Here is a 57671-nt window from a genome sequence, read left to right on the forward strand (position 1 = left end):
GCAGGTCACTTCATTTCGCCCATGGCCCAGCACCTGGCGATGACCTCCAGCAAGACCAAACTGAAGGCTTGGGGAGTTTGGACACGTGCGCAGCGGAAAAAGGGTACTTCGACAGCATTCCACGGCGTTCGGCGTGTTGCCTTGACAGTGAAAGGCCCCGGTCCCCTGCTTGGCTTGGGCTTCAATCTCCCTAAAACGGCAACGCCCCGATCCGAAGAAGAGGCCCGCTGGCTGCTGGAGGCATTCGAGCGACGCGCTACGTTCAAACAGGTGATGGATGGTTGTCCATTCAGCTCGGCGCAAGCGCGCAAATCTCTCCAGGTTGCCCTGGAAAGGCTGCACCACGGCTCTACGCAAGCGCTGCGATCGTCGAACCCCATCGCATTTCCCCAGCTATCCAGCTTGTTCGACGCTCTGGAACTCGAAGTCCAAGGCAGCTACGGTGTGCTCAGCGTCTGGGACCGCGTGGCATCTCCCAGTGGCTGGAGCCTCGTGACAGCTTATGCGACGGGCGGCCCAACGCTTACGGAACAGATTGAACTCAGCGTGGACGGGAGCAGCAAGCCTGACGGGGCCCTCACCGGCACGGTTTCCGACGGAGTGACGACGAAAACCGGCACCGTGAAAGACGGCAAAGTTATTTTGACCTGACTGACCCCCGATGGTTTGAAGAGTGCCTTACCTACATGTCGGCGGATTCAGGCAAGTGCGTCCGGATCTCGCGTGACAGATGTTCAGGCAGTGGCTTGCGCGGTGCCTGCTCCGCGGCTGGTTCTATCCTCAATGAGATGTTTCCAAGAAAAGCTGTTATGCGGCAGCCGGAAGAGACGCGGCCAGGACGGCTCAAAGGCCGCCCGAGCCTGCCGCCGGTCGGCACGATGGCCTCGATCAGCGGAACGAGTTGGGTGACATCGTTACGATTGGCACCCGTCTCTATTGTTGCGCTACAGGTCCCGCGAAGAATCTCGCGGGACCATTGCCGCCAGGGAGCGAGACTTACTTGATCGCCTGGATCTCGTCGACGATCTGCTTCATCTCCGGGGTCTTTTCGTATTTCGCCCACACCGGCTGGGTCGCCTTCACGAACGCTGCACGGTCGATCTGAGCTGCCGGGATGATCGTTGCGCCACCTGCGGTGACGGTTTTCTGCGCCTCGGCTTCACGTGCGGTCCACAACTGCTGATACACCGGCACCGAGTCGGCCGCGGCCTTCTTGATGATCTGCTGCTCCTGCGGCGTCAGCGTGTCCCACACCTTCTTCGAGAACACCAGCACTTCCGGCGTCATCGTATGCTGGGTTTCCGAGTAGACCGTGGCGACTTCGAAGTGCTTGCCTTCTTCATAAGTCGGGAAGTTGTTTTCTGCGCTGTCCACGATGCCGGTCTTCAGGCCCGTGTACACCTCCGCGGTCGGCATCGGCGTCGGGATGCCACCCATCGCCTTGATTTCGTCGACAACCAGCTCGGACGGCTGGACGCGGACCTTCAGGCCCTTCATGTCCGCCGGCGACTTGATCGCCTTCTTCGCATACATCGAGCGCGCGCCGCTTTCGTAGAACGTCAAAGCGATCATGCCCTTCGCCGTGAACGCGTCGAGGATCTTCTGGCCTTCCGGGCCGTACATGACCTTGCGGAAATGGTCGATGTCACGGAACAGGAACGGCAGCGACGGGATCATGATTTCCGGCACGATCTCGGTGAATGAAGCACCGTTGGCTCGCGTCATGTCGAGTGCGCCGATGCGGACCTGGTCGATCGTGTCTTTCTCCGAGCCGAGTGCGCTGTTGCCGAACACCTTCACGGTGTCCTTGCCGTTGGTCGCCTTGCTGATTTCTTCGCCCATATGCTTCACCGCCACATTGGTCGGGAAGGTGTCGCCGTGCACCTCGGCAACGCGGAACACGCGCGCTTCAGCCGACATCGTGCTGAAGGCCAGCGCCGCAGCTGCGACGATCATCGAAACACGGGAAAAGGCAAACTTATTGTTCATCGTGCGAAACTCCTCCGGTTGGGGGCTTGTAATTTGTCGGGTATTTTTCATGCGTCAACGCTAGACCGGTGCCGACCCGGCTGGAGCGGATTCGCCGCCCAGTTTGCGAAGCCCGATGACAGCGGGGCTGGACGGCGAAGTGGCGGGGCTGCAGCGCCGTGGGCCCAGGGCCAGGAGCCCGGCGCTAAACGTCCGGCGCATAGGGCGGCTAACATCAGGTAGCAGCTCAGCATTCATCGCTGCTGGCAATGCCGTGACCCGCTGCTTGCCGAGAGCGATCCAGCCCTAGGGCGGGTCTCCAACGAACGGCCCGGCCAGCAAACGCCCAGCCGTGCCGTCGCGCGGCTGAAGCGTCGCCCAAAACGACGCTCGCATAGCAAAGACACCGGTGCGGCTCCTGGAATCCGGGCGTCGTCTGTGGCTCAGAGCGATGGCCGTGTGGGTGCTCGAGGCGCCGCCCGCTCACTTTTTCCCATCAATCACGGCGACCACCTCGCCGCGCGTGTACTCCTTGTTCGCCAGCGCACCGGCCGGCGTCTTCGCGAGCACCGCATCGAGTTCTTCCGGCTTCACTTCGAGCACCGGCATCCGGATATCGTGCGGCACCTTCTTGCCGGCCAGAATCTGCTGCGTCACCCAGAACGCGAACGTCGACGCGCCGGGCGGAATCGTCACCGACATAGTCTCGTAGCCGCTCTTCTTCTGATCGGCCCACCACGCGAGTTCTTCCTGACGGTTGCCGAGGATGATGATCGGCGTCGGCCGTCCCGCCGTCTTGATCGCCTGCGCGGCGCCGAAGCCGTCGCCGCCTTGGGTCACGACGCCGTCGATCTGCGGCAAGGTCGGCAGAATGCCCGCGACCTGCTTTTGCGCGACCGTCTGCGTCCAGTCGCCGTGGACCGAGCCGACGATCTTCAGCCCGGGATACTTCTTCAACTGCTCGACGACGCCCTGGTGAATCTCGTCGTCTACCGACACGCCCGCGAGTCCGCGGATCTCCAGCAGATTGCCCTTGCCGTTCAAACGCTTCGCAAGGTAATCGACCTGCATGCGGCCCATGCCCTGGAAGTCGACCGCGATTCGGTACGCGCAGGGCTCGGTCGCGATTCCGTCGAACGACACGACCGTCACGCCCGCGCCGCAAGCCTGCTTGATCACGCCATTGAGCGCGGTCGGCGAAACGGCGTCGACGACGATCGCCTTGTAGCCCTGCAAAACCAGGTTCTGGATCTGCTGGACCTGCTCGGTCGCCTGGCTTTCGGCAGTCGTGAAGCTCGGCGCGGACGCGACGATCTTCTGCTTGACTGCGGGGTCCGCGACGTTGGCCCAGCTCTTGAGCATCTGCTGGCGCCAGCTGTTGCCCGCGTAGTTGTTCGACAGCGCGAGCTTCTGCGACGAGGTGTCGCCCGTCGCGACCTGAGCCGAGGCACCCGCCGATGCCGCGGCGATGCACAGCGCCACGGCGATTGTCGTCATCTTCATTTTTGTCTCCGGTTGTTTTGATGGTGTAACGCTTCAACGCTCCGCGCCGCGCACCCCGACGTAAAGCGAATAAATCGACGAGGTCGCCGCGATGAACAAGCAATTCCGGTTGATGCCGCCGAACGTGAGGTTTGCGACTACCTCGGGAATCAGGATCTTACCGAGCAGCGTGCCGTCCGGCGCATAGCAGTGCACGCCGTCCTCCGCGCTGGTCCACACGTTGCCGTGCTCGTCGACGCGCATGCCGTCCGGAACGCCGCTTTTCATCCCGACCAGCACCCGTCCGTTGCGCAAACGTCCGCCGCCCGCCAGGTCGAACACACGGATATGACGCGGCGCGTCGTCGTCGTGCGACGCGGCGGAATCCGCGATATAGATCCGCGATTCGTCCGGCGAGAATGCGAGACCGTTCGGCTTCACGAACTCGTCGCTGACCAGTTCCACTCGTGCGCTGTCCGCCGACACGCGATACACGTTGCACCGGCCGATCTCGCTCTCAGCGCGATACCCTTCGTAGTCGCTCAAGATTCCGTAGTCCGGATCTGTGAACCAGATGTTGCCGCTCGAATCGACGACGACATCGTTCGGTGAATTGAGCCGCTTGCCTTCGTAGTGCGACGCGAGCACGGTCACGCTGCCGTCGTGTTCGGTGCGCGTCACGCGCCGCGTGCCGTGCTCGCAGGTGACGAGCCGGCCTTCGCGGTCGCGCGTGTTGCCATTGCTGTAGTTCGACGGCGCGCGAAACACGCCGACGCCCATGCCCGGCGCCCAGCGCAGCATACGGTTGTTCGGTATGTCGCTCCAGACGAGCAGGTCGGTCGCCGGGAAATACACCGGTCCTTCGGCCCACAGGCTCTGATCGGTGACGCGCGTCAGGAACGCGTTGGGCTGAAGCAGCCGCCTGAAACGCGGGTCATGCACTTCGTAGTCGCTGGATTTCATGTCCCCTCTCGTTCTTTGTGTAGATTCGCAAAGCAGTTCATGCGGGTTCACGCGGCTTCACCGCGCGGTCTTTCCGCCGGCCGCGACCGTCACCGCGACGATCAGCACGCCGTAGACGATCGCGCGCACGCCGGCATCGGCGCCGAGCGCATTGAGCGCGGCGTTGGTGAGGTACAGGAACATCGACGCGCCCCACACGCCGACGATCGTCGCCTTGCCTCCGGCGACCAGCGTGCCGCCGATCACGACCACGGCGATCGAGATCAGCATGTACTCGACACCCATGTCGAGCGACGCGCCGCCCGAACTCGCCGCGAGCAGCAGCGCGGTGAGCGCCGCGATCATCGAGCACAACACGTACGCGACGCAGCGCGTGCGGTGCACGTCGACACCGGCGAGCCACGCGGCCCGCGCGTTCTGCCCGATCGCCGAAAGCCTGCGGCCATACACCGCGCGATGCAACAGCACCGCGAGCGCCGCCGACAACGCGAGCGCAAAAAGCGCGATGTACGGCACGCCGACGAACCGGCCGGTCGCGAACGCGCCGAGCGCGGGCGGCGGCGGTGGCAGCTGCCGGCCTTGCGTGATCGCGATCGACTGGATGATGAAGCTCGAGGACAGCGTCGCGATGATCGGCGGAATGCGCAGCAGCCGGATCAGCACATAATTCGTGAGGCCCACCGCGACGCCGACGCCGAGCGCGGCTGCGACGCCGAGCGCGACGCGCGCGTCCGATCCGCCCATCACGTGCATGCCGATCACGCCGGCGAGGGCGATCGTCGACGGCACCGAGAGGTCGATGTTGCCGACACCCGACGTGATCACGAGCATCTGCCCGAGACCGACCAACACCATGAACACGCCGTACGTGAGCGCCGTTTGCGCGACATTGCTGGCGATGCCGAAGCCGAACACGCCGACGATGCCGAACCACACCAGCACCGCGCCGGCGAACGACCACGCCCACGGCGCCTGAAGGTCCCTCAAGCGCGTGAAGACGCCGTCGCCGGCACCGATCCCACTGTCCGAAGTCTGCGATTTCATTGACGCTCCCCGCGTTGAAGCAGCACGCGCAGCGACAGCACGATGATCAGAATCGCTCCTTGCATGCCGACCTGCCAGTCAGCCGAAATGTTCAGGAAGGCGAGGAACGATGCCGCAAGCGTCAGCGTTATCGCGCCGAGCACCGCACCGATCACCGACACGCGTCCGCCGATGAATTCGCCGCCGCCCAGGATCACCGCCGCGATCGACAGCAGCGTGTAGCGCAGCGCGAGATTCGCGTCGGCGGAGGTCGTGAGGCCGAGCAACGACAGCCCTGACAGCACGCCGAAGATGCCCGCGATCCCATACAGCGTCGCCTTGCTGCGCACGAGCGACCAGCCGAAGCGGCGCATCGCGCGGGGATTGCCGCCGGCGCCGCGAATCCGCACGCCGGCCGAGGTACGCATAAGCAGCACATGGCCGATGATCGCGATCACCACCGACCAGACGATCGGCGCCGCGATCAACGGCGTCTGGTAGTTCATCGCGGTGCCGAGCCAGCCGGGGCTCGTGCCGCCAGGCGAAGGCAGCAGCACGATCGCGAGGCCGCTCCACACGAACGAAAGCCCGAGCGTCACGACGATCGACGGGATCTGCCGCAGCTCGATCAGCGCGCCGACGGCCGCATACGCCAGCACGCAGCCGACGAGCGCGAGCACGCCGAGCCATGGCTCTTTCGCGAGCAGCGTCGCGCCGATGCACGCGACCAGACTCACGAACGAACCGATCGACAGGTCGAGATCGTTGACGGTGATGATCGCGAGCTGCGCGAGCGTCGCGAGCACGATCGGCACCGCGAGATTGAGCAGCAGGCTGCTGCCGAAGTAGCTCATCACCGCAGGCTGCATGATCACGATCGGCACCAGCACCGCGATCAGCGAGATCGCCGGAAGCAGTGCGCGCAGGCGCGCCTGAGTGTTTTGGACAGTGAAGCGTTCGACTGTAAAGCGCGCGGGCGTCATGCGGCCTGCTCCTCGAAGCTCGCCGCAAGCAGCGCTTCTTCCGTGCATTGGTCGGCAGAGAGCACACGCGTGACCGCGGCGGAGCGGAATACATACGTGCGGTCGCAATGCGACAGCTCTTCGTTTTCGGTCGTGTACCAGATGAAGGTGCGGCCCTTGTGCGCTTCATCGTGCACGAGCTGATAGATATCGCGCTTCGTGCCGACGTCGACGCCGCGCGTGGGATCGTCCATCAGGATCAACTCCGCGTCCGACGCGAGCGCGCGCGCGAACAGCACCTTCTGCTGATTGCCGCCCGACAGCGACAGAATGCCCGCGTTCATCGGCGCGCCGCGTATGCCGATCTTCGTGCGCCACGCTTCGACGAGCGCGCGCGCCGCGGTGCGGTCGACCAGACCGCGCCGCGCTTTAGCGCCGCCGAGAAGCCACCGCAGATCCAGATTCTGCGCAATCGACCAGACCGGAAACACGCCGTCGCGGCCGCGGTCGCCCGCGACGAACGCGGCCTTCGCGCGGGCGGCGCCGTGACGCGTCGCGGCCTCGTAGATCGCGAGCAGCGCCTCCGTCTGCCCTTGTCCCGCGAGTCCCGCAAAGCCGACGATCTCGCCGCGCGATGCCTCTATCGACGTGCGCTTATGTGCGCCGACGTTCCAGCGGAACGCGCGCTCGCCGCCGCTTGCGTTGCTCGAGCGCGCGGCCGTGGGCGTCTTGTCCGCTTCGAGCTGCTGGCCCATCGCCTGAATGATCGCCGCGCGGCTCGACGCCTCGCGCGGCAACACGCCGACGATGCCGCCGTCGCGCATCACGGCCACGCGATCCGCGACACGCTCGATCTCGCCGAGCATGTGCGTGATCAGTACACACGTGATCCCGCGTTGCGCGGCGCGTCGCACGAACGCGAGCAATTGATCGGCGGTATGCGCGTCGAGCGATGAGGTCGGCTCGTCGAGAATCACGAGCCGCACCGGTGTGTCTGTCACCGTGAAGCCGCGCGCGATCTCCACCATCTGCTGTTGCGTGAGCGTCAGGTCGGAAACCAGCTCGTTGCCGTTCAGCCCGTTGCAGGGGAAAATTTCATCGAGTTTCTCGCGCATCAGCGCGGTCGCCTCGCGGCGCCAGCCGCGCCCGCGCAATTGCGGATGCACGATCGTCATGTTCTCGGCGACCGTCAGGTTCGCGCATAGCGACAACTCCTGGAACACGCAGCGCACGCCCGCATCGCGCGCGGCGTTCGCGTCGTAATGCGGCGCGGGCTGGCCGTCGACGACGATGCGCCCCTGCGTCGGCGGATAGACGCCGGCCAGCACGGCCATCAGCGTGGATTTGCCGGCGCCGTTGTGTCCCGCGATGCCTACGCATTCTCCGCGCTGGAACGCGAAGTCGATGTCGGCGAGCGCGCGTACCCGGCCGAAGACCTTGCCGATGCCTTCGAAGCGAATCAGCGCGCTGTGCTGCTCGCTGCTTGATGTTGCTCCCATTCACATGCCTCCATGCGTGGCCACGCGAACTGCTTGCTCGAATTGCTTGCTGGGATGTGACCGGACGCGCTTACTTCTTGTCGAGCAAGGCCACGGTCTGCGGTAACGTGTAGGTCACGTCGGCGAGCCCGCCGGGCGGCGTCGCCGCGAGCTTCGCCGGCAACTCCTGTTCGGAGATTGCGAGCAGCGGCACGTTGATCGTTACGTCCTTCGGAATGTGCTTGCCCGCGAGCACCTGCTGCGCGACCCAGAACGCGAACGACACAGCGCCCGGCGGGTTCGACAGCGAGCGCGACTGGTAACCGGTCTTCGCTTGCTCGTTCCACCACTGGAGTTCGGGGTAGGTGCTGCCGATGATCATCGGCGGCGTGGGTCGATTGGCCGCCTTGAACGCCTGCGCGATGCCGAACGACATCTCGCCTTCGGTCGCGACGCCATCGACTTCCGGCAGCGTCGGAAGAATGCCCGCGACGGTCTTCTGCGCGACCGATTGCGTCCAGTCGCCGTGCACCGAGCCGACGAGCTTCAGGCCCGGATGCTTCTTCAGCCCTTCGAGCACGCCTTCATGCATCAGATTGTCGACGGAAATGCCGGCCACGCCCCGCACTTCCAGGACGTTGCCTTTGCCGTTCAAGCGGGTCGCCAGGTAGTCGACGCCCTGTTCGGCCCAGCCCTTGAAATCAAAATTCACGCGATACGCGCACGGTTCGTCGACCACACCGTCGAACGATACGACGACGATGCCCGCCGCGCATGCTTTCTTGATCGTACCGTTGAGCGCGGTGGGCGACACAGCGTCGATCACGATCGCGTTGTAGCCTTGCAGGACCAGGTTTTGCACCTGCTGCGCCTGCTCGGTCACCTGGTTTTCAGCGGTCGTGAACGCGGGCGCGGCGGCGATCTTCTTGTCGCTCACCGCCTGTTGCGCGACCGTGTTCCAGCTCTTGAGCATCGACTGGCGCCACGCGTTGCCCGCGAAGCTGTTGGATAGCGCGATTTTCTTTTGCGACGTATCGCCGGCGGCGACCTGTGCGTGCGCCGCGCTGCCGAACATGCAGGCTGCGAGCACGAGCGCGGCCCTGACATCTATTCCTCTACGGAACACTGTCGTCTCCTATGGTTTTTCTTCGAGACACGACGCGGCTTTACTGACAGTGCGCCGCTATCGGTCTTTATTGATCTCTGCCGCGGTCAGGCCAATTATTCTGGTCAGGCCAATTGATCGCGGAGCCAGTATAGCGACTGGTTTTGGCGCGTGCAATGCGGTTGGTTACCGGTAACGAATTTAGGACCGAATCAGCGGGGAGACGACAAAGACACTATCGGGGATATGTGCTCGTCGCACGCGCGGCAGACGTCGGCGCGCGCTGCAGGGCTTGGAACGACAAGACATCGGTCCACAAGGCGGTCGCCGCTTCCACGACTTTGATCATGACGACGGCTTTCACCGGGGGTTCCACGGTCGCAGCGCTCAGTTCGAGCAGGGCGGGGGCCATAGCGGCGGTCATGGCGGACACAACCAGGCACCGGCACAGAAGAAAGAAATGGGAAGTGTGACCGGAAATGCCTACCACCATGGCCAGCCGATCCTCTCGAGCTGCGTCGAGTCGGCTGTCAACCAGGTGGTCAGCAAGCGTTTCGTGAAGCGGCAGCGGATGGCCACGCGACCGCTTCGCGCCTGATGTCCTGCAGCCGGTCAGGTACGAAACTCGGATTTCAATGCCTGATAAAGCCGCCGATACCGTGCGAACCGGTCTCCCAGCACGCTCCGAAGCGCCGGCTCCGGTTCATATCTTTCAACGACGGCCGGCGCTTTAACCACGGCAGCAAGTGTTTCCCGTTCACATGCAAGACGAGCGAGGCGACCTGCTCCAAGTGCCGCGCCGAGTTCGCTGCCTTCATTCCGATTGAGTTCGAAGCCCAGTGCGGAAGCGCAGAGTTTCCCCCAGAATGCGCTGCGCGAGCCACCGCCCACAAACGAGGCGGCGCTGAGCGTCGTTCCCGCAGCCTGCAACGCGGCGTACCCATCCGCCATCGCGAACGCGACACCTTCCATCACGCTGTAGGCGAGATGCTGAGCACCGTGCGCTGACGTCATGCCATAGAAGATGCCCTTTGCAGCGGCATCGTTGTGCGGTGTGCGTTCTCCGTTCAAATAGGGCAGAAAAATAGGCGCTGTGGCGCTTTGTCCCGAAGGTGCGATCTCGATCAGCTCGGCAACGTTGCTTTTAAGCAAACCGGACAGCCAGTGCAGGCTCGCCGCTGCGCTGAGGATCACGCTCATCTGATGCCATTGCTGCGGCACGCAATGGCAAAACGCATGGACCGCCTGCCCGGGGTTCGGTGCATAGCCCTCGGTCGCGGCGAAAAGCACGCCTGATGTCCCCAGCGACAGAAACGCATCGCCTGGCCGGGCAACACCAATGCCAATGGCGCTCGCGGCGTTGTCACCTGCGCCGCCACAAACCGTCACGCTGCCGTCGAGGCACCACTCGCGCTGAAGTTCTCCCCGCAGTTGGGCTGCAGGCTCACTGCCTTCAACCAGCCGAGGCATGTTCTCCCTCGACATACCGATCGCGGAGAGCATGCGGTCCGACCAGTCCCGCTTTGCGACGTCGAGCCAGAGTGTTCCCGAGGCGTCGGACATGTCGGAGGTAAACTCGCCAGTCAGGCGCCATGCAATGTAGTCTTTGGGAAGCAGCACCTTGTGCACGGCACGAAAGACAGCAGGCTCGTACTTCGAGAGCCAAAGCAGCTTGGGCGCCGTGAAGCCCGGCATGGCCTGATTCCCGGTGATACTGCGGGAATCGGGCACGAGCGCCTCGAGTTCCACGCACTCCGCATATGCGCGTGTGTCATTCCAGAGGATCGCCGGACGCAGAACGTTTCCACTGCGATCGAGTAGCGTTGCACCGTGCATCTGGCCGGAGAGGCCAATACCGCGCAGCGCCCCGAACACGCGAGGGTGTTCGGTGCGGATTGCCGCTATGGCGTCGAGCGTTGCGTTCCACCAGTCCTGAGGGCTTTGCTCCGACCACAGGGGGTGAGGATTGTCGACGCGCAGTCCAGCCCGGCTGCTGGCTATGACGTTCGATTCGGCATCGGTGAGCACTACCTTCACCTCGGACGTACCGAGGTCGATTCCCAGATAACTCAAGGTGTATTCCCAACGGTGAGTAGGCGGCCACGCCGCCTGGCATGGTCTCAGGCCGCAGCCTTGTGTTCGCGTGACGGAGCGTCGTTGAGTCGGTGCAACGCGCGAAACCGCGAAGGCGGAATCCCTTTTTGCGTGAGAAACTGCCGGTTGAAGTTTGATACGTTATTGAACCCAACGCGGTAGCAGATATCGGTCACACCGAGATCCGAACACATGAGCAGCTCACAGGCTTCATTCAAGCGCAGCCGATTCTGATACTGGATGAACGTGCAGCCGGTGTGACGTTTGAAGAAACGCGTAAAACTGCTGACGCTCATGCCCGCCATTTCTGCGACGTCGACTTCGCGCAGGTTTCCGGCGAGATTCTGCTGGATATAAGACAGCACCTGGTTGATGGTCGACGACATATAGCGCTGCGCACTGACGTTGTACGCCGGTCCGGCGAGCAGTTTCCTGCTGCTGCAGGCGATTAACTGATCGAAGATCGACATCAGCAGCATGACGCGGCGCGCACCGTGCGCACCGGAGAGTTCCTGCATGACAGGGGCGATGGCGAGGCCGAGTGCGTCCGGAAACTGCATGCCTTGCGACGCCTGGTCAATCAGCGCCATCACAGGACTGAGTTCGGCAAACGCCGCGACCATCCTGTCGACGGCATCGCGTGAGAACTGCAGCACGAGGTCGCGAGACGGCACGCTGGCACCGCCGTCGCTGTCCGTCACCCAGTTATGCGGCAGATTCGGGCCAGTCAACACGATATTGCCGGGTTGGAAGTCCCCTATGTGGTCCCCCACAAAGAACTTCCCCGAGGAGGCACGGATTACGTGCACTTCGTATTCCGGGTGGAAGTGCCATTTCGCGACCGTATGCGGATAGTCGTGCACCCAAGCCCGAAAGGACTCGTCCTGACGGGTATGGACCAACTCGAGATCCGGATTCATTGTTCTCGTCTCCACAGCAACTTTCACTTCGCGTGACAGGCGCGCGCTTGCACGCTAATGTACTCCGAGGCCGGACGCCGCGTGCAGGCGCGGGGCGGGTATGGGCGCCGCCGCCTCATCTGCCGCCTCGAGCGAAACATTTTCTCCGGTCGCGACGTCGAACACATGCAGATCGCGTTCGCTGAACGCGAGCTTGACGTGATCTCCCGTATGAGGCGCGGCACTCGCCGGAACCAGTGCGGTTACACGTTCACCCGAGCAGTCAACGGTAATGAGCGCTTCCGCGCCCAATACTTCAACCAGCTCCGCCGCACCGTTGAGCACGAGATCTCCGTCCGTTGTCCCGGATTCTGGAATCCGCACGAAATTAGGCCGGACTGCCAGTTTGATCGTCTGCCCGTCCTGCAAGCGCCGAAAGCGGTTCGCGCGTAGCTGCCAGTGACCGGCGGCCGACGAGACAGTCACTCGCTCGCCTGTGCATTGCACCGAGCCATCGAGAAAGTTCATCGCGGGCGTGCCGATAAAGCCCGCGCCAAAAATCGTGCGTGGATACCGATAAAGCTCGGTCGGCGTGCCTTCCTGCTCGATGTGACCGCCTCGCATCAGAATGACGCGGTCGGCTAGCGTCATCGCCTCGAGTTGGTCGTGCGTCACGTAGACGGTGGTCGTTTTAAGGCGCTGATGCAAGCGCTTGATGTCAGTGCGCAACTGGGCCCGCAGCTTGGCGTCGAGGTTCGACAACGGCTCGTCGAACAGGAAGACAGAGGGCGTCTTGATCATCGCGCGGGCGATGGCGGCGCGCTGCTGCTGGCCACCCGACATGGCGCGCGGCTTGCGTTCGAGCAGGGCGTCAAGATTGAGCATGGCGGCCACTTCGCGCACGCGGCGGTCGATCTCCGCCTTGGGCGTTTTGAGGCGCCGCAGGCCGAAGGCAATGTTCTCGTACACGCTCATGTGCGGATAAAGAGCATAGTTCTGAAACACCATTGCAACATTGCGCTCGCGTGCAGGCACATCATTCACTACCCGGCCGCCAATCGACAGGCTGCCTCCGGAGATTTCCTCCAGCCCCGCGATCATGCGCAGCATCGTCGATTTGCCGCATCCCGACGGCCCCAGCAGCACGACGAACTCGCCTTCGTCGATGTGCAGGTCGAGAGGATGCAACACCGGCTGCCCGCCGTCGTACTGCTTCGTCAGCCCTTCGCAGACAATATTCGCCATGATTCAGTCCATTTCGATCTGGATCTTCACGTCCTCGGGCCGACCGGCTGCGGCTTCCTCGAACGCCTTGATGCCTTCAGAAAAGGCGAATTTGCGGGAGATGAATGGATCGACGTCGATCATTCCCGAACTGATCAGGGCCAGCGCCCGCGGAAAAATATTCGCGTAGCGGAAGACGGATTCGAGCCGGATTTCCTTCGCTTGCATGGCTACCACGTCCAGCGCGACCGGCCCTGGCGGCATGCCCACCAGCACCGCGCAACCGCCTGGACACACCAGGTCCAGCAGTGTTTCGAAGACCTTCGCGTTGCCTGACGCTTCGAACACGACATCGGCGCCCCAGTCTTCGGTTACCCGGCGCACCACGTCGACGAGCGATTGCTCGGCGGCATTCACGGTGGTCACCGCAGGATTGCCCGCGAAATGGCGCAATTTCTCTTTCACGACGTCGGCCAGGATCACGCGCGACGCACCGCCCGCGAGCGTCGCCAGTGCCGTCATTGCGCCGATGGTGCCCGCACCGATCACGACCGCCACGTCACCGGGCTTCATGGCGGCCTTCGTGGCCGCTTGCAGTCCGATCGACAGCGGCTCGACGATCGCTCCTTGCGCGAACGAAACATTGTCGGGCAGACGGTAGGTGAACGCGGCTGGGTGAACCACGTAGGGTGTCAGACAGCCATGCACCGGCGGAGTGGCCCAGAATCGCACAGCAGGGTCCAGGTTATAGAGTCCGCGCATGGTCGCACGCGAGTCGAACTGCGGCACGCCGGGCTCCATGCAAACCCGGTCGCCTACCTTCAGGTGGCCCACCTCGCTGCCCACCTCGACGATCGTGCCCGATGCTTCATGACCGAGCACCATAGGTTGCTCGACCTTGAACGGCCCAATGCGTCCGTGCGTGAAGTAGTGCACGTCACTGCCGCACACGCCAACGGTATGAATGCGGACCTTGACGTCGCGCGGCCCGACGGCGAGCGGTAAATCGATGTCCCGCAGGCTCAGGCGTCGAGCTTCTTCCAGTACAAGTGCCTTCACAACATTCTCCTCATTTTCCTTTGAGCATTGAGTTCAGCAAGCGGATCAGCACGCCCACGAAGATGATCGGTGGCAGCGCGAGCAGGACCGTCGACGCATTGATCACGCCCCACGGCACTTCCTGTCCGAGCGACGTAAAGGCAGACGCCACGACGGGCAGGGTGGCGCTGCGCGAGGACGTCAATGCGAGGCCTATCATCAGTTCGTTCCAGACCAGCACGAAACTGAATATGATGCCGCCCAGCAGCGTGTTGCCACAGGTCGGCAACGCAATGCGCCAGAACACCGCGTAAGGTCCATAGCCGTCGAGCGTGGCGGCCTCTTCGATCTCGCGCGGCATACGCTGGAATACGGGTATCGACAGCCATGTGATGGTGGACAACGTCGTCAGCAGATAGGTGACGATCATCGAGAACCGCGTGTCATACAGACCCAGGTCTACCCAGATCGCAATGAGTGGAATCGCGATTGCCACGGGCGGCAGGAAACGGAGCGACAACAGAAAGAACTGGATGTCGCGTTTTGCGGGAACGTGAAAACGCGCGATGACATAGGCCGCCGGCACGCCGAGCAGCGTACCCAGCACGACCGCGGTGCCCACGATCACGGAACTGTTCTCCAGCGCGATCAGCACCTCCGGGCTTGAAATGACCTGCCGGTAATTGTCCAGAGTCGGCGTAAAGATGAAGCGCGGCGTAGGTGTGACGATATCGAGCAGGTTTTTCAGCGAATTGAGTACCGCCCAAAGGACGGGAAACACCGCCACCACGGCGAGCGCCACGCCAAGCAACAGGATCGTACTGCGGGAGATCAGTCTTCCCATTTGTTCACCCGCTTCCAGATAAGCGTGAAAATCAAGGTTGTTGCGGCCATCATCAACACCGCCATGCTCGATGCGTACGACACCTTTCCCGCGAGACCGATCCCCTGGGAGTACGCATACAGGTCCAGCGTTTCGGTGGAGACGCCCGGGCCACCTTTGGTCATTACGTAAATCAGGTCGAATGAGCGCAGCGATTCCACCATCTTGATGAACACGAGACTCATGATCGGCGCCTTGAGCATCGGCAGCGCGATGTACGCGTAGACCTGCCAGGTGCTCGCATAGTCGAGCCGTGCCGCCTCGAGCGGCTCGGGCGGCAGCGTTTCGAGCAGCTTTAGCACGACCACCGAGAAGAACAGCCCCCATTGCCAGACATCGACCAGTGCGACCGCATAGAGCGCGAGCCCAGGGTCCGAAAGAAAGGCTGTGTTCGTGAAACCGAACAGACCGGCCAGCCAGCTGAGGATGCCGTTGAGCGGCGAGTACATGAACTTCCAGATAAACGCCGCGGAAACGCGTGGCAACAGCACGGGAATGATCAACAAAACACTGATGGCATTGCGCAACCGGCCGTGCACGTGCTCGAACAGATAAATTGCAACGACGATGCCGAGCGCGACCGCACCGAGCACCGTGACGATCTCCCAGATCACTGACACTTCAATGGAGTTGATAAAGCGCCGGTCGGCGGCAAGGCGCACGAAATTGCGAAACCACACCAGCTCGCTATCCGGGTAGCGCAACACGCGATTCCTGAGCGCGAGGTTGATTGCCGCGACGGTCGGGACGAATCCCAGCACCGCCATCGCAACGAGAGGCGGTACAAGAAACACGAACGGAAGGCTAGTCTTTCCGCGATTGAACATTCAGCTCTCCAGCATCGAACCACTCAGTAGCGTATGCCGCCGCTCCCGTTTGCAGAGGGGATTCGCGCGCCTCGCGCTCATCCCCGTGCTGCTGCTCACTTGCGCGCGTGCTCCATGGCATCCTGCGCGTACTGGGTCGAATCGTTCAGCGCACCCTGAATGTCCTTCTGGGTGCCCGTAAAGATCTCCTCGAGCGCCACGCCGAGGTTGTCGCCGATATCCGGCCATTGCGGGCTTGGCCAGAACGTGACCTTCGACACGGGCGTCGTATCCTTCAACCCGGCGAGGATCTGCGGTTTGACGTGCTTCTGGAAGTAGTCGCTTTCGATCGTGCTGGTGCGGTTGTAGTCGCTGAATACGTTGTCGCGCAAACGCGCCTGCTCCTGTTCCTTGCTCGTCGCCCACGCGATGAACTTGCCGGCGGCCTGCCGGGTGCATTCGTCTTTCGCGCCGACCGCGGAAATGGCCAGACCATGCCCGTAAGCAGCGGAGGGCAGCGGTGCCGGCGGCCGGACGTAGCCTACTTTGTCAGCGACACTCGACTTGGTGGGGTCTTCCATCCAGTCGGCAAACGGAGTTGACTCGATCATGAACGCCACCTTGCCGGAGCGGAATGCCTCGAGTGCGTTGCTCCAGTCGTAGGTGGCCGAGCCGGGCGGTGCGTACTTGAAGAGGTCCGTGTAAAGCTGCGTGGCCTTGACGGCCGACGGCGAATTGAACGCGGGTTGCTGCGCCTTGTCGGTCCATGTTCCGCCTTCAGCCAGCATGAACGGCGCCCAGCGCCAGACGTTCATGCCAGAGCCGCGCTGGCCTCGCGCAACCCAGCCGTAGAGGCTCGGCGGCGCGTTCAGCTTCTTGATGTCGGCGACCAGTTCGTCGAGCGTGCGTGGCACGGGCATGTGTGCCTTGTCGAGGATATCCCGACGATAAAAGAGGAAGTCGGAGCCGCCAATCAGCGGCGCGAAATACGCGACGCCCTTGTAGCTCGCTACGGCGCGGCGACCGGGGAGGAAATCGTTGTAATCGGCATCCTTGGGGTAGTACTTCAGCAAGGGCACGATCCAGCCCGCCGTCGAGAACTCGGAGACGTTCGCTTCATCCACGTAGTAGATCTGGTAGGACCCAGCACCGGTTGATGCGTCGAGCCGTGATTTCGCGCGGCGGTCGTTCTCTCCGAAGTAGCTGATTTCGATCTTCGTGCCGGTCTTCTTCTGGTAGTCCGGCAAGGACTTTTCCATCACAGTGAGGCCGAGACTCTTCTGCGCGAGCACTTTGAGGACTGGTACGTCGCACGTTTGCGCGACCGACACGATCGGCACGGTCGCGCTCAGCAGCGCGCACAGTGTGCAATAGGGGAACCTTTTCACCGCTGTCTCCTTGTAGGTTTTCGTTCGAATCCGCGTTATCGGGCGGCGAGGTTTGCCTGCCGGCAGATAGCGAGCACAAGTTAGCACCTGGCCCGAGTGCCATCCACACCAAAACGGGGCAGTTTGTCTGTACTTTTTGCTCAGTTTTTGTGTGCAGCGCAAAATTTTGTGTCGGTCCGTTCAGCGGAAAGCCCGGTTGTATGGGTTCTGACTCGCCGAGAGGCCGATCTGACGCGTCTGCTGGAACTCGCGCCAGCGAATCGGAAAAGCTTTCAAGGGCGACATATCGCGTCAACCTGCGCACCGGCGGCTAATGTGCTCAGCCCTGTGTGGTCCCCTCGCAAGCGGCAAACGGGCGGACCGGGTGCGGCCGCCTGCCTCGAGCCGCTTGTGGAGCCATCAAAAGAACATCAGACGGGGCGGTTCAAAGACAACAGTTCGGTCCACCCCCATACCTGCCGTTGGATTGGCTGCATTACTCCGAAGCCTGATGGAAGCGCTGCGCACACAATTCGGCCGACGCCGACGGTGGCCGATCAGGAACGTGTGGCCGTTCTGGATCGCTTCACCGACATTCTCGACCCGGTGCCGGCGCGTGTCAGCTTTCCTTATTGGCGAGTCCTCTCGACCCGAAGTCGCCACTCGCACTTCATGAAAGCGGACGCTCACTGAGCCGGTTATCGCCAATGCCAAGCGTAGCGTCGTAGGTCAAAGAGACCTGACTCAATCCGGTGCCAACCTGAACTCGATTTTCACGAGCCCGCCGGCGATTGACATAGACTGTTTTTCGCCCGAACCGGGTTTTGACGTGCAAAAGAGTTCCTCCACGTGAGTTCCAGAATTCTCCCCGCGATGGCAAACCCAGGCATTCTCCGTCTCGCTCAGACCTATAGGTCCCCATGGGGTTAACTCTCTATGAGCTATTCCGACGATTCCGCTATTGACGGTAACGCGGATCGCCTGCAACGCGAACCAGCCCCGGATTGGTGCCCGACATCTGGCAACCACGACTATTGTGCGAACCCAATGGACGCGTTGCGGCACCAAAGTTCTTCTGGGGTGGCAGAGCCACCAGCGCGACAGGCACCGATGTACGCCGATCGCTAGCGATCGGCAGTGCGACCGCATGAAAGCTCTGATTCACCTGAACTGGCCCGCCTTCAACTGCCCATTGAACCTGGCCTTGTATGACGCGTTTTCGCCGCCCGCGAGAGCAGGCCGGGAACCGGTTGTCGCCGAGGTCTGTAGCGCGCTGCTCAGGTTGGCAAGATACTCATTGCGCGCTGAAACAGCCGGTGAGTAAATTCTGTTCGAAGCGAACCCTTCAGCCAGCAGTTGCAAGATCGAAGCATGATCGAGATTGCCCGAAAACACGCCGTCCGCCGACTCATAGGGCGACACCAGAATCGCGGGAACGCTGAGCCCTGTCGTTTCAAAAGCGAAGCTCGCGATGTTACTCGGGAGACGAAGGCAGCGAATCGCTAGCTGCGTAGTCAAAAGGCGGCTGTGTCGCGTCGACGTGAGCCTCTAGCGATGTTGACGCCACGTGCAACGCGCTGTATCGCTACTGGCCGTCTTGCCTTGGGCCGTTCCGTGGCCTGTTGACGTCGCTGTTCGCGCCGTCACGGGTACCCATATTCAGACCATTGGCCTTGCCGCGCCTGGAAGGTCCCGTCGAACGGCTACTACCCGCCTTGCCGACGCCACTGCCCGTGACATCCGGTGAATCGTTTCCCCTCCCACTCGGGGTCTTCGTCAAACCGGCGCCGGCACGGGGTGTTGTCGTCCTGTCAGCGCTGCCGCCGACCTGTGCGTATGTTATTGCCGACATTGCCATCACCAGAGCCGAGGCGAAAAACGTCTTAGTTAGATGTTTCATGGCTCACTCAAAAGAAGATAACTCATGCCAGCGTCTGCCGTTCACATGAATGAGCGTCGCAAGGGTCATGCCTGTGTTGCTGATTCGTCGCTGTTGCCAAGGCAAGTTGGCCATGAAATCGACAACAAACGGTGAGGCAGCGCGTAATGTCTCGAAAAATGCCACTATGATGGCCGTCCGTCGCAATGCCAGGCGCTACGCAGCGTTCTGTATTTCAGCGTGCCGATCGTGGGCTCTAGGCTCTTGCGGCTCTGCCTGTCTCATGAATTGGCAGTCTGAGTCTGCTGGCACGCCCAGAATTACATCTATTCCTCGCTGTTCGTGCCGGCCGCCCTGCGACCGCTTCTCCAGGTTGAAGAACAAATACCAACTCTCTGTTGGGCACGTGCCTTGCATGCTGATGGAACACCATTCCTTGATGGAGGTGAATGATGGGCTCAATTAACCCGCAAGGCGGCACTCGAAGCGGAGCTAACATCGTCGGCGGAGGCGTCGGCGAAGGCCCGGGACCTGAGGTCATGGCGGCAGCGACGCTCGACGGGACCAAGGTTATGTCTTCAGACGGCGAACACGTCGGGAAGATTTCAGACATCATGCTCGATGTCCGCAACGGTCGCATCGCCTACGCAGTGCTCTCCGAGGGCGGCTTCCTTGGCATGGGTTCCAACCTGCACGCCATCCCGTGGAGCGCGCTCACTCTCGATACGGACCAGAAATGCTTTTTTGTTGATATTGCGGCGCAGCGCCTCAAGGACGACCCGGGGTTCGACAAGGACCACTGGCCCGCGATGGCAGACGCGAAGTGGGGAGAGACAACGTACAGCTACTACAACAGGAAGCCGTACTGGTCCGCGACCCAGGAGGGAGTAGAAAGCGACCCGACGTTCCGGCCGAGCGAGCATTAAAACACTATCTGGTTAGCGGCCGCGGCGGATGCCTTATCTGCCGCTCAGCGCCTATGCCACCGTGACCTGCCTGGGTGACATAGGCGCAGTGCTTGACCCACCAGGCGCGCGGGAATACTCGCCACTGCAGGTGCATCGCGCCCACCGCGAAGACCGTAAAGACGCCATGGCGATACGAGCAGGCGTCGCCTCCATGAGGCACAACAGCCTGCGCACGCGATATCCGACGGGGTCGAGCGACTACGGGTCGCACCGGCGGAATTCACCCCTAGTAGGCCCTATTAATTCACTAGTACAGGAAGCCGACGAGTCCATTGCCCCTTTTTTCGGCATCTGATATTTGACTTGCTGCCAGGAGACCGACATGGCCACCACCCCGAAGGAGCCGAATCGCACAAGTGAAAAGTCCGAGAAGGATGTCGATAAGGTTGTTTAAGACACTTTGCCCGCCAGCGACCCGCCAGCAACGGGTAGAACCCCCCGCATTGAGTCCGAGGACGGCGAAGAATCTGACAAGCTTCGCCAGAGTAATGACTGGCGCAAGCAAGGCGGCGCAGATTGTTGTCAGAATAAATCACGATGTCGCCGCAGGAACACCGATGCGCCATTGAGGCGGTGGGAGGGTCCCGTTGACGGCATAGTCGCCGACAATGCGTTCCTTATAGATGCGCGGATTGTGCGACGACAGGGTACGCGCGTTGCGCCAGTGTCGATCGAGTGCGGCAGGCTTTTTCGTCGCCGATGCGCCCAGTGAATCGAACGCGCGAGTCGAGGCATCAAGAATGAGGTCGGTGATGATGACCTGCGCTTGCGCGGTTTCGATCTCAGTTTCCGCATTGATCTGTACCCGCTCTTCTTCGTTCGCGAATCTCGCGTCGAACGCGCGCTGCAACGCACGTGCCGACGCGATCGTGATGGCTGACGCGGCGTAGGCCGCGCTGCGCACTTTCCCAACGATTTGCAGCACCTGGGGATCGGCGCTGGAACGGCTTGCTGACGCATGATCGTAGGTACGCCGCCGCGCGGCAACGGCTCGCGCGACGTCGCCGGCGAGCGCCCGCCCGATGCCGGCGAGCGTCGCTAGATGGACCGTCTGATACAGGCCCGTTGCGTATTGAAAGCGCTCTTCGTCAAACACGATGTCCTCCGGGAACACCTCGACATCTGTGAACGTAGACGTGCCGCTCGCAGTGAGCGTTTGACCGATGCCGTCCCAATCGTCGACGATATTCAACCCCGGCGACTCGCGTCGCACCGACACGCACACCCCGCGCGCTTGTTGATCCGCCGCGCCTACGTCAAGCCAATCCGCGAACAGCGAGCCTGTCGTGTAGTACTTTTCACCGTTGAGCCAAAGCTTGCCGTCGCGTTCGGAGATGCGCGTGGAAAAGCCTTCGATCTGCGCGTTGCCGATTTCCGTCCACGCATTTCCCGCTAGCTCACCGCGGACCAGGCGTTCGATCCAGCGCGTGCGGTACTTGCCCGCAGGCTTGTTCAGCACGTCCTCGGCGAACGCGAAATGACCGCGCAGCGCCTGCGTGATATTCGAATCGGCCTCGGAGAGTTCCGTCAGCAGTGAAAAAAGCTCGGGCAAGTCAAGGCCGTAGCCGCCTTCGTCTTCAGGGACGCGCAGCGCTCCGAATTTCTCCGCTTTTAGCCACGCGATCTGCTCGAACGGCAGTTCGTGCGCAACCTCGCGCGTGACCGCCCCTGACGCGATGTCGGCGAAGATAGGCCGGAACCTCGCCAACACGGCATCGAACTTCGGATTCGAGATGCCACCCCAACCTGCATGCAGCACAGTCATGTTGTTTTCCTCTTTGCATTTGTTCCGCGATGGTGCGCCAGATTACGCGCCACCTAGATAGAAGCGCTGAATGTCGTCACGCGCGCGCAGCTCATCCGCGCGGCCTTCCAGTACATTCACGCCGTGCTCGACGACTGTCGCTCGATCGGCGCACTGAAGTGCGACGGCCGAGTTCTGTTCGGCAACGAGAATGGACAGGCCCTCGAGTTTGTTGAGCCGTTTGAGCGCGGTAAAGATCTCCTCGACGATGAGTGGCGCGAGACCCATTGAGGGCTCGTCGAGCACGAACAATTTCGGGCGTGCCATCAGACCGCGACCGATCGCGGTCATTTGCTGCTCGCCGCCCGACGTGAAACCGGCCAATGTCTTCCGTTTCGACTTGAGACGCGGAAACAGCGCATAGACCCGCTCAAGATCGTGACGGGTCTCGCGGCGCGGCAGAGCCGGGCCGAATCCTCCGCACAGCAGATTTTCCTCGACCGTTAGCGAAGCAAAGCAGCGACGTCCTTCGAGCACAGGGACAATCCCCATCCTGACGAGCTGCGCCGGGGTCTTGCCGCGAATCGACTTTCCTTCGTAGAGGATGTCGCCTCGTGTCATCATGCCGCGCTGCGCGGGCAGAAGGTTCGATACCGCGCGCAGTGCCGTGCTTTTTCCGGCGCCGTTAGAGCCAAGCAGGCCGACGATCTCGCCGTGGACGACCGAAAAGCTCAGACCATGCAGTGCGGCTGAATGGCCGTAGGCGGCGCGGACTTCTCGAAACGCCAAGAGCTCCGTTGCGTGCGGCGCAGCCATCAGTATTCCTGCAGGTGATGGCGCAAGGTCGTGCCGCTATAGCTCTTGCGGAAACGATCGCGGCGCTGTAACTCGGGTACGACCCAATCCACGAACTCCTCGTAGCAGCCCGGTGTGAACGTTGTCGCCAGCATGAAGCCGTCGGCGCCGCCCTCGTCGAGGTAGGTCTCCATTTGGTCGACGATGTCGCTTGCCGTACCCACCGCCACGGGCATACCCATTCCTTGCGCATAGATCAGCGCGGCTTCGCGCACCGTCACCGGCGCCCCGTTCTTCGCATAGACGATAGACTCGAAGAGTCCTTGGATTCCGGGGACTTCGATGTTCGAGACGTACTCGTCGAGCGAATAGTGCGAGAAGTCGAGACCGAAGTGCCCCGAAATCCACGCAAGCGCGCCTTCGAGCGGAATGCATTCCTTGATGCGTTCGAATTTCTCTTGCGCCTCGGCACGGCTCTCGCCGACGACTGTCTGCAAGCCAAAGATTCGCTTGACGCTGTTGGGCGCACGGCCGAATCGCCCGACGGCACGCTTCTCGAGGTCGCCCGAGTATTCCTTCATGCGGTCGAGCGTCGGCAATACGGCAAATACCGCTTCGGCGTGCTTCGCGGCAAAATCACGCCCGCGATCTGATGATCCAGCCTGCCACAGCACGGGCTGCCGTTGCGGGGAGGGCGGCACGAAATGGCGGCCTTTGCAGCGAAAGAACCGTCCTTCGTGCTCGACTTCGTGGATCTTCGCGGGGTCCGCGTAGATACCCGCCCGCTTGTCGGCGATGATCGCGTCGTCGTCCCACGAGCGCCACAGCTTGTAGCAGACCTCCATGTATTCCTCGAGCCGCTCGTAGCGGTCCGAGCGCTCGCGACCGTCCACGCCGTAGGCGTTCCATTCGCCGTGCGAGAACGACGAGACGATATTCCAGGCGATCCGGCCGCCCGACTGGTAGTCGAGACTGGACAGACGGCGGCTCATCGAATACGGATGTTCGAAGGCGGTGGAAAGCGTCACGCCGATCCCGAGGCGGCTTGTCGCGGTGGCGACCGCCGGCACGATCGTGGACGGCTCGTTACAAGGGAATTGCACGGCGTACTTGACGCTCGCGTCCGATGACCCCTGGAAAGTCGAATAGGGCGCAAGCTGGTCCGCGATGAAGAGTGCATCGAACAACCCGCGTTCGAGCACGCGCGCGATGTGTTGCCAATAGGCGTAGTCACCGTAGTCCCAGTTCACCTTGTCGCGCGGGTGTCGCCACATTCCCGTGCTGTGACTGTTGAAGCCATTCTGCATGAAGCCTAATAGATGAGCCTTCTTCTTTCGTGTCATTGCCTTTCTCCGTGACGCCGGGCGTCGTTCTTATTCCGCGCACGTACGCGGGGTCAGCCGTTTCTGTTGCGCGTATTTTTCCGCCGCCTGCTCGACGATCGGGCGCATCAGAGCGTGATCAGGTTGAATCCAGTCGGTCACGATCTTCCATTTCGTGCCGTCCCACTGTTGGAACTTCACAGAACCTGCGCCTTCATGATCGGCGCAGGTCACATGAATGGACTTGAGCAGCCCCGTCGCGCCCAGTGCCTCGATCCGCGCGCTGTCGAGTTGCAGATGCTCGAATCCCCAGCGAACTTCCTCACTCGTCAGCGGCCGCTTGCCGAACTTCGCCTGTGCGGTACGCACGGCTTCGACATTCAGGATGCCGTTGACGATACCGAGGTTGTAGTAGACGCTTCCGATGCGCGTCGGATCCTGGAGATTGCCTTTGCCGGCTTGATAGACATCTTTTTCGACTTCGCGAATTACGGCAAAGTCTTTTCCCGACGGCTGCGTTATCAGCGATACGTAACCCTTTGCGGCGTCGCCCGCCGGCCGCACGTCTTCTTCCGAATTGGCCCAGACGTTGCCGATCAGGTGATCGACCGGAAAACCGACTTTCTGAGCGCTGCGAATCGCGACGGAGTTCATGACCCCCCAGCCGCGCAGTACAACGTAGTCGGGGCGTGCGCGGCGAATGGTGAGCCATTGCGCCTGCTGGTCATTGCCCGGATGCGGAACCTCGATCTGCTGCACATCGAAGCCATATTTCTTCGCGAGCAGACCGTAGATGGGGATGGTCTCCTTGCCATACGGCGAACCGTGATAGAGCACGACGATCTTCTTGCCTCTGAGCTTCGTGACGCCGCCTTCCTTCTGCCCAATGTAGTTGATGATGGCCGATGTCTCGCTCGAGGGGTCCATCAGCAACGGAAAGAAATACGGAAAGTAGCGCCCGTCGGACGTGCCGGTCATGCCGTGATCAATCGTGATGACGGGAATCTTGTCGGCGGTCGCCCGATCGAGCAGCGCGATCTGAATACCGAGGCTCAGAGGGTTCACGGCGACGACGTTCTTACCGCTCTTTTGGCGTTCGTAACATTCGATCCCTTTCTCGACTTCGTACTGTGTTTCGCACTCGTCCCAACTGAGCTTCACACCATTCACGCCGCCATCGCGAAGGTTGACGAGGTTCATGTAGTCGATGAATCCACCGAAGAACCCCGTGCCACCCGCGGCGTATGGGCCAACCCGATAGCTTTGCAGCGGGAAGTACTGTGTGCCGTCCGCATGTGCGGCGGACATGCCCGTTGCGAGCAGCGCTGCGACCATCGCCGCCTTGATTGCTCCAAAAAACCTCATTTCTTTCTACTCCGTTTATTCGGTTGAGTGATGAATCGATGACCAAGGATCAGACCTCGGATCGCGAGCGCGATAGCTGCCGAACGAGCTTGTCGAGCCCATCCGGCTCCTTGATGAGCAAAACGATGATGAGCATTCCAATGATCATGCGTTCAGCCATCTCCAGCGTTCCCGAGTCGATCAGCGTGCCGAGCAGCAAACTGCTCGCGCGGGAGAGCATGAGCGGAAAGACGACCATGAATGCCGCCCCGACGAAGGCGCCTCGAATGGACGCGAGTCCGCCAATGATGATGATGAAAAGGATTTGAAACGAACGGTCGAGGTTGAAGCCGGCCGGCTCGACTGTGCGCAGATAGGTGAAGGCCCACAAGGCACCGGCGACGCCGATGACGAACGACGACAGTGCGAACGCGAACAGTTTGGTATGCAGCACGCGTACACCGATCACGCGCGCCGCCATCTCGTTATCCCGTACGGCGATGAAGTCGCTGCCGATAGGAGACGCAACCAGGCGCGTCGTGAGCAAGGTCAGTGCGCTCACGATTGTGAACGCGAATACGAAGCGTCCTTGCACGCTATCGAAGGTATACGGTCCCACGGTCAGCGACGGCGCCGAGATTACGCCCGACGGGTTGCCGTTCGAGAACCACGGAAAGTGCGTCAGCACCCACTGCACGAAGAACTGGACGGCGAGTGTCGATACCGCGAGGTAAAAGCCGCGCAAGCGCAGGCTCGGTAATCCGAACACGACACCGATCCCCGCTGCGCAGAGCCCGCCAAGTAAAATACTGCCCAACAGAGGCACCCCGGGCAGGCGCAGATTGATGTTGTATGCGGCAAACGCGCCGACGGCCATAAAGGCAGCCGAGCCGAGCGACAACTGCCCGCAATATCCGGTCAGTATGTTAAGGCCCAGGGCGGCGAGGCTAAGACTCAGAAAGGGCAACAGAATCGCTTCGAGAACGTAGCTCGATGCAAGGTACGGGACCAGGACATACCCGGTCACTAGCCAGGCGAACGCGAGAAACGCGATTTTTCTCCGGTCGCTGGAGACAACGCGGACCGCAAGGGTTTGCTCACTCATTTGTTTCACACTCGCTCAGTGCGCGGCATGCCGAACAATCCGTTCGGACGAATCAAAAGGAACACTAGCGCGGTCACGTAGGCAAACCACGCCTCGATACCGTCTCCGATCACCGCGCCGAGATAGACCTCGGCAAGCTTTTCGCTCATCCCGACGATGAGCCCGCCCACAATGGCGCCGACGATCGAATCGAAACCGCCGAGCACCAGCACGGGTAGCGCCTTGAGAACGACGAGCGAAAGCGAGAACTGGACCCCTAGGCGCGCGCCCCACAACACACCTGCGACGAGCGCCACAAGGCCGGCTGCGGCCCAGACCGCGAAGCCAATCCGTGCGAGCGGCAGGCCGATTGCCAGCGCGGCATAAGGGTCGTCGGCAGACGCGCGAAACGCCATCCCTGTGCGGGTAAAGTGAAAGAACACGCTGAGGGCGGCGACCATCGCGGCGACGATAGCGGCTGCCAGCAGGTCGAATCCGGACACCATCACGCCGTGAATTTCGAGCGGGATATCGCTGATACCGAGGTCGAGCGGATGAACAGCCGTACCCCATACCAGTTGCGCGCCTCCCTCGATCACGTAAGACAGCCCGAGCGTGGCCATGAAAAGCGTCATCGGGGGACGGTTGAGCAGCGGCTTGACGATCGTGCGTTCTATGGACCAGCCCAGTAACACCATGACGGCGAGCGTCGCGGCCGACGTCAGGACGAACGGCACGCCGCGCTCCAGGAGGCACACGAACGTAAGCGCGCCGAAGAGAATCATCGAGCCTTGCGCAAAATTCAGCGTGCGCGTCGTCTTGAAGATCAGCACGAAGCCGATTGCGACGAGCGAGTACATCACGCCGGAGAGCATGCCGCCGACACAGACCTCGATAAGGAAGTAAAGATCGGTCGCGGTCATCGTTCGGTCTCCCCGGTGTGCGCGACGCCGAGATAGGCATCGATGACGGCTTGGTCGTTGCGGACCTCGGCCGGTGTACCGTCCGCGATCTTTCTACCGTAGTCGAGGACCGCGACTCGGTCCGAGAGGTTCATGACAATGCCGATGTCGTGCTCGATGAGGACGATCGTCGTGCGATGGCGCTCATGGATAGCGCGCACGAAGCCGGCCATCTGCGCTTTTTCCGTCGCGGTCATGCCGGCCATCGGCTCGTCGAGTAACAGCAGGGTTGGCTCGGCCGCGAGCGCTCGCGCGAGTTCCACGCGCTTTTGCAGACCATAGGGCAGGTTCGCCGCAGGATGCTCGGCCACATCGTGCAAATCGAGCAAAGACAGGATTTCGTCGACATGCTGCCTGACGGCTATCGCCTCGACACTTGCGCGGCTCGACCAGAACATATGCTCGAGGAAGCCCGAACGCCGCCGATACGTGTGTCCGAGTTCGATATTTTCGCGTGCGGAGAGGCCCCCAAAAATGGCCAGGTTTTGAAACGTGCGCGCGATCCCGAGACGCGCCTGCTGCTCCGGGCGGATATGGCGCACCCGTGTGTCGCCCAAGGTGATGAAGCCTTCATCGGCACGGTAGAGGCCGCTAATGACATTGATCAACGAGGACTTCCCTGCGCCGTTCGGCCCGATGATCGAGCGTATCTCGCCCTTTGCGATGTCGAGGTCGATTTGACGGAGCGCCTGAACGCCGCCGAATGAGAGCGCGATGCTTCGCAACGAAATCGCGCTGCTGTGTGCTGCCATCTCAGGGGGCTGTCGATTCATCTGATTGCAATGGTATGAGGTGTACCACGTCGAGGCGAGTCACTCGGCCCCCGATGTTCCTGTGTTCCTACATCACGTCCCTGTTTCGACGGTCCGTTCCGACTCGATGCCACCGTGCCGCACAGCCCGCTCTGCAGCGGGTTGCCTTCGTCTGAAACCGGCGTGGCCGAATCATCCCATCGTCTCCGGCAATCATTAACAATTTTTATGGACTATAAATATTCGAAATGAAGAGAAGGGGGCGTCCGAGTATGGGTTACCATTTCATGCTCTTGAATGTTGGCTTGCCGAGCACCGTCAGGTCATTGCCGCCAGGAAACGTATCGACATGTCCACTCGGAAGCGCGCAGTACCCAGCCCAATTGGCTTTGGTATCTGGTTGCCTATTTACGGAAAGTGGCTGCGCACCCGGGAGTCCTCGGTTGCTCCGGACATACGGTCCTGCATCGAGGTCGGCCGGCTCGCTGACGGCTTGGGCTATGACTTTCTGTATGCGTCCGAGGATGTGCTGAACAGCGTGCATGGGCCGTGTGCCCCAGTCTTGGACGCGTGGAGTCTGCTTTCGTCGCTTGCAGCCGTAACCCGCCGCATTGGTCTATGCGGGGCGATCAAGCCTGGATTGCGCTCGCCGCTTCTTGCCGCGCGCATGATCGAAACCGTGTCCTTGATAGCGGGCCGGCGCGTAACGGTCAACATCACGAGCGGCTGGTGGAAGGACGAGTTCGACGCTGCGAACGTCGCATTGCTCGATCACAAGGGTCGATACGATCGCGCAGATACTTTCCTGCGCACGTTAAGCCGTTTCCGCGACCCCGGAATGGCGCATGACGCATCGTTGGAAATCGGATCGGGGGGGGCTCCAACCAATTATCGGATGCTGGGCTTCGACGCCGACAAGGCGCCGGATATCTGGGTCAGTGGCCATTCGGAACGGGCGACGGCGCTTGCCGCGGAGTGGGCGGGTTGTCTGTTTTTGAATGGGTTGCCCGACGTGCAGTTAACGAGGCATATCGTCGACGCGCGACAGGCTGCGTTGCGATGGGACCGTCGCGTTGCGATCGCGGTGAATGCATTCGTGATCGCCGCCGAGAGCGCCGCCACGGCGGCGGAGCGAAGAGAGCAGATCGTCGAAACGCGCAACGATGAAGCCATAGCCTTCTTTCGGGCGGCCATGCAAGCGTCGGGCGCGACCACCTGGACCGATTTGACCGATGAGCTAATGATCGACACCAATTCGGGCTTCAATGCCCACCTGATCGGCAGTTTCGCCGAGGTGCGAAATCGGGTCGAGCAGTTGTCGGCGCTTGGCGTCGACAAGATCGTCTGCCAGTTTGAAGATCCGCTGCGCGATATCGGTCCATTCATGCAGCAGGTCGTGCAGCCGCTTCGCGAAGGACGCGCCCTGTAGCCCATGAACCTCGAACAATTGAAGATGTTCGTCGAAGCGGCTCGCCACGGAAGTTTCACGTTGGCCGCGGGCAGCCTGGGTGTAACTCAGTCGGCGATCAGCATTTCTATGCGCAAGCTTGAGGAAACGCTCGATGTCGTGTTGTTCAATCGAGTTGGGAATGGACTCTCGTTGACAGATGCCGGTCGCGCACTGTTGAGAGAGGCGGAGCGGATCCTCGCCGATGTGCAACTGACGGTGCAACGGATCGAGACCTATCGGTACGCGCCCAAGCGGCGCCTGCTCGTTGCGTGTAGCCAGAATGCGCACGACCATTGGATGTCGGCCATTGTGACCAATCTCTTGTCCCGCAAGGATTTGCCGCAGATCGACATCGCAGTTGGCTCGTCCAGGGAAATTGCGTCGTGGGTCATGCGCGGCACCGTCGACTTCGGCTTGACCGAGTCGGAACCGGGGCATGGTGCCATCCACTATTGGGACGTCTTCGAGGATCGCCTGCGGCTTTATGCCAGTCAGGAGATCGCTAGCCGCCTTGGCCCGCAACCGTCGTGGAGCGCGCTGGAAAACATTGGTCCAATACTATGGGAGCACGGGGGAGACCTCGAACCGTTTGTCCTTCACGCGTTCGAGAAACACCGATTGCGTGAGCAGCGGATTCGCCATGATGGTCTTCGGCTACGTTCGCTGATTGCGGTTTATGCAGCGATAGCGACCGGCCGACACGCGGGCTATGTCACCGAGCGTTTGGCCGAAGGACTGACGGGCGGAAATCCCGGGTTCCGCCCGATACCCGCCTACGATATTCTGATCCGATATTGGTTTTTTGGTCCTCATCAAGGACTGGGACAATTACTTTCGGAGGCGATCAAAAGTGAGGCGGTAAAACTGGCGCGATCGCCGATCAAAGAAGAATCGAACGGCCGAGAGTCTTAAGACTATGGCTAGCGAGGTTTAGCGACTACGCTGAACCGCATCGTCAACGTCAGCAAAGGGACCTGCAGCAGCCACACGGCGTGCGACCGGTGACCGTCCGGTACCGCCGAGTCGAACGCATAGGCTGTCCGGCAGCTTTTCGGACTGAAGCGGTCTCGAGGATGGTGTCCTGCAGCGGCGACGCCGGCACAGGTCCGCCGGTTTTGTCCCAAGAAAACCGTGCTTGAGGGCACTTGCAGTATTTCGTTGAAGCGCCTCTCTTCGCGCGCCAACTTTTCCCTATGAAGGCTTCTGACCTCCACGCACCTGTAGCGCTGCAAAATCTGGCGCCGGTCTGTGTGTGCGATGCAATTGGCGGAGCGTCTTGTGGCAACAGTGCTAGGATTGCCATCAGCTAGAGTCTCTTCGAAGTGGTCGGACCAGTGAGATACGCCATGCAGGAAGTCAAACCAGAATACCCGTCCCAAATCGCGGATGTGGTCGCCGAACGCATAGAAAGCCTGATCGTCGACGGCGTTCTGAAACCGGGTCAAGCCTTACCGTCCGAGCGGCGTCTGATGGTCAAACTGGGTGTGTCGCGGTCCGCCTTGCGAGAAGGGTTGAAGGTGTTGCGGGCGCGCCGAATCATCGACACTGCGCACGGACGGGGGTCGTTCGTCGCGGCGCTTACCTCGCAACCGGCTCTCACGCCGATGATGCATCTTCTCGGCTCACAGCCGAGGACCCTCTACGACATTTTCGAAGTACGCGAGATGCTCGAGGCTGAATCGGCGCGTCTTGCCGCACTTCGGGGAACGCAGGCGGATTTCGCGCTGATCACCCGCCGCTACGAGGAGATGCTCGCCGCGAACCAAAGCGACGTGGACGAGTCGACGCGTGCGCGGCTCGACTATTCGTTTCATCTCGCGATCTGCGAGGCCTCGCACAACCCGGTGCTCGTGCACACGCTGAGTTCGCTCACCGATCTGTTGTTGAGTTCCGTCTTCGCCTCCGTCAATAACCTCTACCATCGCGAGGCGGAAAAGCGTGTAATCGACAGGCAGCATGCCCGTCTCTACAAGGCCGTCATCGGCAAACAGCCGGAGCCGGCCCGCAAGGCTGCCGCTACTCATATCGCCACCACTATCACCTGTCTGAGAGAAATCGAAGCGGAGGAGCAGCGTCTGGTGGGGGCCACGCTGCGTCTCAAGGGTTGGGAATGACGCGAGCCGCAAGCGGGAGCACGAGTGTGCGTCCGTCCGGACACCCGCGTCGGCATTGATTCGCGCGTGAAACCGCGCCCGGCACGACGAAAATAACTGGTAGGACCAGTGCCAAAACGTCTCGACAGTCTCGTACTGGCGCGAAACAATGCGCGCTAGCAAACTCAGTTGCGGCGGCAAGCCGCACACGAATTGGAGACTCGCGATGCCCTCGCACAACCCGACAGGCGCGTCCCGCCGGCCCGCTACGGATCGATCCCGTACCCTCGCTTCAACCACAACGACCGAGTTCGAAAGCGCGACTTACGCGAAAGTGACCTGGCGTCTGCTGCCGTTTCTCTTCATCTGCTATGTCGCGGCCTATCTGGATCGCGTCAACGTGGGATTCGCCAAGCTGCAGATGCTCAGCGACCTGAAGTTCAGTGAGTCGGTGTACGGGCTTGGCGCAGGGATTTTCTTCATCGGCTATTTCGTGTTCGAAGTGCCGAGCAACATTCTGCTGCATCGTGTGGGTGCACGCGTGTGGATCAGCCGGATCATGGTGACATGGGCGCTGGTGTCGGCGGCGTCGTTGTTCGTGAAGACGCCCGCCATGTTCTATACGATGCGCTTTCTCCTCGGCGTCGCCGAGGCGGGGTTCTTTCCGGGTATCGTGCTCTATCTGACGTACTGGTATCCGTCGGTGCGTCGTGGCCGCATGAACGCGCTTTTCATGATCGGCATTCCGGTGGCTGGCGTGCTCGGCGGCCCGCTGTCGGGCGGGATCATGCAGGCGTTCAACGGCGTGCGTGGTTTGTCCAACTGGCAATGGCTATTCCTGATCGAAGCGCTTCCGTCACTGGTGCTCGGCATCGTCACGCTGTTCGTGCTGCCAAACGGTATCCGCGCCGCGTCCTGGCTCGACGAACGGCAGAAGCAGCTTCTCGAGGACAACCTTGCACGCGACGGACACGCAGGCGCTGAGGCGTCGCTGAGGAGCATCGTGTCGAATGGCCGTGTCTGGCGGCTCGCGGCGATTTACTTCTGTTGCATGATGGGTCTTTACGGCGTGAGCTTTTACTTGCCCACGCTCATCAAGGCGGCGGGCGTCAAGGAAGCGCTGGATGTCGGCATGCTGACTGCGGTGCCTTATGCGGTCGCGATCGTGTCGATGATTCTGGTCGCGCGCAGTTCCGACCGTCGCAACGAGCGCCGCTGGCATCTCGCGATGGCGGCCGTTGCCGCGGCAGCGGGCTTTTATGCAAGTACGCTCCATGCGGGCAATCTCGCGCTCGTATTGTTCACGCTGTCGCTCGGCACCGCTGGCGTGTTGTCGATGATGCCGGTCTTCTGGACGTATCCGAGCAGCGTGCTGACCGGCACGGCCGCTGCCGCCGGAATCGCGATGATCAATTCGATCGGCAATCTCGCCGGATTCGTCAGCCCGTCGATTATCGGATGGATGAAGGACGTGACGCACAGCACCAACGCCGGTCTGATGGTCGTCGCGGGGGCGCTGTTCGTCGGTGCGGTGCTGGCGCTGACTCAGCGCGCGCCGTCCGTAACGACACCGGCGGCGCAGCCGAGCCGGGCCTGATGCCACTCTTGCGTTGACATGTGATCGAAGGCCGTTATGTCCGATACAGCCTATTCCGCGATTTCCCCAGGGGATACGCGTAGAACATTGCTCGCGTCGCTCGGCGATATCGTCGGCGCGCGCAACGTGCTCACCAGTGATGCGCAAACGCGCCGTTACCGCACCGGCTACCGTTTTGGGAACGGCCGTGTGCTGGCGGTGGCGCGCCCCGGCACGCTGGTCGAACAATGGCAGGTGCTAGCCGCATGCGTCGCGGCGCGGGCGATCGTCATCACGCAGGCGTCGAATACCGGACTGACCGGGGGTTCGACGCCTGACGGCGACGACTACGACCGCGACGTTGTCATCGTCAGCACTGCGCGCATCCGCCGCGTGCATCTGATCGGGGGCGGGCGTCAGGTTGTCTGCATCGGCGGCACGACGCTCGATCAACTTGAACGCACACTGAAACCGCTCGGACGCGAGCCGCATTCGGTGATCGGCTCGTCGTGCATCGGCGCGTCGGTGCTCGGCGGCATCAGCAACAATTCGGGCGGCTCGCTGGTGCATCGCGGACCGGCATATACAGAGATGGCGGTGTTTGCCGCCGTCGATGCCTCGGGCAAGCTGCGGCTCGTCAACCATCTGGGTATCGAACTCGGCAACACGCCCGAAGAGATTCTGTCGCGCGTCGAAGACGGCACGTTCACCGACGCGGACATTCGCAACGATGCGGCGGCTTCGGATCATGAGTACGCCACCCATGTCCGCAATGTCGATGCGCCGACGCCTGCGCGCTTTAACGCCGATCCGCGACGCCTGTTCGAAGCTTCCGGTTGCGCCGGCAAGCTGATGGTATTCGCGGTGCGTCTCGACACGTTTGCGGCGGAGCAGGGCGCGAAGGTGTTCTATATCGGCACCAACGACACGAGCGTGCTGACCGACATCCGACGCCATGCGCTCGCGAATTTCGCGCACCTGCCGATTGCCGGCGAATATCTGCATCGTGATGCGTTCGATGTTGCGCGAAAGTACGGGAAGGATCTGTTCGTCATCATCGACAGGTTCGGCACGGAACGGTTGCCGATGTTCTTCAATCTGAAAACGCGCTGCGACGCGTTGTTCGAGCGCCTCGGTTTCGTACCGAAGCATCTGACCGATCGCGTGCTGCAATGGATCAGCGAACGTCTGCCGGATCATCTGCCTGCAAGGCTCAACGCATATCGCGAGCAGTATGAGCATCATCTGATGCTGAAGGTGCCGGCGGCGGGCATCGAGGAAGCGCGCGCCTTCTTGTCGAGACGCTTCGCGCAATCCGGCGGCGCGTATTTCGAATGTACCGAAGAAGAAGGCCGCAAGGCATTTCTGCATCGCTTCGCGGCGGCGAGCGCGGCGGTTCGATACCGTGCGGTTCATCATCGCGAGGTCGAGGATATCGTCGCGCTCGATATCGCGCTACGACGCAACGATCGGGATTGGTTCGAGCGGCTGCCGAATGAAACCGAGCGTGCGATTGTGCTGAAGCTCTATTACGGGCACTTCCTCTGTCACGTCTTTCACCAGGACTACATTGTCGCCAAAGGCAACGACTGTCTCGCACTCGAACACGAGATGCTCGAGTTGCTCGATATTCGTGGTGCCGAGTACCCCGCCGAGCACAACGTGGGCCACCTGTACGAGGCCAAGCCGCAACTTGCAGAGTTCTACAGGAAGCTCGACCCGTGCAATTGTTTGAATCCCGGCATCGGAAAGACTTCGAAGTTCGCTGCCTATCGCGATTGCACAGTTGAAGCTTGATGGCGGTCCTTCGGGATACTGTTGAACATTTATGGAGCGCGTTCCTCGGGTTGCCGATGCAGCTTCCAGCCAGCAAGACCATCATGCTGCGGCTCGTCCTGGGTAGCGCCGCCTTTGGTATCGGCTGGGGTCTGGCTGGTTTGCCCGGGACCTGCGCCGGTTGCGTTGGGCGCGGGATGCCGCAAGGCCGTTGGTTTTGTAGCTGCCATGGTTGCGGGCATGGCCGTCTACGAGCTTTTTGAGCGCGCCAAGTCAACGGTGCAGCAAGCTAACGATGCGCCACGGGACCCGCCGGGGAGTCTACGTTGTGCCGGGAAGCGGGCTGGAAACAAGGACCGCAGCGGCCAACAGCGCGCCTGCCAGAACAAATGACTCGACATGCAGGATAACGGCGAACCGCTTCAATGGCTTTGCTGTGAATTCGGTTCCCGTGTCTTTCAGAGACGAGAGTAGCCCGGGCATTTCGAAGAACCGGTTGTGCCCCCCAAGCGCGGCGGCAGTGACTACGAGAGCAAGCTTAACCAGCAGGACTTGTCCGTATATGGACGCCCACAGGTGCTCAAGTGCATTGACTCCGCGCCAGCCGCTGTACGCGCCAGTGATAATCAGGATGGCCAGCGCGAAAGTCGCGACGTCAGAAAGCGACTGAACGAACATCGCGGCTTTGGCACGGTCGGCGGTGGGCGCGATAAATATGCGGGGCACCACGATGTACGTTGTAACAAGGACGAGGCCCACCCACACGCTGATGGCAAGCAGATGCATCCAGTCCACCCACACCGGCAAACTAAAGACGCCCGCATCCACAGGGTGTCCGCCGTGACTGCGCGCCAGTGCAACGCCCGCGATGGCCAGCCAGATAGCGGGCTTGAAATGAATCGGGCGTCGACATTGTGCGAACGACAGAATCACCACCACGAGCATCAACCCTGCGCCTGCCAACCAGGCATGGCCGAAGTCGGTTTCCACCAGCATTGAACGGATAGCGGGACCTGCCTCGCCGAGCGTCGATTCGCTCATCAGCGCACAATGAATCCAGAATGCGAACGCACTGGACATCAGCGTGGTAAAGGAAGCGATGCGCACGGTGACAAGCAGGCGGCCACTGACGCTGCTCTGCCATCGCGAAGTGCTGCGGGACAGCCATCTGTCACTCAGCAGGGCACCGACAAGAACAGCGAAACCGATGTTCTGCAACGCTACCAGCACGAGCCGCAAAATGCCGAGGAAACCATCGTTCATCACTTCACCGCAAATGTGTAGGTGCCTTTGGTCTTGTGAGCATCATGCGTCATGACCGCCCATTGGACGGTGTACGAGCCGGAAGCCAGCTTCGGGACCGCGACGATGAGCACGCGTGGGTTCGACGAATCGACGTTGGCCTTCGCCTTTGTCGCAGGCGCCCCAGACGCATCGACCACCTTGATTGTGCTAAACGACGACTCGAGGTCTTCGTTGAAAGTCAGACGCAGCATTTCAGGCGATGTATCGATTGCGCTGCCGGCCGCTGGCGTGGCGCTCTCCAGCTTGCCGTGGGCAAACGCGAGAGCGGGTGAAAGCACGACAGTGGTCGCTGCTGCAGTGACCAGCAGTTTCCGTAAATTGGTATTCACGATTGTTTCCTCTCAAGACCAAATCGGGGCGTAGCCTGTATTGCGGCGCTGACAGCCCCGTTGAAATGTTCACTGTTTCTGCAGCTTCGTCACGGTGAGCGCGCCATCGATTTCTTCGGCCACGAAGTCAATCTTGTCGCCCACTTTCACCTGTGAAAGCAGGGCTGGGTCCTTGACCCTGAACACCATAGTCATGGCTTCCATATCCAGGTTTTTGAGCGGTCCGTGTTTGATGGTCAGCTTTCCGGCGGAGATATCCACTTTCTTCACTTCCCCATGCGACATGCTGCTCGTCGCTTCTGCGCCCTGTTGTGCGCCGCTCGTCGTGTTCGTGTTGCCCGCGTCATCTGCGGCAAACGCGGTCGCGGACACCGCGACGGCACAGCCCAGCAAAATCGAAGCAATTGCTTTCTTCATCATGTTCTCTCCCACAGTTGGATTAACAAATATCGGCCGGAGCCACGTCCGGCTCGCCAGGAAATCAGCTATCCGGCATTTCACCGGTGTACTCGTAGGCGACCGTCCCCTTCGGATGTTTGAACCAGCCAGGGTCGCGGTAGTCGTTCCGGCCGAGACCTTCGCGCACCTTGACGACGCTGAACATGCCGCCCATTTCCAGCGCGCCGAACGGTCCTGTTCCGGTCATCATTGGCAACGTGTTGTCGGGTAGCGGCATTTCCATGTCCCCCATTGAGCCGCCTGCGCTGCCCATCGCCATGTAGTCCGGCACGAGCTTGTTGATGCGCTTCGCGAGGTCTTTCTGCGGTACGCCAATGAGATTCGGTACCTGGTGGCCCATCGCATTCATCGTGTGATGCGACTTGTGACAGTGAAACGCCCAGTCACCGGGCCGGTTCGCCGTGAACTCGATGGCTCGCATCTGACCGACTGCGACGTCGGCCGTGACCTCCGGCCAGCGTGCAGACGGCGGAATCCACCCGCCGTCGGTTCCTGCGACCTCGAAGCTGTACCCATGAAGATGGATGGGATGATTGGTCATCGTCAGGTTGCCGAAGCGGATGCGTACGCGGTCTCCCGCGCGTACCGGCAGAGGGTCGATGCCGGGAAAGACGCGCGCGTTCCACGTCCACATGTTGAAGTCCGTCATTTCGTTGACGCGCGGCGTAAAGCTGCCCGGGTCGATGTCGTAGGCGGACATCAGGAACACGAAGTCGCGGTCTACCGGCATGACGCTGCGGTCCTTCGGGTGCACGATGAACGTGCCCATCATCCCCATCGCCATCTGCACCATCTCGTCGGCGTGGGGGTGATACATGAAGGTGCCGTGCTTCTCGAGCTGGAACTCATAGACGAACGTCTTGCCTGGGGGAATGTGCGGTTGAGTGAGCCCGCCGACACCGTCCATCCCGGAAGGCACCAGCATCCCGTGCCAGTGAACCGTGGTGTGTTCGGGCAGTTTGTTGGTCACGAAGATGCGGACCCTGTCGCCTTCGATCGCTTCGATGGTCGGGCCTGGCGCCTGGCCGTTGTATCCCCAAAGATTCGCCTTCATGCCGGGTGCCATTTCACGGACCACCGGCTCGGCAGTCAGGTGAAATTCCTTCCAGCCGTTCTTCATGCGCCACGGCAGCGTCCAGCCGTTCAGGGTCGCCACGGGTGTATAGGGGCGACCATTGGGCGGTACCAGCGGTGGCTGTGTGGCGGTCGTTTCCATCGTGGGCGCTTCTGGCAGTGACGCTGCGCCAGCCTTGCTGACCAACGCCGCGCCGAGGAGCGCTGCGCCCGAGCCGCCGAGAAAACTTCGACGTGAAACCATCTTCATTCACCTTTTGAATTCGTCGGCGACGCCGGTTGCATGGTTGCGGCCGACAATGGCGACTCCTGCGCCGGGGCCGATGGCGTTTGTGGGGCAGGGGCATCTGTTGCGTCGCTACGCGGGGCGTCCGGTGCCCGCGTCATGGCGAGCGGCGGAAGACGCCCCCCAAGCGACTGCTGCAGGTCCGTTTCCGCGAGCCAGAAGTCTTTCAGCGCGTCGATGTACCCGTTGACGGCGGCGACCTGTTCGCGTGAGTCGGCAAGCAGCTCGAACACGCTTGCGAGCATGCCGTTGTAACGCAGCAGCATTTCATCCGAGATGGTTTTGCGCACGGGCACCACCTCGTCGCGGTAGTGCCTGGCGACGTCATAGCTCGTCACGTAGGCGGAATACGACTCGCGTACTTCGGAGCGCGCATCAATCGCCGTCTGGGCGAGGCGGTTTGCGGACTGCATGTAGATGGCCTCAGCCCGCGCGACCTTTGCGCTGCCCCAATCGAAGATTGGAATCTCGACGCTGATTTCGTAGCCGCGCTCATGTCCCTTGTCGGTCTCGAAATTGTTGAGATAGCCGACGTCGAGCGCATTGATAAACCGGGTTGCCTTGCTGAGCCCCAGAGAGCTGGCGACGCTTTGCGTGCGCTGCTTCGCCGCCTGAATGTCCAGGCGGTTCCGCATCGCGAAGCCCTCGAGGTCGTTGAGTTGCGGCCTGTCGTTTGGCAGGTCGGGCAGGCGCTCGGGCAACTTGAACTGGGTTCCTGAACCCCAAAGGCCCATCATGCGGGTGAGCTTTTCGCGAGCACTGACTGACTGCTGCGTTGCCTTTGCCACCTCCGCGACCGACTCCGCGTAGAAGGCCTGCTCGCGCGCATAGTCGAGCTTGCTGAAGTTGCCAGCCTGGCGCATCCGTAGGGCGAGTTCTGCCCCAGCCTCGGCGGAGTCCTTGACCTGAGCGGCGTAAACGGCTGCCTGCTCCGCAGCCACAGCACTCACGTAGGCCTTTCGGGTGTCGGCGGCGACGGCGAGCATCGCGTTGGCAGTTTCGAGCCTGGTCTGTTCAAACCGTTGACTCTCGATGTGTGTCGCCACCGGCAGCGTGAGAATCGCTAAGACGCCCATGGAAAAGGTCCGGCTGATGCCGAAGCCATCGCTCCAGTGTGTCCGGCTGAACGTAAAGCCCGGGTTGGGCAGGCGGCCAGCCTGAACAAGGTCGGCCTCGGAAATGCCGAGCTCGCCGTACGATGCCTGAAGCCCCCGGTTGTTCAGCAACGCGACCTGGACGGCCTCATCCATCCCGAGCGGCTTCGACAGCAGTTCCTGTGTCCGCCTGAAGACCGCCTCGCGGTCTTCGTCGGTTTTCACGTAGACGACATCTTTGCCAAGGCGCTCCGACGCTGTCGACGATACGGTGTTAAAGCCACCGTCCTTCGAGAAGGTCGTGCAGCCGGCCATGAACAGCGTCGCGAGGGCGATAGAGGTCGCGCGGCGGTGCGCGAGTAGTCGCATCATTCCGACTCGCCCCCGTGTTCGTGTTTCTTCGCGGCGGAAGCATCGCCTGATTGGTGACCTTGCTGCATCCCGGCCCTGCTGTGACCGGGTGTAACTGCGCGGTTCAATGACTGCCAACTGGGTGCTTCGCCGTCCCGGTACGACCGGTAGCCGTCAAAGGCGGAGTGCACGGTGACGGTCGGCACCGATATCGCCGCATCAGTCGGGTCGGCAAGAGCCGTCGCGTGCGCGAGCAACGGCAGTACTGCGCTTGCGCTGAATAGCGCCGCAGAAATTGTTCGCATGAATTGCTCTCGTCATAAATCATCCGGTGTCTGTCAAAGACCCCAGAAGAGCTTGCTGGTCGCAGCGAATGGCCGCGAGTGCGAGGATTAGACGAGAATCAGGCGGGGAGGACGTTCAATGCCGCTGGTCAAGAACGACGCGACACGCGCAGCCGGAGACGGAGGGACGGGGAAGTGCGCCTGGTCAGCCCAGGCGGAGGCGGCAGGTACGACTGGTATGGCTGCACCGACGCAGCAGGAGGCACAGGTTAAACACCCGTGAGCATGGTGTACGCCGGTGTGGTCGTGCCCATGATGGCCATCATCGTCGGATACCAGCGCATGTCCGTCGACTGAGTCGCCTCGATGGACATGGTGGGCGGTCGTGTCATCACCGACCGCTTCAGAAGCAGCACAAATCATCGAGACGGCCGCAAACGACTGAACCGGAAGGCTCAGTGTCAGTAGCACGACGAGAATGATTTTGCGCCAGTAGGACATAGGCGCGAAGTTTAGCACGGGCTTACGACCTGGTTAAGCGTGCGAAGGCGTCATTTCGTAACTGAAGGCTGGCCTCGGGCGGACTCAACGCTCTCGGCTAGGGACATTTCCGGTGTGGCCGTTGCGACTCTACTTGACATTCCCACCGTGGGAATGTCCATGCTGTAAACGGACATCTATCACGTGGAGAGGAAAATGGAATTCAAGGTGGCGGACATGTCGTGCGGTGGATGTGCGAGCGCAATCAGCAAGGCAATTGCGGGCCTGGACCCGGCCGCGAAGGTACAAATTGACGTCGCAGCCAAAACAGTAAAGGTCGAGTCGTCATCGTTGGACCAGCGCCAGATTGCGTACGCAATCGAACAGGCCAACTTCCATCCAGTCGTCATCGCGCCTTAAGCGCAAATCGGAGGGTCGCATGTGCCTCCTGCTGTTAGTGTGACTTTGGCTATGTCTGTCCGTCGCGTGCCGGGGCCGAGAACGTCATCGTTCTCAACTCGGCAGACGCGAATGTGAGCTTGATAGAAGCGTTTTGCACTGGTCCCCCGACGGTGGGTGATCGAGCCGGAGCAGTTTCGATCAGATCGCGAGCGTGTGGTTCGGCTTTCTCGGCGTCAGCTACCGTCTTTGAGCGACCGGGCCTGAGCACCCGCAATACCAGCGCTAATATATTGGGAGCTCCGCAAGCCGAACAAAGGTCGCTCCATGAACGCGTCGGTTATATCCGCTCTCGCTGCACTCGTCGGCGCCGGAATAGGTGGGCTTACTTCGGTGTTCGCGTCGTGGCTGACCCAACGCACACAGGTGCGCGCGGAGTGGCGGGTGCATGAGCGCGCGCGGCTGCAGGACCTATACAGGGATTTCATCGAAGAAGCGACGAAGTGCTATGTCGATGCGCTGCAACATAACGAGCCGGATCTCGCAGGGCTGGGCAACCTCTATGCGAAGATCAGCCGCATGCGCTTGCAATCGTCCCGTCAAGTCGCGGATGAAGCGGATATGATCGGGCGCAAGATCGTCGACACCTACCTCGCGCCAGATAAAACCTTCTTCGAAATTCGCGAGATGCTTGAAAATGGATCGATCGACATTCTCGGGAAGTTTAGTGACGCGTGCCGGGCCGAATTCGAATCGCTGCGCGCCCAGCAGTTCTGAATGAGACGCTTGTAATGGCTTCAGCGCGGTCTGAGTTCGACAGGCGCTTGCGCGCGATTGCCGACACCGACCGCCTTCGTCAACGCGATTTCGTCACTGAGCGTCTGGGTTTCGTGCGTGGCGCGAGCTGTGCCGCGATCACCGGCTGACGAACCTCGAAGGCCGTGAGGCCGCTAGAAAGCGCATGCAACGCCTTGTAGCCGAAGAATGCACATGCGCAAGTAACCGGATGCCTATGCCGCCTCGAACAACGGCTTAACCCTTTTCAATATCACTTGTCCTGCCGTGAGTTTCCCTGTGCTTGCCGTGCGACATGCGCCAAACGCAGGGGACTTACTGTGGTAGCGCATAAGCGATTACGTAATCACCGAGCTTCGTCCCGAACGAGCCGTGCCCGCCCGCTGCGATAACGACGAACTGGCGGCCGTTGACCGAGTACGTCATGGGCGTGGCCTGTGCGCCAGCCGGCAGGCGGGCTTGCCAGAGCAGCTTGCCGTCGTTCACGTCGAACGCGCGGAGATAGTAGTCCGCGGTCGCACCGATGAAGATCACGCCGCCCGCCGTCACTATCGGGCCGCCCAGCATCGGCATGCCCATCCTGAACGGCAACGGAATCGGCGAGCTGTCACGCACGGTGCCAATGCGTTTCTTCCACACGATCTGGTTGGTCTTGAGATCGATCGCCGAGATGTAGCCCCATGCCGGCTGCTTGCACGGCAGCCTCAATGGCGACATGAACGCGTTGAGCGTCACGCCATAGGGCACGCCGTATTGTGGCTGGATGCCCACCTCCGTGCCGCTACCCTTCGCGCCCGCCTGCGGTTCCATCGGGTTGCCCGGCCCGCGTGCAATCAGGCGCGAGACGAACGGCAATGCGATCGGGTTCGCAACGGCGATCTGGCGGTCGGTGTCCAGCGCAAGACCGCCCCACTCGAACATGCCAAGGTTGCCCGGGAACACGAGCGTGCCTTGCAGCGAAGGCGGCGTGAACGTGCCTTCATAGCGCAGCCTGTGGAACATCACGCGGCACACGAGCTGGTCGTACATCGTGGCACCCCACATGTCGGCGTCGGTGAGGTTTTTCAGCGGGCGGAACGTGAGCTGCGAGAACGGCTGCGTTGGCGAAACATGGTCACCGGGCGCAGCGCCCTGCGGCACCGGCATTTCAGGTGCGGGCACGACGAGCGCGCCAGTGCGACGGTCGAGCACGAACAGATTGCCGGTTTTCGTAGGCGCGTACACCACGCCCACCGTCTTGCCATCCTTGTCGGTGATGTCCGCAAGGGTGGGCTGTGAGGGCTGGTCCATGTCCCAGAGGTCGTGGTGCACGGTCGGGTAGAACCAGGCGAGCTTGCCCGTCGACGCATGCAGCGCGAGCAGACCGGTCGCGTAACGCTCCATGTCCGGCGTGCGGTCGCCGCCCCAGATGTCCGGTGTCTTCACACCCATCGGCAGATAGACGATGTCGAGCTTCGCATCGTAGGCTGCCGGCGCCCACGAGTTCGGCGAGTTCCACGTATAGTGCTCGCCCGGACCCGGAATCTTGTTGGGGTCCGCCGCGCCCGGGTCGAACGCCCACACCAGTTGGCCCGTGCGCACGTCGAAACCGCGGATCACGCCCGAGGGCTCGCGGTTCGAGAAGTTGTCCTCGACCGCGCCCGCCACGACGATCAGCTTTTTCGTGACGACGGGGGGCGAGGTGGGTTCGTACATACCCGGCGTGGTCACCGGCATGGCGTGCTGCAGGTCGAGGTCGCCGTTGTTGCCGAAGCCCGCGCACCGCGCGCCCGTGAGCGCGTCGAGCGCGTAGAGGTGGCCGTCGTTGACGGGCAGCAGGATGCGGCGCGTGCAGGTGCCGTTGGGGGCGGATGATGTCGCGGCGGCCGTGGCGTCGCTCGCGGGCGCTGCCGCGGCTTGCGTCGCAGAAGCAGGGTCGCTCGAGGATGCAGCTGCCTCGGCGCCCGAAGCCGCCGCTGCGTCGGTCGCGCTCGCCGCGCTCGCCGAAAGATCGATATACGACACGCCCCGGCAAGTCACATGCTGGAATGACGGATCGGCCTTGAGCCCGGGATCGAACTTCCATTTTAGTTCACCCGTCTTGGCGTCGAGCGCGAACAGGATCTGGTGCGGTGAGCACAAGTAGACAAGATCACCGATCTTGATCGGTGTGACCTCGTTGGTGATCTCGACCGGATCGTTGGGCCCTTTCATGTCGCCCGTGCGGAAGGTCCAGGCAATCTGGAGGTTCTTCACGTTCGCAGGCGTGATTTGCTGCAGTGGCGAATAGCGCGTGCCTTGCTCGTCGCGGCCATAGGAGGGCCATTCGGAAGGCTGGATGCCGTCCGGATTCGGCGCGGGTGTGCCCCTGGAGCCAGCCAGTGTGCCGTTGATCTGCTGCGGATCGTTGAAGTGCGCATAGACGAGCACGCCGCCACTCACGACGAGCGCGATGACGAGCGAGACCACGGCGAATTGCGAGGGCCGTTGGAGATGCCAGCGCGTGAGCAACAGCAGCCACACGCCGAACACCACTAGCACGTCCACGCGCGGTGCGAGCGCCCAGAAGTCGGGCCCGGACTCCCAGAGCGCCCAGAACACCGTGCCGATCAGCACGAGCGCATACAGCACGAATGCCGAGGCGCTAGCGCGCCACAGCAGCCAGGCGAAGACTAGCAGCGCGACGCCGGTGACCACGTAATACGGCGAGCCGCCGAGCGAGAGCAGCCACGCGCCGCCGATCACCAGATAGACCGCCGTCAACAGCGCGAACAGCAATGAAATGACGCCGATGACGCCCGGCCGTTTCGATGGACTGGTCATGATCGCAATCCTCCTCGACGAATGCCGGCTGCGATGTCGCGAATGCGCACTCAGAACACATGCATCATGCCGATGTAGGCGCCAGTCTGCGATTCGCCAGGCAGCGGGCTCGTCGGCGTGCTTGAGTCGCCTGGCATGGCGAACACCGAGAAGGTGCCGTTCGCGCTGTCGTGCACGTCAGCCACCGCTCCGAAGAGAGAGGTTCGTTTGCTCACGTTGTAGGTTGTACCAACCGCGTAGAGCATCGCGTGACTCGCGGGATCATGCGACCCGTCGCCATCGCCCTCACCACGTGGATTATAGAAGCCCGCGGCGGTCATGGTGAATGTCGGCGTGGTCCGTCGGCATCGCGCAGCTCGTCGTGGATGCCGCGCACGTCGAAGAGCGGCGAGTGATAGTTGAGCATGATGCAGTCTGATCGGCCAAACTCGCCAGGAGTCCTCGGATCGTCGCTTTGCCGAGGCATTCGGCATCAGCTTCCGTGCCTGGTCATGGAAGGCTTGCATTGGTCTTTTGCGGAATCACCATGCGGGTGGGCGATTGCCCGCCCCGGGTCACCCTGACAGGCGAGTACGGTTTCTTGAATGAATCACTTACGTTCGTTGTCTCGCAGGGCAAGCACGTCTGTCGCGAGACGAGGGTTGGAGATGCGACGGCGCCGTTGCGCGATGCATTCGAAGGCGCGGGCGTCGTGTTTACCGGGCAGGCGCATCCGCACCGAGTTCTCTTCGGCGATCGTTGCCTACTTCGAGGCTTGTACCTATAACGTAAGAGTCCTGGCCCAAGACGGTATCTGGCCGACTCTGCCATGAATATCCTCGACGCCTTACATCTCGCCCGCCTGCAATTTGCGTTTACGATCTCCTTTCACATTGTCTTCCCGGCAATCAGTATCGGCATGGCCAGCTTCCTGGCCGTGCTCGAGTGGCGATGGCTCGTCACACGCGACAGCGTGTACAAGGAGCTTTACGTCTTCTGGTCGCGCTTCTTCGCGGTTGGGTTCGGCATGGGCGTTGTCTCCGGTGTCGTCATGGCTTATCAGTTCGGGACGAACTGGAGCGGCTTCGCAAGCATCGCCGGAAGTGTCACGGGTCCGTTGCTGACTTATGAAGTTTTGACTGCATTTTTCCTGGAGGCTGGTTTCCTCGGAGTAATGCTTTTCGGGTGGCGCAAAGTCAGTCCACGAGCCCACTTTTTTGCCACCTTGATGGTCGCACTCGGCACGCTTGTCTCGACATTCTGGATTCTCGCGTCCAACAGCTTCATGCAAACGCCGCAAGGCTTTGTCATCGCGAACGGCCGCATCGTTCCGGTCGACTGGTGGAAGGTCATATTCAATCCATCGTTTCCGTTCCGGCTCGCGCACATGACGATCGCGGCATTCATCGTCGCCGGATTTGTCGTTGCGGCGTGCGGAGCATGGCATCTGCTGCAGGGAAGACGAGACAAGGCCATCCTGACCAGCTTTTCGATGGCGCTTTGGATATTGCTTGTAATCACGCCGGTGCAGATCGCGGTGGGCGACGCTCATGGGCTCAATACGAGGAAGCATCAGCCAGCGAAAATCGCGGCCATCGAGGGACTATGGGAAACCGAAAGTGGCGGTACACCTCTTAATCTGATCGGTTTTCCGGATATGCAAGCCGAAGTCACGCGATTTACGGTGCAGGTGCCTCATCTGGGCAGTCTGATTCTCACGCACAGCTGGGATGGCGAAATTCTTGGACTCAAGGCATTTCCGCCACAAGACCGTCCGTACTCGCCGATCGTATTCTGGAGTTTCCGAATCATGGCGGGATTAGGCATGCTCATGTTGCTGACGGCGTTCCTCGGCCTCGTGCTTCGCATCAAGGGTCGTCTCTACGAAGCTCGATGGTATCAACGGGTGATGTTGCTGATGGGGCCGTCGGGAATCGTCGCGCTGCTGGCCGGTTGGGTCACGACCGAAGTAGGTCGTCAGCCATGGACTGTCTATGGTGTGCTTCGCACAGCCGATTCCGTCTCCCCGGTCAACGCGCAGCAAGTGGGCGTGTCGCTGCTGATTTTTCTTATGGTCTACACGCTCGTGTTCGGTACCGGAATCTATTACATGCTTCAGATGCTGAAGCGTGGACCGGCGGCGCACGTCGAACAGGAGGAAACACGCGAGCATCCCGTGTTGAACAATCGTGCCCTCGATGCGATGAAACCGGGAGAGTTGACGTGACGGTGATCGACCTTCCAATCGTCTGGGCGTGCATCATAGGCTTAGGTGTGTTTATCTATGTGCTGCTCGACGGCTTCGATCTTGGCATCGGGCTTCTTTTTCCTTTCTTCGATGCCGCACAGGACCGGCAAGTGATGATGAACACAGTCGCTCCCGTTTGGGATGGTAACGAGACCTTCCTGGTTCTGGGTGGAGCAGGGCTCTATGGGGCGTTCCCGATCGCCTATTCAACCTTGCTCCCCGCGAATTACATGCCACTCATTCTGATGGTCATTGGCCTGATCTTTCGCGGCGCCGCCTTTGAGATTCGGGGCAAGGCCACACGAACCCAGCACGCCTGGGATCTGGCGTTCATGGGTGGATCCGCTCTGGCGTCGTTCTGTCAGGGAATCGTATTGGGTTCATTGTTGCAAGGAACTGAGACCGTCAACGGTCAATTCGTCGGCGGCGCTTTCGCATGGCTGTCCCCCTTCAGTCTCTTCTGCGGAATCGGTGTCATCGTGACATACGCCACGTTGGCTTGTGGCTGGCTGATATTGAAGACCCAGGATGTTCTGCAGCGGAAGATGCGGTTCCTGATGATGCGCCTGATCTGGCTGCTGTCCGCGGCGATCGGCATCGTCAGCGTCTGGACGGTCATCGGTTTGCCCGCGGTGGCGCATCGGTGGTTCGCGAGCGGCAACCTGGTATGGTTCCTTCCAGTCCCTGTACTCGTCGCGGCGTGTGTTTTGGGCGTCCTGCGCTCTGTTCGCCTCGAGCATGAAGCAACGCCTTTCCTGCTGACTCTCGGTATTTGCTTCCTTGGCTACAGCGGACTGGTGATAAGTATCTGGCCGAATATCGTGCCTCCTTCGATTTCGATATGGGAAGCCTCGTCCAGCCATTCGAGCCAGCTCTTCATGCTCATTGGCACAGCCATCGTGCTTCCCGTTATTCTTGTCTATAACGCGATGCAGTATCGGGTGTTCAGAGGAAAGGTAACCGAGCGTGACCCGGGCTACCACTGACAATCTGTTCCTTCTTTGCCAGTGCGAATGCGCAGTGCTCATTGTCGCATTACAGCAGTAACCAGGAGGTGAAACGGCAGAACGAGCAAACCCGTGCCCACGACGCCTAGCATCCAAAGTGCGACGAACCAGAGAAGCTGTCTCTTTTTCATAGGTACCGACGTTTGCCAGGCCGAAGATATTGCTTTCGGAAGTATAGGCGTCGCTCATAGGGAGGAAGCGAGTCGATCATTACTTGAGCTTCTAGCGCTCTTGTCCCGGCGACATATATTACGTTGGAGCGATACATGCGATTCGACAGAGGCGCATGCCTGCCGTCCGCGCGCGGCGTCGCCGCGATCGCCACGATGCTCACATCGGGTTGCGTGAGTTCGCCATCCATCGCCGTGCTCGGCGCGTATTTTCCGGACTGGCTGTTTTGCATCGTCGCGGGGGTGATGCTGACGATCGTCGTCTATGTTGTCCTGAAGCGTCTGGGTGCCGACCGTGCAATCGGGCCTTCGGCGCTCGTGTATCCGACGCTCGTCGCTTTCCTTTCGTTCGCTGTCTGGCTCGCGATGTTCAGGTGATGCAATGGCGACCCCTCCCGACACGAAGAAAAAGAGAGTATGGCCGGCCATCGTCCTGATCGTGGCGACGCTGCTGTTGCTGCTGCTCGTGATTCGCCAGCTCGACCGCTCGCCGCGCACCGACGACGCTTATGTCTATGCAGACACCGTCGATATCGTGCCGGAGGTGAACGGGCGCATCGTCGAGCTGGCCGTGCGCGATAATCAGGCAGTGAAAGAGGGTGATCTGCTGTTTCGCATCGACCCGCGCCCGTATCAGCATGCGCTCACGCGAGGCAAGGCGTCGCTCGTCGCGCTCGATCGCCAGATCGGGCTGACGCAACGCACCGTCAACGCGCAGCAGTACAACGCACAGTCCGTGCGCGCGGCTGTCGAGCGCGCGCGCGCCGCGGCGAATCAGGCCGCCGATACGCTGCATCGCATCGAGCCGCTGCTGTCGCACGGTTATGTGTCGGCGGAGGACGTCGACCGCGCCCGCACGGCGCAACGCGCGACGCAGGCCGAGCTGAGCGCCGCGCAGTTGCAGGCGCAGCAGGCGGTGGCGGCCGTCAGCGGCGTCGATGCGCTCGTCGCGCAACGCGCCGTCATCGAGGCGGAGATCGCGATCGCCGAACTTAATCTCGAATACGCGACGGTGCGCGCGCCGTTCGACGGGCGCGTCGTCGGGTTGAAAACATCGACCGGCCAGTTCGCGACGGCGCTCAAACCGGTCTTCACGCTGATTGATACACGACGTTGGTACGTGGTCGCCAATTTCCGCGAGACGGAATTGAAGGGCATCAGAAAGGGAACGCCCGCCACTGTCTACCTGATGAGCGACGCGGGGCAGCGCTTCGCGGGCAGCGTCGATTCGATCGGCTATGGCGTCGCATCTGAGGAAGCCGGCTTCGCATTGCCAGGCGGATTGCCGCGCATACAACGCACGCTGAACTGGGTTCATGTCGCGCAGCGCTTTCCGGTCAGAATCCTCGTGGATCGTCCGAATCCGGAGCTGTTTCGCGTGGGCACGTCGGCGGTCGCCGTGTTGCATCCCGTGCACGGCAACGATCGCGAACGCCACTGAGGAGCGCACGTGGCCGCCGCCGATCATCTGCCCGATATGCTGCGCGATGCAGGCGGTTTCCTGGCGCGCGAGCTGGCGCCGTTTCCCGGCCGCATCAACGTGACGCTGCGCTGCCTGCTGACGAGCGCGATCGTGATCGTCGCGTCGATGGCGCTCGAAGTGCCAGAAGTCGCGCTTTCGCTGATCGTCGTGTTCTACGTCACGCAGTCGAACGTCGTGGTCACGCGGCTCGTCGGCATGCTGTTCATCGTCGGATCGACGCTCGCCATCGGGCTGTCGATCCTGCTCCTCATATTCACCTTCGACTATCCGCTGGTGCGCATCGTTGTCGCGAGCGTGCTGTTCTTCTGCAGCGTGTATCTGCTTCGCGTGACGAAGATCGGCCCCGTATTCTTCGTGGTCGCCATCGTTGTGATCTACGTGCAGAGCTTCGTGGACCGCATCGATCAGGCAGATCTGCTGATTCGCGCGGTGCTGTGGGTGTGGGTTGCCATCAACTATGCGATCGCGCTGACGCTGATCGTGAACACGCTTCTGCTGCCCGCAGAGCCGCGCGTGCAGTTGAACGCCGAGATGCATCGGCAACTGGCTGCGCTCGACGCGCGGCTCGCGCATTCTCTCGATGGCGGCGCACAGCCCGCCCCTGTCACACAGGAGATGGTCCAGCAGGGCGCGATCACGCTGCAAAAGCTGCTGCGCTTCACGACGATGCGAGACGCACACTATCGCGAGCACCAGGCGTTGCAGCTCGCGCGCATCGCGACGGTGTCGCGTCTTTATCGCAGCGCGAGCGATTGGCCCGATACGGCGGTGCGCACGCCGGCCGCGGATGCGCTGCTGCGCGAGTTGCGCGCGAACACACGGGCGCTCGACGAATCGCTCACGACCAACGCACCTTATCGCTACATCGAAACGGCGGTGCCCGACGAGCACGATCTCGCCGACGCGATGCCCGCCGCGGTCGAAGCGCGGCGCGCGCTGCATGCCTACGCCCATCTTGTCGCGCGCGGCGCAGAGCCGGGCAAAGCATCTTCGGGCGAGCCGATGATCGCGGCCGACGCGTGGAGCAATCCCGCATACCTGCGCTTCTCGTTCAAGACGCTGCTCGCCGTGCTGGTGTGTTATGTGTTCTACAACGCGGTCGACTGGCAGGGCATCCATACGATCATGCTGACGTGCGTGATCGTCGCGCTGCCGAGTCTCGGCGCATCGACGCAGCGCGCGCTGCTGCGGCTGGCGGGCGCGCTCGTTGGCAGCGCGTTGGCGCTCTTCATGACAGTGTTCGCCGTGCCGCATTTCGACGATATCGTCGGCCTGCTGCTGATTACGATGCCGGTCTTCGCAATCTCGGCGTGGATCGCGGCCGGGTCGGAGCGGATCAGCTATGCCGGCACGCAGATCATGTTCACGTTCTCGCTGGCCTTGCTCGCGCGCTTCGGGCCGATCACCGATCTCACCGAGATCCGCGACCGGATGGTGGGCATCCTGCTCGGCGTCGCCGTGGCGACGTTCGTGCAGATGTCGTTCTGGCGTGAAGGCGAGGGCGACGTGCTGCGGCACAAGCTCGCCACGATGCTGCGCGCGATCGCCGTGCAGCTGCGCGCGCCGCTCGCGGCCGAAGACGGGCATGACGCGCTGTTGCATGCGCAGCGCCAGCTGCAGGCGTGGGCCGTGCTCGCCGATTGCGAAGGGACGCTCTCGCGTGTGGCGCTCGAACCTGGCTGGCAGGAAGGCGAGCACGCCCAGCTGACGATGCGCGGCCAGACGGTGCTCGCGCAGGGGCGCGAGATCATGCTGGCAGGCGATGCGTTGGCTAGCGCGCTGTCGGCGCATGGCGCGTCGGCGCGCGTGCGCATGGCCAATGCCGCGCGCTCGGCGCGGGACCGGGCCGCCACCGATCTCGAGCGATACGCGGACGGCCTCGCCGCCGATCCGCCCGCCGCGCATCGTCCGTCGCGCGCGGCGATGGCTGGTCCCACCACCGGGCCCGCCGACGCGCCGCTCGCCGGCGCCGCCGACGAACTGTCGCGGCAGGTGGCGGGGCTGCCGGACTGGCACGTCGACGCTTCCGGGGCGGCTGTATCGACACAGCCGTTGCGAACATGAAATGGCTCCGATCCGCCTTGTGCTGCGTGTGGATGCCGTGCGTAGCGGCGGGCTGCGCGCTGATCCATCACGACAGCGCGCCGTATGCCGAGATCGCGCCCGAGCAGATCGCGCTCGCGGACGACATCCATCTCGCGCGCCAGGGCTGGCCCGCCGCGCGCTGGTGGACGCGCTTCAACGACCCGCAGCTCGACGCGCTGATCGATCAGGCGCTCGCCGGTTCACCGACGATGTTGATCGCGCGCACGCGTGTAGCGCAGGCCAAGTCGGACGTCGAGCTCGTCAGCACGGGATCGAGCCTTCAGGTGACCGCGCTCGCGCTGCTTAATCGCGAACATGTTTCGGCGCATGGCTTTCTCGGCCCGTTCGCGATGAACGAGCCGGCTCTGGGCCTCACGGGACCGTGGTACACGGAGGGCATCGTCGGGCTCGGAGCGAGCCTGAATGTCGACATATGGGGCAAGCAGCGCGCGCAGATCGCCGCGTCGCTTGGCGTGAGCAACGCGCGCCTCGCGGAGACGTCCGCCGTCGAACTCGAGCTTTCGGCGGATGTCGCGCAGCTTTACTACGGCATTCAGACGACGTACCGGCTCATCGATCTCCTGAACGAATCGCGGGACGTGGCGGCGTTCGCGGTGCAGGCGCACGAAGGGCGTGCCGCGCGCGGACTCGAAGCACGCACGTTCACCGAGGAAGCGCGCGCGCAGGAACTGGCGATCCGACGCCAGATCGTTGCGGCGCAAGCGCAGATCATGCAGTTTCGCGAATCGATGCGCGCGCTCGTCGGCGCGGGCCCCGATGGATTGCGCGTCATCGAGCCCGTTGCGCTCCCGCCGGTGGACGCGGCGCTGCCCGCGACGCTCTCCTACGAGCTGCTCGCCCGGCGCCCCGATCTTCAGGCGATGCGGTGGTACGTGCAGTCGTCGTTCGACCGGATCGACGCGGCGAGGGCGGCGTTCTATCCGAGTTTCGACATCAAGGCGTTCTTCGGCTTCAACGCGCTGCATCTGGGCGACCTGTTCACGCATGCGAGCCAGCAGATCAATCTGATTCCGGGCCTCTATCTGCCGATCTTCGACGGCGGCCGGCTTAACGCCAACCTGAGCGGCGCGCGCGAGGCCAGCAACCTGCTCATCGAGCAATACAATCAGGCGGTCCTCAACGCGGTGCGCGATGTCGCCCTGACGGGCACCCGTCTGCAGTCGCTCGACGCCGAAGCCGGGTTGCAGAAGCGCCGGATCGAATCGGTGGCGTTCGCGAGGGACAGCGCCGAAGCGCATTACCGACGAGGACTGGCGAGCCGGCTCACCGCGCTCGAAGCGCGCCAGCCGGTCATCGCCGAACGCGTCGCGCTGCTAACGCTCGACGGTCAGATGATCAGTCAGGAGATCGCCTTGACGAAGGCGCTCGGTGGCGGCTATCGCGCCGATCCGCCGGTCGAGCCGAGGCCGCGTTGAGCGGCGCTTACATGTGAGGTCAGGCCACGTGGACAACGACCCCGACCCGATCGGCGCGCTAATCTCGCCACGCGACGCCGTTACGGAAACCACGCGGGCTTCGATGGATGAGTACAGCCGGCCCCATGATGGGTCATTCCTGCGCTTTGCCGTGCGGACGCTCAGACGCGGGTTTGGCCCGGCAATCGGCCACTCGATTTAGCGAAATATCCGGAACCCGCTGGTCATCAGTCGAACGTGATCAAGTCCTTGAAGATCAGTCGTCCCCAGTTATTTCCGCGCGCGTGCACAAGCAGTCCACCCTCCGAAAGCCCGCCAAGTTGGATTGGCGCGAAACCGAGATTTTCCGCGAGCGCACCAATCTCCGCTGCGGCGCCGTCATCATCGCTCGCGAGGAACACGACTCGCCTGCCACCCTGTACGGCCGGGTCTTGGCCGAGGACGGCCGCAGCCAGGTGATTGAAGCCTTTCACCAGCCTGGCTCCGGTGAACGCGTTCGCGACGAAAGCCGAGGACGGGAGACCGTCCAGTTCCTCAGGCGGGGAGAACGTGTTCATCACGTCGACGATGGTCTTTCCGCTCCAATTGGGCAGCGCCTTCGCGACCTCCGCGTACGACTCGAAACGGACAGCCAAAAAGATGACGTCCGCCTTGACGGCTTCCGCCAGGGTTTTGGGAATGATCGTAGGTCCGATCGCTGCTGCATCGGACGCAAAGCTTGCCGGGTCGCGCGTGGTTGCAACGGATACTTCGATGTCGTTGCCGGCGAACGCCCTGGCAAGTGCGTGGCCGATCTTGCCGAAGCCAATGATTGCGTAACTCATATGTTTCTCCATCGTTTCCCGGCGTGCTCAGAGCTTGTAACCGCCGCTCGCTTCAATCGTTTGGCCGGTCACCCAATGGCCTTCATCGGAGGCCAGGAACGCCACCACGGCCGCGATTTCTGAAGGCTCGCCAAAGCGGCCCAGCGCGATTTGCGCCTCGACCGCCTTGACGAGTTCGGGATTCGCCCGAAAATCGGCGTTCGCATCCGTTCGCGTGAAGCCCGGCGCTACGGCGTTCGCTGTGATGCCACGCGGCCCGAGCTCGATTGCGAGCGTATGGGTCAGGGTGTTGATCGCCGCTTTCGCCATCGAGTAGACGGGCGCAGCCGTCACGGGCTTCGTAGCGGCTGCGGAAGAAATGTTGATGATGCGTCCACCATCGGCGAGACGATCGAGAGCGGCCTGAATGATGAAGAAGGGCGCACGGGCGTAGACCGCCATCAGGGTGTCCCAACTGTCCGGCGTCGCGTCCTTGAAGCCAACCCAGCCGGAATTGCCAGCGTTGTTGACCAGAATGTCGAGGGCCTTGCTTCCGTTCCGCTTGGTGAACTCGTCGTCGAGTCTGTCGAACAAGGCCGGCACGGTCGCCGGATCAACGAGATCCGCATGGATCGCGAACGCGCTGCCTTGCGCTTTCTCGATTGCCGCGATCGCCTCGTCCGCGCTGGATTTGCTGGCGTTGTAGGTTAGCGCGACTGTCGCACCATCTTTTGCAAGACGTTCGGCGATGGCACGGCCAATGCCTCGTGATGCCCCGGTAACGAGAGCTGTTTTGCCCTTTAGAGATTGTGTCATCTGATTTTTCTCCTCAGAGTTGTGCCAAGCCACCGTCAACGGCGACCTCGCTGGCAGTCATGAAGCTGCTGTCCGACGACGCGAGAAAGGCGGCGACCGCCCCGATCTCCACCGGATCGGCCATACGCTGGAGCGGCGTCATCGCACCGTAGGCCTTCTGGCCCTCTTCGCCTAGCGCCTCCTTCGCGAGTTCGGTCGCCGTCGCCCCGGGCGACAGCACGTTTACCCGGATGCCGGTGCCCTTCAGGTCCTCCGCCCAAGTCCGCGCGAGATTGCGCACCGCTGCCTTGCTCGCGCTGTAGGCCGTGAATCCCGGGGCTCCTGTGGTGCCGGCGCTCGATCCGGTCAGGATGATCGAACCGCCCGAGCCCATCAGCGGCAGCGCCTTCTGGACCGTAAAGATCGTCCCCTTCACATTGGTGTCGAAGGTGTCGTCAATGTGCTGGCCGGTGATCTGTCCGAGCGGAAGCGGGCTTCCCGTCCCGGCATTGGCGAAGACGATGTCCAGGGTTCCGCGTTCGGCCTTCACCGCAGCGTAGAGTCGGTCGAGGTCGGCCAGGTCGGAGACCGAGCCCTTCACCGCGCGCGCGTTGGGCCCGAGGGCGGCCACAGCGGCGTCGAGTGCATCCTGCCGGCGGCCGAACACGAAGACGAAGGCGCCCTCCTCGATGAAGCGCTTAGCCGCAGCGCGGCCGATACCGGTAGCGCCGCCGGTGATCACCGCGGTCTTTCCATGCAGTCTGTTGTTCATGTCACGCATCCTTCGAAACGAAAACGGGAAACAGGATTCTGCGACTCTTGATTCATGAAGCCAATTGACTAAATATGGATATTTCCCATCTACTATTTAGATATCTATGCTCGACAACGTCACGATCAATCAACTTCGGGCCTTCGTCGCCGTGTGTGATCAGGGAAGCTTTTCCGGGGCTGCACGGGAGCTGAGGCGTGCACAGTCGGCGATCAGTCACGCGATCAACGCGCTCGAGAGCGCTTTCGATGTGGTGCTGTTCGAGCGCAACACTCGCAAAGCGACGCTGACCGCTGCTGGCCGCAGCCTCCTGCCTGATGCTCGCGGTGTGATCTCGCGCACCGAGGAAATGAAGATGCGTGCGGTTGCGATTGCCGAAGCTGGGGTCCCCCAGGTCTCGGTTGCCGTGGATACCTACTTTCCACGTGCACACCTGATCGAATGCCTGCGCACCTTGCAGGCGGACTTTCCGACGGTTGCAATCAATCTGCGCATGACGACCATGCAGGACGGCGAGCGTTTGGTTCGCGAAGGCATGTGCGCGTTGGCGGTGACGATCACGGACGTGCCGGAGCTGAGCCCCGGCACCATAGAAAGGCAGCATCTATGTGACGCGCAAATGGTGACCGTCTGTGCGCCATCCCATCCGCTGGCCTCAATCGCGGGGCCGATCCCGCGGGAGGAATTTGGCCGGCACATCCAGCTCGTCGTGACCGACAATCAGCCCGATGCGGAAAAGACCCAACAGGGGGTCGCCAGTGAACGCCAGTGGCGGGTGAATGACCTCGGCGCGAAGCACGATCTGCTCAGGGGAAGCTTGTGCTGGGGGCACATGCCGCGCCATCTGGTCGAGGAAGACCTCGCGAAGGGAATACTTGTCGAACTCCAACGGCGCGCATGGCACATGCGTCCCCTCACGTTTATGATCTCGCAGCGGCGCGGGTACTCGTTTTCCGAATGCGAGACACGGCTGGTCGAACTCCTTGGCAACCGTCATTCGCCCGATTCTGCTCGAACCGCTTAGCCGAAACAATTTCAGTCCCACCACGTCGACGCGCATGAGTATGCATCCGGCTTTTCGTTCGTCTGGTTGATGGGATGCGGCAGGGGACCCGTTATCTGACACCCCTCGACAGACCAGTGAGAACAGATCCTCGGTACCACCGGCGCGTCGTTGGGACGAAAACTGATTAATCAAACCAATTTCTAACTCACAGCGCTATCCGCGCAGCGCCGCCTGACTCTTGGCAGCGGTCACTTAGTCATTCCGGGCGTGCGGATCAGTCTCGAAGAGCGTCTTAGCAGTGAGTTCGTCGAGGCAGTTGCCACTGGCAAAGCAGAACCATTCGCCACGCCTTTCACATGCGTCTTGTCAACGTTCCATGAGCGTCGAGTAGATTTCGTGCAGGGCGCTTTCTTTCTTATGGGCGGATTAGCAAATCCGCCCATATTAATTCCTGGAGGATCGCGGCTACAAGGCCATAGCTGCGGTCAAGATTTTAGCCTTTGGCAGGGTCTCCAGTCGTTGAATATCGGCTATCAGCGCTTGGGCTTGCGCACTACTCATTCCCGCCTTTTTCGTGCAATCGAGAAATTTTTGACGGAACTCGATGGGCGACATTGGATTCTTGGGTTCGCCTTTGGCAAATGCCACCGTTTTGGTAAACGTCCGGCCATCTTTCAGAGAAACGTCAAGGCGCGTAGCACCAGGTCCACCGCCCGGACGTGCCAGGCTCTTGTCTTCCGCCGTGTTAATGCGCTTGACCATAGCCAGCAGGTCAGGGCGCCTGATCGCCGTCGTAGTGAAATGTTCGAATCCAACTTTATGGTCCACCAACGCGCAGGCCACTACCCACGGATTGCTGAATTGTGCGTCCACGACAGATGTCAGGTTCTGCTTTTTGCCAAGCGGAAAATCGAGAAGCAGATACTCGCCCGGTCCATTGTAGATGGTGATGCTTTCCACATCGGGTGCTTCAATTTTGTTCTCTGCAAACAGAGTCAGTGCAGCATCCACCGCTGTATGGCTACCACGGCACGACGGCCATGGTTTGAACGAGACCTCAGTCGCGGCAAAAGTATTTCCAAGTCCTTCAAAGAGGAAATCGCGCGAATACTTGTTACCGTGAAACTGATAATAAAAGCCACGGGGGCCTTCCAGAATATTTTTGGCTCCCTGGACGCCCTGCTGAGATAGA

The 57671-nt window shown here is 61.6% G+C and carries 48 protein-coding genes and 3 pseudogenes (2 of these 51 only partly in view); 18 read left to right on the top strand and 33 right to left on the bottom strand.

Annotated features, from left to right (window positions below):
- Positions 1 to 651: the 3' portion of a hypothetical protein gene (locus GCT19_RS21405; protein WP_152853136.1), read on the top strand. Its footprint begins 405 nt before the window's first position; only the last 651 of its 1056 coding nucleotides appear in the window; its start codon lies off the left edge, out of view; the stop codon is at positions 649 to 651.
- 184 nt (positions 652 to 835) lie between these two features.
- Here the strand turns inward: GCT19_RS21405 and GCT19_RS43410 are convergent.
- The 8 genes and pseudogenes from GCT19_RS43410 to GCT19_RS21445 all read right to left on the bottom strand — a co-directional run.
- Positions 836 to 937, bottom strand: a pseudogene (locus tag GCT19_RS43410) (IS5/IS1182 family transposase); the annotation flags it as partial.
- 59 nt (positions 938 to 996) lie between these two features.
- Complete coding sequence (locus GCT19_RS21415) at positions 997 to 1989, bottom strand: TRAP transporter substrate-binding protein (RefSeq protein WP_013093292.1); 993 nt, start codon at positions 1987 to 1989, stop codon at positions 997 to 999.
- A gap of 462 nt (positions 1990 to 2451) precedes the next feature.
- Positions 2452 to 3471, bottom strand: coding sequence for an ABC transporter substrate-binding protein (locus GCT19_RS21420; protein ID WP_018432666.1), 1020 nt, complete (start codon positions 3469 to 3471; stop codon positions 2452 to 2454).
- A gap of 33 nt (positions 3472 to 3504) precedes the next feature.
- Positions 3505 to 4413: an SMP-30/gluconolactonase/LRE family protein gene (locus GCT19_RS21425; RefSeq protein ID WP_018432667.1), complete on the bottom strand. Its 909-nt coding sequence runs from the start codon at positions 4411 to 4413 to the stop codon at positions 3505 to 3507.
- A gap of 57 nt (positions 4414 to 4470) precedes the next feature.
- Entirely contained in the window at positions 4471 to 5457 is a 987-nt protein-coding gene (locus GCT19_RS21430) for an ABC transporter permease (protein WP_152853070.1), read from the bottom strand.
- Positions 5454 to 6419: an ABC transporter permease gene (locus GCT19_RS21435; RefSeq protein ID WP_152853071.1), complete on the bottom strand. Its 966-nt coding sequence runs from the start codon at positions 6417 to 6419 to the stop codon at positions 5454 to 5456. The genes GCT19_RS21430 and GCT19_RS21435 overlap by 4 nt, the downstream gene beginning before the upstream one ends.
- A complete protein-coding gene (locus tag GCT19_RS21440) occupies positions 6416 to 7897 on the bottom strand; it encodes a sugar ABC transporter ATP-binding protein (RefSeq protein ID WP_152853072.1) in 1482 nt (493 codons plus the stop codon). The genes GCT19_RS21435 and GCT19_RS21440 overlap by 4 nt, the downstream gene beginning before the upstream one ends.
- 70 nt (positions 7898 to 7967) lie before the next feature.
- Positions 7968 to 9002, bottom strand: coding sequence for an ABC transporter substrate-binding protein (locus GCT19_RS21445; protein ID WP_176135755.1), 1035 nt, complete (start codon positions 9000 to 9002; stop codon positions 7968 to 7970).
- A gap of 271 nt (positions 9003 to 9273) precedes the next feature.
- On the opposite strand from GCT19_RS21445, the gene GCT19_RS21450 reads away from it, so the two are divergent.
- Positions 9274 to 9579 carry a hypothetical protein gene (locus tag GCT19_RS21450; protein WP_084598295.1) on the top strand — a complete coding sequence of 102 codons (306 nt, stop codon included), beginning with the start codon at positions 9274 to 9276 and terminating at the stop codon, positions 9577 to 9579.
- Positions 9580 to 9593: 14 nt separating this feature from the next.
- On the opposite strand, the gene xylB is transcribed toward GCT19_RS21450, so the two are convergent.
- From xylB to GCT19_RS21485, 7 genes are all read right to left on the bottom strand, one after another.
- A complete protein-coding gene (gene xylB, locus GCT19_RS21455; protein WP_152853073.1) occupies positions 9594 to 11054 on the bottom strand; it encodes a xylulokinase in 1461 nt (486 codons plus the stop codon).
- Between the two features lie 47 nt (positions 11055 to 11101).
- Positions 11102 to 11995, bottom strand: a complete 894-nt coding sequence (locus GCT19_RS21460) for an AraC family transcriptional regulator (RefSeq protein ID WP_018432674.1) — start codon at positions 11993 to 11995, stop codon at positions 11102 to 11104.
- Between the two features lie 54 nt (positions 11996 to 12049).
- Positions 12050 to 13219 (bottom strand): ABC transporter ATP-binding protein, encoded by a 1170-nt coding sequence (locus tag GCT19_RS21465; RefSeq protein WP_152853074.1) that lies wholly within the window; start codon positions 13217 to 13219, stop codon positions 12050 to 12052.
- Positions 13220 to 13222: 3 nt separating this feature from the next.
- Positions 13223 to 14257: an NAD(P)-dependent alcohol dehydrogenase gene (locus GCT19_RS21470; RefSeq protein ID WP_321576847.1), complete on the bottom strand. Its 1035-nt coding sequence runs from the start codon at positions 14255 to 14257 to the stop codon at positions 13223 to 13225.
- A 10-nt stretch (positions 14258 to 14267) separates the two neighbouring features.
- Positions 14268 to 15080 carry a carbohydrate ABC transporter permease gene (locus GCT19_RS21475; protein ID WP_018432677.1) on the bottom strand — a complete coding sequence of 271 codons (813 nt, stop codon included), beginning with the start codon at positions 15078 to 15080 and terminating at the stop codon, positions 14268 to 14270.
- Complete coding sequence (locus GCT19_RS21480; protein ID WP_013093304.1) at positions 15068 to 15946, bottom strand: carbohydrate ABC transporter permease; 879 nt, start codon at positions 15944 to 15946, stop codon at positions 15068 to 15070. The genes GCT19_RS21475 and GCT19_RS21480 overlap by 13 nt, the downstream gene beginning before the upstream one ends.
- 95 nt (positions 15947 to 16041) lie before the next feature.
- The gene (locus tag GCT19_RS21485) at positions 16042 to 17313 is read right to left on the bottom strand and encodes an ABC transporter substrate-binding protein (RefSeq protein ID WP_018432678.1); all 1272 of its coding nucleotides are present in this window, start codon (positions 17311 to 17313) and stop codon (positions 16042 to 16044) included.
- 2310 nt (positions 17314 to 19623) lie between these two features.
- Between GCT19_RS21485 and GCT19_RS21495 the strand changes: the two genes are divergently transcribed.
- A complete protein-coding gene (locus tag GCT19_RS21495) occupies positions 19624 to 20097 on the top strand; it encodes a PRC-barrel domain-containing protein (RefSeq protein WP_026228137.1) in 474 nt (157 codons plus the stop codon).
- 574 nt (positions 20098 to 20671) lie between these two features.
- Here the strand turns inward: GCT19_RS21495 and GCT19_RS21500 are convergent.
- From GCT19_RS21500 to GCT19_RS21530, 7 genes are read right to left on the bottom strand one after another with little or no spacing between them, the layout of a single operon-like run.
- Positions 20672 to 21904 (bottom strand): acyl-CoA dehydrogenase family protein, encoded by a 1233-nt coding sequence (locus tag GCT19_RS21500; protein ID WP_018432682.1) that lies wholly within the window; start codon positions 21902 to 21904, stop codon positions 20672 to 20674.
- 42 nt (positions 21905 to 21946) lie between these two features.
- Positions 21947 to 22699 carry an ABC transporter ATP-binding protein gene (locus GCT19_RS21505; protein WP_152853076.1) on the bottom strand — a complete coding sequence of 251 codons (753 nt, stop codon included), beginning with the start codon at positions 22697 to 22699 and terminating at the stop codon, positions 21947 to 21949.
- Positions 22699 to 24021, bottom strand: a complete 1323-nt coding sequence (locus GCT19_RS21510) for an LLM class flavin-dependent oxidoreductase (RefSeq protein ID WP_152853077.1) — start codon at positions 24019 to 24021, stop codon at positions 22699 to 22701. Before GCT19_RS21510 ends, GCT19_RS21505 begins: the two co-directional genes overlap by 1 nt.
- 30 nt (positions 24022 to 24051) lie before the next feature.
- The gene (locus tag GCT19_RS21515; RefSeq protein ID WP_026228139.1) at positions 24052 to 25365 is read right to left on the bottom strand and encodes an ABC transporter substrate-binding protein; all 1314 of its coding nucleotides are present in this window, start codon (positions 25363 to 25365) and stop codon (positions 24052 to 24054) included.
- 49 nt (positions 25366 to 25414) lie between these two features.
- Positions 25415 to 26449, bottom strand: coding sequence for a branched-chain amino acid ABC transporter permease (locus tag GCT19_RS21520; protein WP_152853078.1), 1035 nt, complete (start codon positions 26447 to 26449; stop codon positions 25415 to 25417).
- A gap of 5 nt (positions 26450 to 26454) precedes the next feature.
- A complete protein-coding gene (locus GCT19_RS21525; RefSeq protein WP_152853079.1) occupies positions 26455 to 27351 on the bottom strand; it encodes a branched-chain amino acid ABC transporter permease in 897 nt (298 codons plus the stop codon).
- A complete protein-coding gene (locus GCT19_RS21530) occupies positions 27348 to 28115 on the bottom strand; it encodes an ABC transporter ATP-binding protein (protein WP_321576848.1) in 768 nt (255 codons plus the stop codon). The genes GCT19_RS21525 and GCT19_RS21530 overlap by 4 nt, the downstream gene beginning before the upstream one ends.
- Positions 28116 to 28491: 376 nt before the next feature.
- Between GCT19_RS21530 and GCT19_RS21535 the strand changes: the two genes are divergently transcribed.
- The 6 genes and pseudogenes from GCT19_RS21535 to GCT19_RS43415 all read left to right on the top strand — a co-directional run.
- Positions 28492 to 29571 (top strand): LLM class flavin-dependent oxidoreductase, encoded by a 1080-nt coding sequence (locus GCT19_RS21535; RefSeq protein WP_051106689.1) that lies wholly within the window; start codon positions 28492 to 28494, stop codon positions 29569 to 29571.
- Positions 29572 to 29574: 3 nt separating this feature from the next.
- Positions 29575 to 30504: a LysR family transcriptional regulator gene (locus tag GCT19_RS21540; RefSeq protein ID WP_152853080.1), complete on the top strand. Its 930-nt coding sequence runs from the start codon at positions 29575 to 29577 to the stop codon at positions 30502 to 30504.
- A gap of 434 nt (positions 30505 to 30938) precedes the next feature.
- Positions 30939 to 31706 (top strand): transcriptional regulator GlcC, encoded by a 768-nt coding sequence (gene glcC, locus GCT19_RS21545; RefSeq protein ID WP_152853081.1) that lies wholly within the window; start codon positions 30939 to 30941, stop codon positions 31704 to 31706.
- A 205-nt stretch (positions 31707 to 31911) separates the two neighbouring features.
- Positions 31912 to 33282 carry an MFS transporter gene (locus GCT19_RS21550; protein ID WP_152853082.1) on the top strand — a complete coding sequence of 457 codons (1371 nt, stop codon included), beginning with the start codon at positions 31912 to 31914 and terminating at the stop codon, positions 33280 to 33282.
- A 36-nt stretch (positions 33283 to 33318) separates the two neighbouring features.
- The gene (dld, locus tag GCT19_RS21555; protein WP_152853083.1) at positions 33319 to 35058 is read left to right on the top strand and encodes a D-lactate dehydrogenase; all 1740 of its coding nucleotides are present in this window, start codon (positions 33319 to 33321) and stop codon (positions 35056 to 35058) included.
- Positions 35059 to 35096: 38 nt separating this feature from the next.
- A pseudogene (locus GCT19_RS43415) lies at positions 35097 to 35328 on the top strand (DUF6691 family protein); the annotation flags it as partial.
- Between the two features lie 30 nt (positions 35329 to 35358).
- Here the strand turns inward: GCT19_RS43415 and GCT19_RS21565 are convergent.
- The 5 genes from GCT19_RS21565 to GCT19_RS21585 form a co-directional block, all read right to left on the bottom strand.
- The gene (locus GCT19_RS21565) at positions 35359 to 36300 is read right to left on the bottom strand and encodes a copper resistance D family protein (RefSeq protein ID WP_152853084.1); all 942 of its coding nucleotides are present in this window, start codon (positions 36298 to 36300) and stop codon (positions 35359 to 35361) included.
- Positions 36300 to 36671, bottom strand: a complete 372-nt coding sequence (gene copC, locus GCT19_RS21570; protein WP_321576849.1) for a copper homeostasis periplasmic binding protein CopC — start codon at positions 36669 to 36671, stop codon at positions 36300 to 36302. The genes GCT19_RS21565 and copC overlap by 1 nt, the downstream gene beginning before the upstream one ends.
- A 69-nt stretch (positions 36672 to 36740) precedes the next feature.
- A complete protein-coding gene (locus GCT19_RS21575) occupies positions 36741 to 37088 on the bottom strand; it encodes a copper-binding protein (RefSeq protein ID WP_193727438.1) in 348 nt (115 codons plus the stop codon).
- A 64-nt stretch (positions 37089 to 37152) separates the two neighbouring features.
- Positions 37153 to 38448 carry a copper oxidase gene (locus tag GCT19_RS21580; protein ID WP_152853086.1) on the bottom strand — a complete coding sequence of 432 codons (1296 nt, stop codon included), beginning with the start codon at positions 38446 to 38448 and terminating at the stop codon, positions 37153 to 37155.
- 2 nt (positions 38449 to 38450) lie between these two features.
- Complete coding sequence (locus tag GCT19_RS21585; RefSeq protein ID WP_152853087.1) at positions 38451 to 39956, bottom strand: TolC family protein; 1506 nt, start codon at positions 39954 to 39956, stop codon at positions 38451 to 38453.
- A 959-nt stretch (positions 39957 to 40915) separates the two neighbouring features.
- Between GCT19_RS21585 and GCT19_RS21600 the strand changes: the two genes are divergently transcribed.
- Together GCT19_RS21600 and GCT19_RS21605 are read left to right on the top strand one after the other, a co-directional pair.
- Positions 40916 to 41119 carry a heavy-metal-associated domain-containing protein gene (locus tag GCT19_RS21600; RefSeq protein ID WP_018432700.1) on the top strand — a complete coding sequence of 68 codons (204 nt, stop codon included), beginning with the start codon at positions 40916 to 40918 and terminating at the stop codon, positions 41117 to 41119.
- A 372-nt stretch (positions 41120 to 41491) separates the two neighbouring features.
- Positions 41492 to 41875, top strand: coding sequence for a hypothetical protein (locus tag GCT19_RS21605; RefSeq protein WP_018432701.1), 384 nt, complete (start codon positions 41492 to 41494; stop codon positions 41873 to 41875).
- 333 nt (positions 41876 to 42208) lie between these two features.
- Here the strand turns inward: GCT19_RS21605 and GCT19_RS21610 are convergent, their stop codons facing one another.
- A complete protein-coding gene (locus GCT19_RS21610) occupies positions 42209 to 44695 on the bottom strand; it encodes a glucose/quinate/shikimate family membrane-bound PQQ-dependent dehydrogenase (protein WP_152853089.1) in 2487 nt (828 codons plus the stop codon).
- Between the two features lie 50 nt (positions 44696 to 44745).
- A pseudogene (locus tag GCT19_RS21615) lies at positions 44746 to 45128 on the bottom strand (porin); the annotation flags it as partial.
- A 375-nt stretch (positions 45129 to 45503) separates the two neighbouring features.
- On the opposite strand from GCT19_RS21615, the gene GCT19_RS21620 reads away from it, so the two are divergent.
- The 6 genes from GCT19_RS21620 to GCT19_RS21645 all read left to right on the top strand — a co-directional run bounded on the left by GCT19_RS21620 (position 45504) and on the right by GCT19_RS21645 (position 53103).
- Positions 45504 to 46901, top strand: a complete 1398-nt coding sequence (locus GCT19_RS21620) for a cytochrome ubiquinol oxidase subunit I (RefSeq protein ID WP_152853091.1) — start codon at positions 45504 to 45506, stop codon at positions 46899 to 46901.
- On the top strand, positions 46898 to 47908 hold the full coding sequence (cydB, locus tag GCT19_RS21625; RefSeq protein WP_184247183.1) for a cytochrome d ubiquinol oxidase subunit II: 1011 nt from the start codon (positions 46898 to 46900) through the stop codon (positions 47906 to 47908). Before GCT19_RS21620 ends, cydB begins: the two co-directional genes overlap by 4 nt.
- A 287-nt stretch (positions 47909 to 48195) precedes the next feature.
- Complete coding sequence (locus tag GCT19_RS21630; protein ID WP_018432707.1) at positions 48196 to 48477, top strand: YtcA family lipoprotein; 282 nt, start codon at positions 48196 to 48198, stop codon at positions 48475 to 48477.
- Positions 48478 to 48481: 4 nt separating this feature from the next.
- The gene (gene mdtN, locus GCT19_RS21635; RefSeq protein ID WP_152853092.1) at positions 48482 to 49540 is read left to right on the top strand and encodes a multidrug transporter subunit MdtN; all 1059 of its coding nucleotides are present in this window, start codon (positions 48482 to 48484) and stop codon (positions 49538 to 49540) included.
- Positions 49541 to 49549: 9 nt separating this feature from the next.
- Positions 49550 to 51646 (top strand): FUSC family protein, encoded by a 2097-nt coding sequence (locus GCT19_RS21640; RefSeq protein WP_321576850.1) that lies wholly within the window; start codon positions 49550 to 49552, stop codon positions 51644 to 51646.
- A complete protein-coding gene (locus GCT19_RS21645) occupies positions 51643 to 53103 on the top strand; it encodes an MdtP family multidrug efflux transporter outer membrane subunit (RefSeq protein WP_176135742.1) in 1461 nt (486 codons plus the stop codon). The genes GCT19_RS21640 and GCT19_RS21645 overlap by 4 nt, the downstream gene beginning before the upstream one ends.
- Before the next feature lie 227 nt (positions 53104 to 53330).
- Here GCT19_RS21645 and GCT19_RS21650 read toward each other — a convergent pair whose 3' ends face one another.
- From GCT19_RS21650 to GCT19_RS21660, 3 genes are read right to left on the bottom strand one after another with little or no spacing between them, the layout of a single operon-like run.
- Positions 53331 to 53927: an NADPH-dependent F420 reductase gene (locus GCT19_RS21650; protein ID WP_018432711.1), complete on the bottom strand. Its 597-nt coding sequence runs from the start codon at positions 53925 to 53927 to the stop codon at positions 53331 to 53333.
- Between the two features lie 27 nt (positions 53928 to 53954).
- Positions 53955 to 54722: an SDR family NAD(P)-dependent oxidoreductase gene (locus GCT19_RS21655; RefSeq protein ID WP_018432712.1), complete on the bottom strand. Its 768-nt coding sequence runs from the start codon at positions 54720 to 54722 to the stop codon at positions 53955 to 53957.
- A gap of 13 nt (positions 54723 to 54735) precedes the next feature.
- On the bottom strand, positions 54736 to 55482 hold the full coding sequence (locus GCT19_RS21660) for an SDR family NAD(P)-dependent oxidoreductase (RefSeq protein WP_026228151.1): 747 nt from the start codon (positions 55480 to 55482) through the stop codon (positions 54736 to 54738).
- 97 nt (positions 55483 to 55579) lie between these two features.
- On the opposite strand from GCT19_RS21660, the gene GCT19_RS21665 reads away from it, so the two are divergent.
- Positions 55580 to 56497: a LysR family transcriptional regulator gene (locus GCT19_RS21665; RefSeq protein ID WP_152853093.1), complete on the top strand. Its 918-nt coding sequence runs from the start codon at positions 55580 to 55582 to the stop codon at positions 56495 to 56497.
- 447 nt (positions 56498 to 56944) lie between these two features.
- Here GCT19_RS21665 and GCT19_RS21670 read toward each other — a convergent pair whose 3' ends face one another.
- Positions 56945 to 57671 carry the 3' portion of an MmgE/PrpD family protein gene (locus GCT19_RS21670; protein WP_227749301.1) on the bottom strand. The gene runs 791 nt beyond the window's last position, so the window shows 727 of its 1518 coding nt (coding positions 792-1518); its start codon lies beyond the right edge, outside the window; it ends in the stop codon at positions 56945 to 56947.

This window comes from Paraburkholderia atlantica (assembly GCF_009362785.1).
In the GTDB taxonomy this organism is placed as follows: Bacteria; Pseudomonadota; Gammaproteobacteria; order Burkholderiales; family Burkholderiaceae; genus Paraburkholderia; species Paraburkholderia atlantica.

Bases quoted from the DNA above. Each gene is read 5' to 3' on its own strand.
- GCT19_RS21415 (WP_013093292.1), bottom strand. From the start codon at position 1,989: ATGAACAATAAGTTTGCCTTTTCCCGTGTTTCGATGATCGTCGCAGCT.
- GCT19_RS21420 (WP_018432666.1), bottom strand. From the start codon at position 3,471: ATGAAGATGACGACAATCGCCGTGGCGCTGTGCATCGCCGCGGCATCG.
- GCT19_RS21425 (WP_018432667.1), bottom strand. From the start codon at position 4,413: ATGAAATCCAGCGACTACGAAGTGCATGACCCGCGTTTCAGGCGGCTG.
- GCT19_RS21430 (WP_152853070.1), bottom strand. From the start codon at position 5,457: ATGAAATCGCAGACTTCGGACAGTGGGATCGGTGCCGGCGACGGCGTC.
- GCT19_RS21435 (WP_152853071.1), bottom strand. From the start codon at position 6,419: ATGACGCCCGCGCGCTTTACAGTCGAACGCTTCACTGTCCAAAACACT.
- GCT19_RS21440 (WP_152853072.1), bottom strand. From the start codon at position 7,897: ATGGGAGCAACATCAAGCAGCGAGCAGCACAGCGCGCTGATTCGCTTC.
- GCT19_RS21460 (WP_018432674.1), bottom strand. From the start codon at position 11,995: ATGAATCCGGATCTCGAGTTGGTCCATACCCGTCAGGACGAGTCCTTT.
- GCT19_RS21465 (WP_152853074.1), bottom strand. From the start codon at position 13,219: ATGGCGAATATTGTCTGCGAAGGGCTGACGAAGCAGTACGACGGCGGG.
- GCT19_RS21475 (WP_018432677.1), bottom strand. From the start codon at position 15,080: ATGGGAAGACTGATCTCCCGCAGTACGATCCTGTTGCTTGGCGTGGCG.
- GCT19_RS21480 (WP_013093304.1), bottom strand. From the start codon at position 15,946: ATGTTCAATCGCGGAAAGACTAGCCTTCCGTTCGTGTTTCTTGTACCG.
- GCT19_RS21495 (WP_026228137.1), top strand. From the start codon at position 19,624: ATGGGCTCAATTAACCCGCAAGGCGGCACTCGAAGCGGAGCTAACATC.
- GCT19_RS21500 (WP_018432682.1), bottom strand. From the start codon at position 21,904: ATGACTGTGCTGCATGCAGGTTGGGGTGGCATCTCGAATCCGAAGTTC.
- GCT19_RS21505 (WP_152853076.1), bottom strand. From the start codon at position 22,699: ATGGCTGCGCCGCACGCAACGGAGCTCTTGGCGTTTCGAGAAGTCCGC.
- GCT19_RS21510 (WP_152853077.1), bottom strand. From the start codon at position 24,021: ATGACACGAAAGAAGAAGGCTCATCTATTAGGCTTCATGCAGAATGGC.
- GCT19_RS21515 (WP_026228139.1), bottom strand. From the start codon at position 25,365: ATGAGGTTTTTTGGAGCAATCAAGGCGGCGATGGTCGCAGCGCTGCTC.
- GCT19_RS21520 (WP_152853078.1), bottom strand. From the start codon at position 26,449: ATGAGTGAGCAAACCCTTGCGGTCCGCGTTGTCTCCAGCGACCGGAGA.
- GCT19_RS21525 (WP_152853079.1), bottom strand. From the start codon at position 27,351: ATGACCGCGACCGATCTTTACTTCCTTATCGAGGTCTGTGTCGGCGGC.
- GCT19_RS21535 (WP_051106689.1), top strand. From the start codon at position 28,492: ATGTCCACTCGGAAGCGCGCAGTACCCAGCCCAATTGGCTTTGGTATC.
- GCT19_RS21540 (WP_152853080.1), top strand. From the start codon at position 29,575: ATGAACCTCGAACAATTGAAGATGTTCGTCGAAGCGGCTCGCCACGGA.
- glcC (WP_152853081.1), top strand. From the start codon at position 30,939: ATGCAGGAAGTCAAACCAGAATACCCGTCCCAAATCGCGGATGTGGTC.
- GCT19_RS21550 (WP_152853082.1), top strand. From the start codon at position 31,912: ATGCCCTCGCACAACCCGACAGGCGCGTCCCGCCGGCCCGCTACGGAT.
- dld (WP_152853083.1), top strand. From the start codon at position 33,319: ATGTCCGATACAGCCTATTCCGCGATTTCCCCAGGGGATACGCGTAGA.
- GCT19_RS21565 (WP_152853084.1), bottom strand. From the start codon at position 36,300: ATGAACGATGGTTTCCTCGGCATTTTGCGGCTCGTGCTGGTAGCGTTG.
- GCT19_RS21575 (WP_193727438.1), bottom strand. From the start codon at position 37,088: ATGAAGAAAGCAATTGCTTCGATTTTGCTGGGCTGTGCCGTCGCGGTG.
- GCT19_RS21580 (WP_152853086.1), bottom strand. From the start codon at position 38,448: ATGGTTTCACGTCGAAGTTTTCTCGGCGGCTCGGGCGCAGCGCTCCTC.
- GCT19_RS21585 (WP_152853087.1), bottom strand. From the start codon at position 39,956: ATGATGCGACTACTCGCGCACCGCCGCGCGACCTCTATCGCCCTCGCG.
- GCT19_RS21600 (WP_018432700.1), top strand. From the start codon at position 40,916: ATGGAATTCAAGGTGGCGGACATGTCGTGCGGTGGATGTGCGAGCGCA.
- GCT19_RS21610 (WP_152853089.1), bottom strand. From the start codon at position 44,695: ATGACCAGTCCATCGAAACGGCCGGGCGTCATCGGCGTCATTTCATTG.
- GCT19_RS21620 (WP_152853091.1), top strand. From the start codon at position 45,504: ATGAATATCCTCGACGCCTTACATCTCGCCCGCCTGCAATTTGCGTTT.
- GCT19_RS21630 (WP_018432707.1), top strand. From the start codon at position 48,196: ATGCGATTCGACAGAGGCGCATGCCTGCCGTCCGCGCGCGGCGTCGCC.
- mdtN (WP_152853092.1), top strand. From the start codon at position 48,482: ATGGCGACCCCTCCCGACACGAAGAAAAAGAGAGTATGGCCGGCCATC.
- GCT19_RS21645 (WP_176135742.1), top strand. From the start codon at position 51,643: ATGAAATGGCTCCGATCCGCCTTGTGCTGCGTGTGGATGCCGTGCGTA.
- GCT19_RS21650 (WP_018432711.1), bottom strand. From the start codon at position 53,927: ATGAGTTACGCAATCATTGGCTTCGGCAAGATCGGCCACGCACTTGCC.
- GCT19_RS21655 (WP_018432712.1), bottom strand. From the start codon at position 54,722: ATGACACAATCTCTAAAGGGCAAAACAGCTCTCGTTACCGGGGCATCA.
- GCT19_RS21660 (WP_026228151.1), bottom strand. From the start codon at position 55,482: ATGCGTGACATGAACAACAGACTGCATGGAAAGACCGCGGTGATCACC.
- GCT19_RS21665 (WP_152853093.1), top strand. From the start codon at position 55,580: ATGCTCGACAACGTCACGATCAATCAACTTCGGGCCTTCGTCGCCGTG.